Annotated in this window: 51 protein-coding genes and 1 pseudogene (1 of these 52 running past the window's edge); 32 read left to right on the top strand and 20 right to left on the bottom strand. The window is 64.4% G+C overall.

What is annotated here, in order from left to right:
* From dapE to dapC, 4 genes are all read right to left on the bottom strand, one after another.
* On the bottom strand, window positions 1-959 hold the 5' portion of the coding sequence (dapE, locus tag B1C78_RS04150; RefSeq protein WP_077277883.1) for a succinyl-diaminopimelate desuccinylase. Its footprint begins 172 nt before the window's first position; only the first 959 of its 1,131 coding nucleotides appear in the window; it begins with the start codon at window positions 957-959; its stop codon lies off the left edge, out of view.
* Window positions 960-1,194: 235 nt separating this feature from the next.
* Window positions 1,195-1,533 (bottom strand): ArsC family reductase, encoded by a 339-nt coding sequence (locus B1C78_RS04145; protein WP_077277882.1) that lies wholly within the window; start codon window positions 1,531-1,533, stop codon window positions 1,195-1,197.
* A 141-nt stretch (window positions 1,534-1,674) separates the two neighbouring features.
* The gene (gene dapD / locus B1C78_RS04140; protein ID WP_077277881.1) at window positions 1,675-2,496 is read right to left on the bottom strand and encodes a 2,3,4,5-tetrahydropyridine-2,6-dicarboxylate N-succinyltransferase; all 822 of its coding nucleotides are present in this window, start codon (window positions 2,494-2,496) and stop codon (window positions 1,675-1,677) included.
* Window positions 2,497-2,524: 28 nt separating this feature from the next.
* The gene (gene dapC, locus B1C78_RS04135) at window positions 2,525-3,721 is read right to left on the bottom strand and encodes a succinyldiaminopimelate transaminase (protein WP_077277880.1); all 1,197 of its coding nucleotides are present in this window, start codon (window positions 3,719-3,721) and stop codon (window positions 2,525-2,527) included.
* A gap of 140 nt (window positions 3,722-3,861) precedes the next feature.
* Here dapC and B1C78_RS04130 point away from each other — a divergent pair, with 140 nt between their 5' ends.
* Both B1C78_RS04130 and B1C78_RS04125 read left to right on the top strand, forming a co-directional pair.
* On the top strand, window positions 3,862-4,425 hold the full coding sequence (locus B1C78_RS04130; RefSeq protein WP_077277879.1) for a pyridoxamine 5'-phosphate oxidase family protein: 564 nt from the start codon (window positions 3,862-3,864) through the stop codon (window positions 4,423-4,425).
* A complete protein-coding gene (locus B1C78_RS04125; RefSeq protein WP_077277878.1) occupies window positions 4,422-4,796 on the top strand; it encodes a VOC family protein in 375 nt (124 codons plus the stop codon). The genes B1C78_RS04130 and B1C78_RS04125 overlap by 4 nt, the downstream gene beginning before the upstream one ends.
* A gap of 180 nt (window positions 4,797-4,976) precedes the next feature.
* On the opposite strand, the gene glnD is transcribed toward B1C78_RS04125, so the two are convergent.
* Together glnD and map are read right to left on the bottom strand one after the other, a co-directional pair.
* Window positions 4,977-7,670, bottom strand: a complete 2,694-nt coding sequence (gene glnD, locus B1C78_RS04120; protein WP_077277877.1) for a [protein-PII] uridylyltransferase — start codon at window positions 7,668-7,670, stop codon at window positions 4,977-4,979.
* A gap of 28 nt (window positions 7,671-7,698) precedes the next feature.
* The gene (map, locus tag B1C78_RS04115; protein ID WP_077277876.1) at window positions 7,699-8,478 is read right to left on the bottom strand and encodes a type I methionyl aminopeptidase; all 780 of its coding nucleotides are present in this window, start codon (window positions 8,476-8,478) and stop codon (window positions 7,699-7,701) included.
* Between the two features lie 267 nt (window positions 8,479-8,745).
* On the opposite strand from map, the pseudogene rpsB reads away from it, so the two are divergent.
* From rpsB to lpxA, 13 genes and pseudogenes are all read left to right on the top strand, one after another.
* Window positions 8,746-9,507 (top strand): annotated as a pseudogene (gene rpsB, locus B1C78_RS04110) (30S ribosomal protein S2); the annotation flags it as partial.
* A 236-nt stretch (window positions 9,508-9,743) separates the two neighbouring features.
* Window positions 9,744-10,625: a translation elongation factor Ts gene (tsf, locus tag B1C78_RS04105; RefSeq protein WP_077277874.1), complete on the top strand. Its 882-nt coding sequence runs from the start codon at window positions 9,744-9,746 to the stop codon at window positions 10,623-10,625.
* A 307-nt stretch (window positions 10,626-10,932) separates the two neighbouring features.
* On the top strand, window positions 10,933-11,661 hold the full coding sequence (gene pyrH, locus B1C78_RS04100; protein WP_077277873.1) for a UMP kinase: 729 nt from the start codon (window positions 10,933-10,935) through the stop codon (window positions 11,659-11,661).
* Window positions 11,662-11,667: 6 nt separating this feature from the next.
* Window positions 11,668-12,225, top strand: coding sequence for a ribosome recycling factor (gene frr / locus B1C78_RS04095; RefSeq protein ID WP_077277872.1), 558 nt, complete (start codon window positions 11,668-11,670; stop codon window positions 12,223-12,225).
* A gap of 30 nt (window positions 12,226-12,255) precedes the next feature.
* A complete protein-coding gene (gene uppS / locus B1C78_RS04090; RefSeq protein ID WP_077277871.1) occupies window positions 12,256-13,005 on the top strand; it encodes a polyprenyl diphosphate synthase in 750 nt (249 codons plus the stop codon).
* Complete coding sequence (locus tag B1C78_RS04085) at window positions 12,992-13,813, top strand: phosphatidate cytidylyltransferase (protein ID WP_077277870.1); 822 nt, start codon at window positions 12,992-12,994, stop codon at window positions 13,811-13,813. Before uppS ends, B1C78_RS04085 begins: the two co-directional genes overlap by 14 nt.
* A 60-nt stretch (window positions 13,814-13,873) precedes the next feature.
* Window positions 13,874-15,100 (top strand): 1-deoxy-D-xylulose-5-phosphate reductoisomerase, encoded by a 1,227-nt coding sequence (gene ispC, locus B1C78_RS04080; protein ID WP_077277869.1) that lies wholly within the window; start codon window positions 13,874-13,876, stop codon window positions 15,098-15,100.
* Window positions 15,097-16,461: an RIP metalloprotease RseP gene (gene rseP / locus B1C78_RS04075; protein ID WP_077277868.1), complete on the top strand. Its 1,365-nt coding sequence runs from the start codon at window positions 15,097-15,099 to the stop codon at window positions 16,459-16,461. Before ispC ends, rseP begins: the two co-directional genes overlap by 4 nt.
* Window positions 16,462-16,468: 7 nt before the next feature.
* A complete protein-coding gene (gene bamA, locus B1C78_RS04070; RefSeq protein WP_077277867.1) occupies window positions 16,469-18,748 on the top strand; it encodes an outer membrane protein assembly factor BamA in 2,280 nt (759 codons plus the stop codon).
* A 164-nt stretch (window positions 18,749-18,912) separates the two neighbouring features.
* Window positions 18,913-19,386: an OmpH/Skp family outer membrane protein gene (locus B1C78_RS04065; protein WP_245795304.1), complete on the top strand. Its 474-nt coding sequence runs from the start codon at window positions 18,913-18,915 to the stop codon at window positions 19,384-19,386.
* Window positions 19,387-19,479: 93 nt separating this feature from the next.
* A complete protein-coding gene (gene lpxD / locus B1C78_RS04060) occupies window positions 19,480-20,493 on the top strand; it encodes a UDP-3-O-(3-hydroxymyristoyl)glucosamine N-acyltransferase (protein WP_077277865.1) in 1,014 nt (337 codons plus the stop codon).
* Window positions 20,494-20,601: 108 nt separating this feature from the next.
* On the top strand, window positions 20,602-21,051 hold the full coding sequence (gene fabZ, locus B1C78_RS04055) for a 3-hydroxyacyl-ACP dehydratase FabZ (protein ID WP_425443952.1): 450 nt from the start codon (window positions 20,602-20,604) through the stop codon (window positions 21,049-21,051).
* Entirely contained in the window at window positions 21,048-21,842 is a 795-nt protein-coding gene (gene lpxA, locus B1C78_RS04050; protein WP_077277863.1) for an acyl-ACP--UDP-N-acetylglucosamine O-acyltransferase, read from the top strand. Before fabZ ends, lpxA begins: the two co-directional genes overlap by 4 nt.
* A 215-nt stretch (window positions 21,843-22,057) precedes the next feature.
* On the opposite strand, the gene lpxB is transcribed toward lpxA, so the two are convergent.
* The 3 genes from lpxB to B1C78_RS04035 form a co-directional block, all read right to left on the bottom strand.
* Window positions 22,058-23,230, bottom strand: a complete 1,173-nt coding sequence (lpxB, locus tag B1C78_RS04045; RefSeq protein WP_077277862.1) for a lipid-A-disaccharide synthase — start codon at window positions 23,228-23,230, stop codon at window positions 22,058-22,060.
* Window positions 23,217-24,311 (bottom strand): DegT/DnrJ/EryC1/StrS family aminotransferase, encoded by a 1,095-nt coding sequence (locus tag B1C78_RS04040; RefSeq protein WP_077277861.1) that lies wholly within the window; start codon window positions 24,309-24,311, stop codon window positions 23,217-23,219. The genes lpxB and B1C78_RS04040 overlap by 14 nt, the downstream gene beginning before the upstream one ends.
* A gap of 95 nt (window positions 24,312-24,406) precedes the next feature.
* Window positions 24,407-25,360 (bottom strand): Gfo/Idh/MocA family protein, encoded by a 954-nt coding sequence (locus B1C78_RS04035; RefSeq protein WP_077277860.1) that lies wholly within the window; start codon window positions 25,358-25,360, stop codon window positions 24,407-24,409.
* Window positions 25,361-25,552: 192 nt separating this feature from the next.
* Here B1C78_RS04035 and rnhB point away from each other — a divergent pair, with 192 nt between their 5' ends.
* The 4 genes from rnhB to tilS all read left to right on the top strand — a co-directional run bounded on the left by rnhB (window position 25,553) and on the right by tilS (window position 32,483).
* Window positions 25,553-26,173, top strand: a complete 621-nt coding sequence (gene rnhB / locus B1C78_RS04030; protein ID WP_077277859.1) for a ribonuclease HII — start codon at window positions 25,553-25,555, stop codon at window positions 26,171-26,173.
* A gap of 226 nt (window positions 26,174-26,399) precedes the next feature.
* Window positions 26,400-29,891, top strand: coding sequence for a DNA polymerase III subunit alpha (gene dnaE / locus B1C78_RS04025; RefSeq protein WP_077277858.1), 3,492 nt, complete (start codon window positions 26,400-26,402; stop codon window positions 29,889-29,891).
* A gap of 307 nt (window positions 29,892-30,198) precedes the next feature.
* Window positions 30,199-31,158, top strand: a complete 960-nt coding sequence (locus B1C78_RS04020; protein WP_077277857.1) for an acetyl-CoA carboxylase carboxyltransferase subunit alpha — start codon at window positions 30,199-30,201, stop codon at window positions 31,156-31,158.
* A 17-nt stretch (window positions 31,159-31,175) separates the two neighbouring features.
* Window positions 31,176-32,483 (top strand): tRNA lysidine(34) synthetase TilS, encoded by a 1,308-nt coding sequence (gene tilS, locus B1C78_RS04015; protein ID WP_077277856.1) that lies wholly within the window; start codon window positions 31,176-31,178, stop codon window positions 32,481-32,483.
* Window positions 32,484-32,667: 184 nt separating this feature from the next.
* Here tilS and metK read toward each other — a convergent pair whose 3' ends face one another.
* From metK to B1C78_RS04000, 3 genes are all read right to left on the bottom strand, one after another.
* Entirely contained in the window at window positions 32,668-33,837 is a 1,170-nt protein-coding gene (metK, locus tag B1C78_RS04010) for a methionine adenosyltransferase (RefSeq protein ID WP_077277855.1), read from the bottom strand.
* An 80-nt stretch (window positions 33,838-33,917) separates the two neighbouring features.
* Window positions 33,918-34,757 (bottom strand): class I SAM-dependent methyltransferase, encoded by an 840-nt coding sequence (locus B1C78_RS04005; protein WP_077277854.1) that lies wholly within the window; start codon window positions 34,755-34,757, stop codon window positions 33,918-33,920.
* A gap of 2 nt (window positions 34,758-34,759) precedes the next feature.
* Window positions 34,760-35,566, bottom strand: coding sequence for a glycine/sarcosine N-methyltransferase (locus B1C78_RS04000; RefSeq protein WP_077277853.1), 807 nt, complete (start codon window positions 35,564-35,566; stop codon window positions 34,760-34,762).
* A gap of 658 nt (window positions 35,567-36,224) precedes the next feature.
* On the opposite strand from B1C78_RS04000, the gene B1C78_RS03995 reads away from it, so the two are divergent.
* The 7 genes from B1C78_RS03995 to B1C78_RS03965 all read left to right on the top strand — a co-directional run bounded on the left by B1C78_RS03995 (window position 36,225) and on the right by B1C78_RS03965 (window position 44,454).
* Complete coding sequence (locus B1C78_RS03995; RefSeq protein ID WP_077277852.1) at window positions 36,225-37,868, top strand: CTP synthase; 1,644 nt, start codon at window positions 36,225-36,227, stop codon at window positions 37,866-37,868.
* A gap of 6 nt (window positions 37,869-37,874) precedes the next feature.
* Entirely contained in the window at window positions 37,875-38,717 is an 843-nt protein-coding gene (gene kdsA, locus B1C78_RS03990; RefSeq protein WP_077277851.1) for a 3-deoxy-8-phosphooctulonate synthase, read from the top strand.
* 237 nt (window positions 38,718-38,954) lie between these two features.
* Window positions 38,955-40,235, top strand: a complete 1,281-nt coding sequence (gene eno / locus B1C78_RS03985; protein WP_077277850.1) for a phosphopyruvate hydratase — start codon at window positions 38,955-38,957, stop codon at window positions 40,233-40,235.
* Between the two features lie 122 nt (window positions 40,236-40,357).
* On the top strand, window positions 40,358-40,645 hold the full coding sequence (ftsB, locus tag B1C78_RS03980) for a cell division protein FtsB (protein ID WP_077277849.1): 288 nt from the start codon (window positions 40,358-40,360) through the stop codon (window positions 40,643-40,645).
* Window positions 40,642-41,346: a 2-C-methyl-D-erythritol 4-phosphate cytidylyltransferase gene (gene ispD, locus B1C78_RS03975; protein WP_077277848.1), complete on the top strand. Its 705-nt coding sequence runs from the start codon at window positions 40,642-40,644 to the stop codon at window positions 41,344-41,346. Before ftsB ends, ispD begins: the two co-directional genes overlap by 4 nt.
* A 185-nt stretch (window positions 41,347-41,531) precedes the next feature.
* Window positions 41,532-42,026 (top strand): 2-C-methyl-D-erythritol 2,4-cyclodiphosphate synthase, encoded by a 495-nt coding sequence (ispF, locus tag B1C78_RS03970; RefSeq protein WP_217697996.1) that lies wholly within the window; start codon window positions 41,532-41,534, stop codon window positions 42,024-42,026.
* A 292-nt stretch (window positions 42,027-42,318) separates the two neighbouring features.
* Window positions 42,319-44,454 (top strand): YgiQ family radical SAM protein, encoded by a 2,136-nt coding sequence (locus B1C78_RS03965; protein WP_077277847.1) that lies wholly within the window; start codon window positions 42,319-42,321, stop codon window positions 44,452-44,454.
* A gap of 203 nt (window positions 44,455-44,657) precedes the next feature.
* Here the strand turns inward: B1C78_RS03965 and B1C78_RS03960 are convergent, their stop codons facing one another.
* Window positions 44,658-46,148: an FAD-linked oxidase C-terminal domain-containing protein gene (locus tag B1C78_RS03960; protein WP_077277846.1), complete on the bottom strand. Its 1,491-nt coding sequence runs from the start codon at window positions 46,146-46,148 to the stop codon at window positions 44,658-44,660.
* Between the two features lie 229 nt (window positions 46,149-46,377).
* On the opposite strand from B1C78_RS03960, the gene serS reads away from it, so the two are divergent.
* The 4 genes from serS (at window position 46,378) to B1C78_RS03940 (ending at window position 50,761) form a co-directional block, all read left to right on the top strand.
* Window positions 46,378-47,658 carry a serine--tRNA ligase gene (gene serS / locus B1C78_RS03955; protein ID WP_077277845.1) on the top strand — a complete coding sequence of 427 codons (1,281 nt, stop codon included), beginning with the start codon at window positions 46,378-46,380 and terminating at the stop codon, window positions 47,656-47,658.
* Between the two features lie 206 nt (window positions 47,659-47,864).
* Window positions 47,865-48,662, top strand: a complete 798-nt coding sequence (locus tag B1C78_RS03950; RefSeq protein WP_245795296.1) for an NYN domain-containing protein — start codon at window positions 47,865-47,867, stop codon at window positions 48,660-48,662.
* 166 nt (window positions 48,663-48,828) lie between these two features.
* The gene (locus B1C78_RS03945) at window positions 48,829-50,310 is read left to right on the top strand and encodes a protein adenylyltransferase SelO (RefSeq protein ID WP_077277843.1); all 1,482 of its coding nucleotides are present in this window, start codon (window positions 48,829-48,831) and stop codon (window positions 50,308-50,310) included.
* Between the two features lie 79 nt (window positions 50,311-50,389).
* Window positions 50,390-50,761 carry a hypothetical protein gene (locus B1C78_RS03940; RefSeq protein WP_245795295.1) on the top strand — a complete coding sequence of 124 codons (372 nt, stop codon included), beginning with the start codon at window positions 50,390-50,392 and terminating at the stop codon, window positions 50,759-50,761.
* 167 nt (window positions 50,762-50,928) lie between these two features.
* Here B1C78_RS03940 and cyaY read toward each other — a convergent pair whose 3' ends face one another.
* A complete protein-coding gene (cyaY, locus tag B1C78_RS03935; protein WP_077277841.1) occupies window positions 50,929-51,252 on the bottom strand; it encodes an iron donor protein CyaY in 324 nt (107 codons plus the stop codon).
* A 40-nt stretch (window positions 51,253-51,292) separates the two neighbouring features.
* Window positions 51,293-51,673 (bottom strand): DUF423 domain-containing protein, encoded by a 381-nt coding sequence (locus tag B1C78_RS03930; RefSeq protein ID WP_077277840.1) that lies wholly within the window; start codon window positions 51,671-51,673, stop codon window positions 51,293-51,295.
* A 69-nt stretch (window positions 51,674-51,742) separates the two neighbouring features.
* Between B1C78_RS03930 and B1C78_RS03925 the strand changes: the two genes are divergently transcribed.
* Window positions 51,743-52,225, top strand: a complete 483-nt coding sequence (locus B1C78_RS03925; protein ID WP_077277839.1) for a YajQ family cyclic di-GMP-binding protein — start codon at window positions 51,743-51,745, stop codon at window positions 52,223-52,225.
* Between the two features lie 85 nt (window positions 52,226-52,310).
* On the opposite strand, the gene B1C78_RS03920 is transcribed toward B1C78_RS03925, so the two are convergent.
* Entirely contained in the window at window positions 52,311-52,643 is a 333-nt protein-coding gene (locus tag B1C78_RS03920) for a hypothetical protein (RefSeq protein ID WP_077277838.1), read from the bottom strand.
* A 90-nt stretch (window positions 52,644-52,733) separates the two neighbouring features.
* On the opposite strand from B1C78_RS03920, the gene B1C78_RS03915 reads away from it, so the two are divergent.
* A complete protein-coding gene (locus B1C78_RS03915; RefSeq protein ID WP_077277837.1) occupies window positions 52,734-53,291 on the top strand; it encodes a Rieske (2Fe-2S) protein in 558 nt (185 codons plus the stop codon).
* Window positions 53,292-53,411: 120 nt separating this feature from the next.
* On the opposite strand, the gene B1C78_RS03910 is transcribed toward B1C78_RS03915, so the two are convergent.
* The 4 genes from B1C78_RS03910 to B1C78_RS03895 all read right to left on the bottom strand — a co-directional run bounded on the left by B1C78_RS03910 (window position 53,412) and on the right by B1C78_RS03895 (window position 56,293).
* Window positions 53,412-54,185, bottom strand: coding sequence for a class I SAM-dependent methyltransferase (locus tag B1C78_RS03910; protein WP_425443951.1), 774 nt, complete (start codon window positions 54,183-54,185; stop codon window positions 53,412-53,414).
* Window positions 54,186-54,360: 175 nt separating this feature from the next.
* The gene (locus B1C78_RS03905; RefSeq protein WP_077277835.1) at window positions 54,361-54,576 is read right to left on the bottom strand and encodes a SlyX family protein; all 216 of its coding nucleotides are present in this window, start codon (window positions 54,574-54,576) and stop codon (window positions 54,361-54,363) included.
* A 13-nt stretch (window positions 54,577-54,589) separates the two neighbouring features.
* Window positions 54,590-55,549 (bottom strand): 2-hydroxyacid dehydrogenase, encoded by a 960-nt coding sequence (locus B1C78_RS03900; RefSeq protein WP_077277834.1) that lies wholly within the window; start codon window positions 55,547-55,549, stop codon window positions 54,590-54,592.
* Window positions 55,550-55,624: 75 nt separating this feature from the next.
* On the bottom strand, window positions 55,625-56,293 hold the full coding sequence (locus B1C78_RS03895) for a Bax inhibitor-1/YccA family protein (RefSeq protein WP_077277833.1): 669 nt from the start codon (window positions 56,291-56,293) through the stop codon (window positions 55,625-55,627).
* Window positions 56,294-56,600 lie beyond the last annotated feature (307 nt).

The following is a 56,600-nucleotide window of genomic DNA, read 5'->3' as shown; positions in this document are numbered from 1 at the left end:
GTGGAGAGGGTGCTGTCGGTCTCGGTGATCTCGCGGATCGCCGCGCGCGAAGCCGCCACCAGTTCTCCCTCGGCCGTGAGGAAGGGGTGTCCGGAGAGGCGCCAGTCAAGCGTGTAGTCGAGGCCATGGTGATCGAGGATCCCGTGCACGCGCGCACGGATCCCTTCGTCGGTCTGCTCGGTGGAGAAGCGCAGGTTGAACATCACGTCCAGTTCGCCGGGGATGACGTTCTCCGCGCCGGTGCCCGCCTGGATATTGGCGATCTGGAAGGAGGTGGGCGGGAAGTGTTCGTTGCCCCGGTCCCACTCGACGGCCGCCAGTTCCGCCAGCGCCGGCAGGGCCCGGTGCACCGGATTGTCGGCCAGGTGCGGATAGGCCACATGGCCCTGGCGCCCGCGCACCCGCAGGCGGCCGGTGAGTGACCCCCGGCGGCCGTTCTTGATGACGTCACCGATCCGTTCCGTGCTGGAGGGCTCGCCGACCAGGCACCAGTCGATCCTTTCCCCGCGTTGCTCCAGCCACTCCACCACCTTCACGGTGCCGTCCACCGACGGGCCTTCCTCGTCGGAGGTGATCAGCAGGGCGATGGACCCGGCGTGATCCGGATGGTCACGGATGAAGGCTTCGCAGGCGGTAACAAACGCGGCGATGGAGCTCTTCATGTCGGCCGCGCCGCGACCATAGAGCATCCCGTCGCGCACTTCGGGTGTGAACGGATCCGAGGTCCATTGCGTCAGCGGCCCCGGCGGCACCACGTCCGTGTGTCCGGCGAAGGCCAGCACCGGCCCTGCGCTGCCCCGGCGCAGCCACAGGTTGTCCACCTCGCCAAAGCGCAGGCGATGCGCCTCGAACCCCAATGGCGCCAGCCGCTCCGCGATGAGCTTCTGGCAGCCGGCGTCCTCCGGCGTCACGGAGCGCCGGCGGATCAGTTCCATTGCGAGGTCGAGGGTTTCTGGCATCAGTGGTGTCGGCGTGATTGGAATGGACAGGATGAACAGGATTTTTCAGGATTGACAGGATTAATTCAAAAAAGGGAATAGACAGGATTAACATGATTAACAGGATTGGAGGCTTTTGAACTAATCATGTAAATCCTGTTAATCCTGTCTAAAATGCCTTTCGTCCTTATCCTGTCAATCCCGAAAAATCCTGTTCATCCTGTCCATTGATCTGCCGCCCTCCGGCACCGTGCCATCAGAGTTCCGCATAGGCCTTCGGATCGAACCCCACCAGCACCTGTTCTCCATGTTCGATGACCGGACGCTTGATCAGCGTCGGGTGTGCCAGCATCAGGGCGGCGGCGCGTCGGGCGTCGATGCCCTCGCGCTCGGCCTCGGGCAGCTTGCGCCACGTGGTGCCGCGGCGATTGAGCAGGGTCTCCCAACCCACGGCCTTGATCCAGGCGTTCAGGCGCTTCATATCCAGCCCGTCGGCGCGGATGTCGTGAAAGCGGTAGTCAACCCCGTGATCGTCCAGCCACTTGCGGGCCTTCTTGACGGTGTCGCAGTTCTTGATGCCGTAAAGAGTGATCATGTTCCTTTCTTATTTCATATCGCCGTCTGGAATGAACGCGGAGGTCGCAGAGACGCAGAGAACGCAAAGAAATTCAGATGAGAAAAACTTTAAAACTCTGCGTTCTCCGCGCCTTTGCGACCTCTGCGTCAGAGCCCGAAATCAGATATCCCGCAGCAGTTCGTTGATGCCCACCTTGGAACGGGTCTTCTCGTCCACTTTCTTGACGATCACGGCGCAGTAGAGGCTGTACTTGCCGTCCCTGGAGGGCAGGTTGCCGGAGACCACCACGGAGCCGGCGGGGACACGACCGTAGATGATTTCGTCCTTCTCGCGGTCGTAGATGCGCGTGCTCTGGCCGATGTAGACGCCCATGGAGATGACGGAGCCTTCCTCCACGATCACGCCTTCCACGATCTCGGAACGGGCGCCGATGAAACAGTTGTCCTCGATGATGGTGGGCGCGGCCTGCAGCGGCTCGAGCACGCCGCCGATGCCCACGCCGCCGGACAGGTGCACGTTTTTGCCGATCTGTGCGCAGGAGCCCACCGTGGCCCAGGTGTCCACCATGGTGCCGGTGTCCACGTAGGCGCCGATGTTCACGTAGGAGGGCATGAGCACGACCCCGGGGGCGACGAATGAACCCCGGCGTGCCGTGGCAGGTGGCACCACCCGGGCGCCGCCGTCACGGAAGTCGCGGGAGCTGGTGTCGGCCCACTTTGAGGGGACCTTGTCGTAGTAGTTGGTGAAGCCACCCTTGATGAACTGGTTGTCGTGGATGCGGAACGAGAGCAGCACGGCCTTCTTGAGCCAGTCGTTGACGATCCAGTCACCGTCCTTCTTTTCGGCCACCCGGGCGGTACCCCGGTCCAGCATGTCGATGGCTTCCAGCACCGCGTCCTTGACGTGGGTCTCCACGTTGCGGGGGGTGATCTGGGCCCGGCGTTCGAACGCCTCGTTGATGATGTCCTGAAGCTTGCTCATGGTCTGGCTCCGTGATGGTTCAGTCGGTTCAAAGTCGTTCGATAAAACGGCGGATCCGGTGCGCGGCCTCGATACACTCATCGAGCGGCGCCACCAGGGCCATGCGGACACGGCCGCTCCCCGGATTGCCCTGCGCGGTGTCCCGTGAGAGATAGCTGCCGGGCAGCACGGTGATGTTTTCGGCCGCGAACAGTTCGCGAGCGAAACGGGTGTCGTCGTCCGGCGTTTCCGGCCACAGGTAGAACCCGGCATCGGGTCGCGCCACCGCCATGACGCCGTCCAGGATCTCCAGCACAGCGTCGAATTTGCGTGCATACAGGCGCCGGTTCTCGGCCACATGGGCCTCGTCGGCCCAGGCGCTGCGGCTGGCCGCCTGGGTGGGGGGTGCCATGCTGCAGCCGTGGTAGGTGCGGTACAGGTGGAAGCGTTCCAGGATCGATGCATCGCCTGCCACGAAACCCGATCGCAATCCCGGCACATTGGAGCGCTTGGACAGGCTGTGGAACACCACGCATCGACGGTATTCGGTCAGGCTCATGCGCGCGGCGGCGCCCAGCAGCCCCGGCGGCGGCGTGCTGTCCGGGAAATAGATCTCCGAGTAGCACTCGTCGGCGGCGATGATGAAATCGTGGCGCTGTGCCAGTTCCAGGGCCAGGCGCAGCGCCGCCTCGTTCATCACCGCCCCGGCGGGATTGCCGGGATTGCACAGGTAAAGCAACTGGCAGCGATCCCAGTCGGACGACGGCACCGACTCCAGGTCCGGCAGGAAGCGGTTGCCGGCGTCCAGGTTCATAAACACAGGCTCGGCGCCCGCCAGCAGGGCCGCGCCCTCGTAGATCTGGTAGAAGGGGTTGGGCATGACCACCGCTGGCCGGTCCGAGCGGTCCACCACGCACTGGGCCAGGGCGAACAGGGCCTCGCGGGTGCCGTTGACCGGCAGCACGTGCCGTGCGGGGTCCAGCGATGCCGGCGGCAGGTCGAAGCGCTGCACAAGCCAGGTGACGAAGGTTTCGCGCAGCGTGTCTTCGCCCCGGGTCAGGGGATAGCGGGCCAGTCCGTGCAGGTGGCTGGAGAGCGCCTCCGCGATGAACGCCGGTGCCGGATGCTGGGGCTCCCCGATGGACAGGGCGATGTGCTCCCGGTCGGATGGCGGTTCGACCCCGGCCTTGAGTTCCGCGAGCTTCTGAAACGGATAGGGCTGGAGGCGGTCCAGGTCGGGATTCATGAGCGATCGGGGTCGGGACGAAGCGAAGGGGGCGATTATACGCCAAGGCCGCAGGCAGTGCAGACGGGCCGGGCATCGCCTCGACGGTGCCGGGGCGATATGCTGGGATCTCTTTCAGACATCGCGGGACAGTGATTCGAATGGGCCGGATTCTCGACACCATCACGGCGGCGCAATGCGACTTCATCCGGGCCCAGCCCGTGTTTTTCGTAGCCACGGCGCCGCGGGCCGACGACGGTCACATCAATGTGTCGCCCAAGGGGCTCGATACGCTGCGCATCATCGACGCCCACACGGCGGTCTACCTTGACCTGACCGGCAGCGGCAACGAGACGGCGGCGCACCTTGCCGAGAACGGGCGCATCACGCTCATGTTCTGTGCCTTCGCGGGCAAGCCCGGCATCGTGCGCCTGTACGGCATGGGTCGGGTGGTACGCCCCGGTGATGACGACTGGGGACGACTGACGGCCTTGTTCGATCCGTTACCCGGCGTGCGCCAGATCATCCGGGTGGATGTCCGCCACACCCAGACATCCTGCGGTTTCGGGGTGCCGGAAATGACCCTTGCCGGGCACCGCGGCGAACTGGAGGCCTGGGCCCGCAGAAAGGGCCCCCGCGGCGTGCTCGACTATCAGCGGCAGAGAAATGCCGTGAGCATCGATGGCCTGCCGGCACCCGGGTTCGATGGAGAAGCGGAAGCGTGAGTGGGCGCTTTCTGGGCATCCACCACGCGAGTCTGATCGTGGCCGACACGGCCCGGTCGCTGGCCTTCTACCGCGATGTGCTGGGTTTGCCGGTGCTGGAGCGGCCCGATCTTCCGTTTCCAGGGGCATGGCTGGGCGTGGGCGCCGGACAGATCCATCTGCTGGAGCTGCCCAACCCGGATCCGGTGGACGGGCGTCCCGAACACGGCGGCAGGGACCGCCACGTGGCACTCTCGGTGTCGGGCCTTGAGGAGATCAAGCTCCGACTGGAGCAGACGGGAGTGAGCTACACTCCGAGCCGCTCGGGCAGGCCGGCGATTTTCGTGAGGGATCCGGATGGAAATGCCTTGGAATTGATCGGAGCCACCTAACCGTAGGTCGGGGCGCATACCCTTTCGCGTCCCGACGAAACTGGATGCCATGTCTGAGCGGCAAGTGGCAAGTCTCAAGCGGCAAGGAAAACCACCCTCACCCCAACCCTCTCCCTGAGGGAGAGGGGGAAAGGCCCCTCCTCACTTCCCTCTTCGTACTTCCCAATTCCCACTTCCCACTTAATCAAGCGCTTCCCGCAACGCCCGCTCAATCTCTGCCTGCTGTGCCTTGTCCGTGATGGGCCGGTCCTGCAGGTCGGTGACGTAGAACACGTCGTCGGCCTGTTCCCCTGCCGTGGCGATCTTGGCGTTGTGTACCTTGATGCCGCAGCGGGTGAGCGTGGTGCCGATGCGCGACAGCAGGCCCGGGCGGTCGCCGGTGGTGATGGCCAGGACGGTGCGGTTGAAATAGAGCTTTTCGCCGAATTCGATGCGCGTGGGCACGTCGAAGTGCTTGAGCCGGCGGGGGGTGGTGCGCACCACGGCGGTAGGCGGCCGGTCGGGGTTGGCCAGGCGCTCGCTGAGCACGTTCGCGATCTCGTCGATGCGGGGCGCTCCCTCCACGGGCTGGCCTGCATCTTCCAGGACCAGGTAGGTATCCAGCGTCTTTCCGCTACGCGTGGTGATGATGCGTGCGTCCACGATGTCGAGGCCCATCTGGGTCAGTGCCGTGGTGGTGAGCGCGAACAGGTGGGGGTGGTCTTCGGTGAACACAAAAATCTCGGTGCTGCCCCGGGCAGTCTCCTGACGCACTTTCACCAGGGGCAGGGTGTCCGCTTCCATGACGGCGCGTGTATGCCAGGCCACCTCGTCGGCGGAATGGCGCAGGAAATATTCCGCCTCGAATTCCGCCCAGACCTTCTTGCAGGCCGTTGTGTCCATGCCCTCCGCGCGCAGCAGTTCGAGCGCCTGGATCTGTACCTCGCCCACCAACTCCTCCTGGTCCGGGGGGTTATCCAGGCCGCGCCGCAGCATGCGTTGTGTCGCGCCGTACAGGGTCGCCAGCAGAGAATCCTTCCAGGAGTTCCACAGGTCCGGATTGGTGCCGCGAATGTCCGCGACAGTGAGCAGATAGAGGTAGTCCAGGCGCATGCTGTTGCCCACCTGGGCGGCGAATTCGCGTACTACGCCAGGGTCGGAGATATCCCGCCGCTGGGCGGTGAGGGACATGAGCAGGTGTGCGCGCACCAGCCACGACACCAGGTTGGCGTCGTACTGGGGCAGTCCATGGTCCAGGCAGAACTGCCGGGCGTCCTCCGCGCCCAGTTCGGAATGATCCCCGCCGCGACCTTTGGCGATGTCGTGGAACAGGCCGGCCAGGTAAAGAAGCTCGGGCTTGGGGATGCTCTTGAACACGTGGCTGCAATGGGGCAGCTCATGTGCGAGTTCCGGGACGGCGAAGCGGCGCAGGTTGCGGATCACGAACAGCGTGTGCTCGTCCACCGTGAAGGCGTGGAAGAGGTCGTACTGCATGCGCCCGACAATCATTCCGAAGGCGGGCAGATAGGCGGCGAGGATTCCATAGCGGTTCATGCGCCTGAGCTGATGGGTGACCCCGCGAGGCTGCCGGAGGATATCCATGAACAGGCTGCGGCAGGCGGAGCTGGCGCGGAACTTCTCGTCGATCAGATAGCGGTGCGTGCGGATCTGGCGGATGGTGGACGCCCTGACGCCCTGCAGTTCCGGGTGCTGTTCGAGCAGCAGAAAGACCTCCAGCAACGCCGGCGGGTGGCGGGCAAAGACGCCCGGGTCCACCGTTTCCAGATAGCCGTGGCGTGCCTGAAAGCGTCGGTTGATGGGCGCCGGGCTGACGTCGCCGCCGCCCGACAGCATGGCCTCCTTGAAGTGCTGCAACAGGATCTCGTTCAGGCGCTGCAGTTCCATCACCGTGCGGAAATACTGTTGCATGAACTGCTCCACCGCCAGGTTGTGGCGCTGGTCGCTGAATCCGAGCAGGCCGGCCAGGGCGCGCTGGTGGTCGAACAGCAGCCGGTCCTCCTTGCGTCCCGTGAGGGTGTGCAGTGCAAAACGCACCCGCCAGAGGAAGGTCTGTCCGTCGATGAGATCCCGGTATTCCGTCTCGTTGAGGAATTCGTGTTCCACCAGTTCATGGAGGCTGCCGGCGCCGAAATGGCGGTGCGTGACCCAGCCGATCATCTGGATATCGCGCAGGCCCCCCGGGCTCTCCTTGAGGTTGGGTTCAAGGCGGTAGGCGGTGTCGCCGAAACGGTGATGTCGCGCATCCTGCTCCGCGAGTTTGGCGGTGAAGAACGCCTGGCTGCCCCAGACGTGCTCCGGGGACATGGCGCCGGCGAGGCGTCCCATGGGGTCGGCGTCGCCGGCGAGCAGACGCGCCTCCATGAGGTTCGTGGCCACGGTGATGTCGCGTTCGGCCTCGCGCATGCAGTCGTCCAGGCCGCGCACGCTGTGACCGACCTCCAGGCCGATGTCCCAGAGGAAGGTGAGGAACTGCCCGATGCGCTCGCCGGCCTCGTCGCTGAACCCGGCCCCGTGCAGCAGCATCAGGTCGACGTCAGAGCCGGGATGCAACTCGCCGCGCCCGTAGCCGCCCACCGCCACCAGCGCCAGTTCGGGCACGTCTTCCAGGCCGAACCCCTGCCAGGCGTGGGTGAGCAGGCGGTCAATGACGGCGGCGCGCCCGTGCACCAGTTCCACGACGCTGACACCGGAACGGAAACCCGCTTCCAGGGTGCGCCGGGTGGCCTCCAGACAATCGCTGTAGACGTCCACGTCCGTGGGATGCTGACGCAGGCGCTGGTCGTGATAGCCCCAGTCCAGGGGGTGGGCTACCGCATCAGGCAGGGCCACCCAGTCGTGGCGGGCGCGGTGCAGGAGGGGGGAGGCGATGGCCATGGTGTCGTGTCGCGAGGGGCGAGGGGTATCAGGCGGCGCTCTGTTCCCGTTCTTCCTGCCGCAGGGTGAGGACCTCGTGCCCGTCGGGGGTCACCAGGATGGTGTGTTCCCACTGGGCCGACAGACTGTGGTCCTTGGTCACAACGGTCCAGCCGTCGGCCAGCAGGCGCGTATGACGCTTCCCGGCGTTGACCATGGGCTCGATGGTGAAGGTCATGCCCGGCTCCAGTTCAAGGCCCGTGCCGGGTTCGCCGTAATGCAGGACCTGGGGATCCTCGTGAAACACCCGGCCGATGCCGTGCCCGCAATATTCGCGCACCACGCTGCAGTGGTTGGCCTCCACGTACTGCTGGATGGCGTGGCCGATGTCGCCCAGGTGTGCCCCGGGACGGACCTGTGCAATGCCCAGCCACAGGGCCTTGTGGGCGACGTCCACCACCCGGCGGGCGATCACCGACGGCTTGCCGATGCAGAACATCCGGCTGGTGTCCCCATGGTAGCCGTCCTTGATGACCGTGATGTCGATGTTGAGGATGTCGCCGTTCTTGAGGCGCTTGTCACCGGGAATCCCGTGGCAGACCTGGTGATTGACCGAGGTGCAGATGGAGCGGGGGAAGCCCTTGTAGTTCAGGGGGGCGGGGACGGCCTGCTGCTCGTTGACGATGAAGTCGTGGCAGATCCGGTCCAGTTCGTCGGTGGTGATGCCGGCCTGCACCCGGGGGATGATCATCTCGAGCACCTGCGCCGCGAGCCGTCCGGCCACGCGCATCTTCTCGATCTCTTCGGGGGTCTTTACGGTGACGGCCATGAGGGTCACGTTGTCCGGCTCGCAAAACGGCTAGAATGACAGGCCCGCTGAGGCCGGTCAAAAGCCCTGATTTCAGCGTGGAGTTTGTTGTGGCGGGCCGATTATGGTATAAAGCGCCCGCGCCGCACGGTAACCCGGCGGCAGGCAGTATAAACCATTGAATCCGCACATGCGCCGACACATCCAGTCGGGTGCCCTGACCCTTCGGGAACGGGTTTCTGGATGGGGTGCATGGAGGCCCAACCCAGACCAATTCGGAGAATCCCTATGTCTAGCGTGACCATGCGCCAGATGCTGGAGGCCGGTGTCCATTTCGGCCACCAGACCCGCTACTGGAACCCCAAGATGGCCCCCTACATCTTCGGGGACCGCAACAAGATCCACATCATCAACCTCGAGAAGACCCTGCCTCTTTTCAACGAGGCCATGAACTATCTGGGCAAGCTGGCCGGCAACGGCGGCAAGATCCTGTTCGTGGGCACCAAGCGCTCCGCGCGCGACACCATCGCCGAAGAGGCGATCCGCTGCAAGATGCCCTACGTGAATCAGCGCTGGCTCGGCGGCATGCTCACTAACTTCAAGACCGTGCGCGAATCCATCCGCCGGCTCAAGGAGCTGGAGATGATGCGTGACGACGGCACGCTCAACCGCCTGAGCAAGAAGGAAGCCCTCATGCGTACCCGCGAGCTGGAGAAGCTCGAGCGCAGCCTGGGCGGTATCAAGGACATGAACGGGCTGCCGGACGCCATGTTCGTGATTGACGTCGGCTACGAAAAGATTGCCGTGAGCGAGGCCAAGAAGCTCGGTATCCCGGTGGTGGCCGTCGTGGACACCAACAACTCGGTGGAGGGTGTGGACTACGTCATCCCCGGCAACGACGATGCCATGCGCGCCATCCAGCTCTACGTCTCGGCCGCCGCCGATGCCATCAGCAACGCGCAGATGGCCATGCGCGTGTCCGGCGGAAGTGGTGACGACGAGTTCGTGGAGGTCAAGGAGAGCGCCGAGGCCGCCCCGAAGAAGAAGGCGTCGGTGAAGAAGAAGGCCGCTCCGCGCGCCAAGGCCGCAGCCGAGGCGGACAAGCCGGCAGCGGCGGCGAAGCCCGAGGCGGACAAGCCGGCCGAGGCAGACGCGCCGGCAGCCGCGGACAAGTCCGCCGAGGCCTCCGCCGAGTAAACGCGCCGCCCCGCGGGGCGGCGCGGGCGGGTCCCGGCACGGCCGGGGCCCATGCCTGATCCACAGAATTCGATTTCAGGAGTATTCCCATGCAGATATCCGCATCCATGGTCAAGGAACTGCGCGAGCGCACCGGCGCCGGCATGATGGAGTGCAAGAAGGCACTCACCGAGACCGGTGGCGACATGGAGGCCGCCGTCGATCTGATGCGCAAGTCCGGGCAGGCCAAGGCCGACAAGAAGGCCGACCGCGTCGCCGCAGAAGGTCAGGTGATGGTGGCGCTGTCCGACGATGCCGCCCGCGCCGCCATTGTCGAGGTCAATTGCGAGACCGATTTCGTGGCGAAGGACGAGAACTTCGAGAAATTCGCCGACACGGTGGCCGCCCTGGTCCTGGACAAGGCTCCGGCCGATCTCGATGCCCTGATGGCCCAGGAGGCCGGTGACGGCAACCTGGAGCAGGCGCGTGCCGCCCTGGTGGCCAAGATCGGCGAGAACGTGCAGGTGCGCCGCTTTGAACGTCTGGAGGCCGGTGACGGCAGCCTGCTGGGCTTTTATCGTCATGGCAACCGCATCGGCGTGGTGGTGGAACTGTCCGGCGGCGACGCCGACCTGGCCAAGGACATCTGCATGCACATTGCGGCCAGCCGCCCGGTGTGTGTTGACGAGTCCCAGGTGCCCCAGAGCCTGCTGGACAAGGAGCGGGAGATCTTCTCCGCCCAGGCGGCCGAGAGCGGCAAACCGCCGGAGATCGTCGAGAAGATGGTGACCGGCCGGATCAAGAAGTACCTCTCGGAGATCACCCTCGTGGGTCAGCCCTTCGTCAAGGACCCGGACAAGACCGTCGGCAAGCTGCTCGAAGGGGCCGGCGCGACGGTACGCCGGTTCGTTCGGTACGAGGTGGGCGAGGGGATCGAGAAGAAATCGGAGAACTTCGCCGAAGAGGTCATGGCCCAGGCCAGGGGCGCCTGACACGAAGACCCACCGGGGGCGCCACAGGGGCCCCCGTTTTTTTGCGGCCGATGACAGGGGATTTTTTGCCGGTTCCCGATTCCGCCGCGAGCCGTAGCCGGTCGAACGCCGTACAATACAACCAAGGGACACTAGCCCGAATGTTTCATGAATTGCGCACGCCCTCGCTTGTCTCTTGTCCGCACAGGGGATTTTCCTCGGTCGGCCGTATAGCCCGATACGGCGCTCCCTCGGAAAATCCCCTGTGCGGCCAATATCCCGCGCGATCATCGCGCGAATTCATGAAACATTCGGGCTAGGATCAACCATGAGCGAACAACCCCGTCCGGCATACAAGCGCATCCTGCTCAAGCTGAGCGGCGAGGCACTCATGGGGGACCAGGAATACGGCATCGATCCCAAGGTCATCGGCCGCATGGCACGGGAAGTGACCGAACTGAGCCGGCTGGGGGTGGAGGTGGCCATCGTCATCGGCGGCGGCAATATCTTCCGGGGTGCCGGGCTTGCCGAGGCGGGAATGGACCGGGTGACGGCCGACCACATGGGCATGCTGGCCACGGTCATGAACGGTCTGGCCATCCAGGATGCGCTGGAGCGGCTGGGCAAGTTCTGCCGGGTGATGTCCGCCCTCAAGATCAACCAGGTCTGCGAGGATTACATCCGCCGCCGGGCCATTCGGCACCTGGAGAAGGGGCGCATCGTGGTGTTCGCTGCGGGCACCGGAAATCCCTTCTTCACCACCGATACCGCAGCCAGCCTGCGGGCCATCGAGATCAACGCCGATATCATGATCAAGGCCACCAAGGTGGACGGGGTCTATGATTCCGATCCGTTGAAGAATGCCGGGGCGGTGCGCTACGAGCGCCTGACCTACGAGGAGGCCCTCGCCCGTCATCTGGGTGTGATGGATGCCACGGCGCTGGTCATGTGCCGGGACAACAACATCCCGCTTCGGGTGATCAACATATTCAATGAGGGTGACCTGATGCGGCTCGTCCTGGGCGAGCCCATCGGTACCCTGGTCGAAAGAGGCTGATATCCCATGACTGATTCCATCAAGAAGGACGCCAAGAGCCGCATGGGCAAGAGTATCGAGGCCCTGCGCCACGAGATGGCCAAGATTCGCACGGGCCGCGCGCATACCAGCCTGCTGGATCATGTGACGGTCGAGTACTACGGTTCCGAGGTGCCCATCAGCCAGGTGGCCAACGTGAACGTGGAGGATGCGCGCACCCTTACGGTCACACCCTGGGAACAGGCGATGGTGGGCAAGGTGGAAAAGGCCATCATGACGTCTGATCTGGGCCTTAATCCCGCCACCGCGGGCACCGTGATACGCGTGCCCATGCCCGCCCTGACCGAGGAGCGGCGCAAGGATCTGGTCAAGGTGGTACGCAACGAGGCGGAAAACGCCCGCGTGGCCATCCGCAACATCCGGCGCGATGCCAACAATTCCCTCAAGGCCCTGCTCAAGGACAAGGAGATCTCCGAGGACGACGAGCACCGCGGGCAGGATGAGATCCAGAAGCTCACGGACACCCACATCGAGGAAGTGGACCGGATCCTGGCAGAGAAGGAAAAGGAACTGATGGAGGTCTGAGGCGCACGCCGGCTTCCCTGTTTCGACTCCGTGAGTCCGGATATCCCCCAGAATCCCGCCGTACCCCGCCACGTGGCCGTCATCATGGACGGCAACGGGCGCTGGGCACGCGCGCGTCATCTGCCCCGTACCGAGGGCCACCGTCAGGGCGTGCACGCCACGCGCGCCACGGTACGCTTCTGTGCCTCCCGGGGCGTGGAGGTGCTGACCCTGTTCGCCTTCAGCAGCGAAAACTGGCGGCGCCCAGTCTCCGAGGTCAGAACCCTGATGGGGCTGTTCGTGACCGCCCTGGAGCGGGAACTGCCGGAACTGGAGGCCAACAACATCCGTCTGCGCTTCATCGGCGAGCGGGAGAACTTCTCCGCCAAACTCCGGTCCCGGATCAATGAGGCTGAGAAACGCACGGCCGCCAACAGCGGCATGAACCTGGTGATCGCGGCGAGTTATGGCGGACGCTGGGACGTGCTGTGTGCCGTGCGGCGCCTGGCGGAGCAGGTGGCGGCCGGCACGCTGGCCCCGGAGGCCATCACTGAGGCAGGCCTCGCGGCCGAACTGTCGACGGGCGGGATGCCCGAGCCGGATCTCTTCATCCGCACCGGCGGGGAGCACAGGCTCAGCAACTTTCTGCTCTGGCAGCTGGCCTACACGGAGTTGTTCTTCACGGACGTGCTGTGGCCGGACTTCGATGCGCCCGTGCTGGAGGCGGCCTTCGAGTGTTTCGCCAGGCGCGAGCGCCGGTTCGGACGCACCGGAGACCAGGTGACGCGTGAGCGGGCTTAGGCAGCGCGTGGTCACGGGGGCGGCCCTGGCCGCCGGACTGCTGGCCGCGATCCTGCTGCTGCCCACGGCGCTGTTTCTGGTGCTGATCCTGCTGGTGCTGCTGCTGGCGGCCTGGGAATGGACCGGCCTCATGGGCGTGGACGAGAAGCCGGTACGCCTGCTTTACCTGGGGCTGTGCCTGGTGCTGGGCTTCGTGGCCCTGGACCATGCGCTGACCATGGGGCGGCTGTGGCCGGTGGTTGCGGGTGTGATATGGTGGGCGTTGGTACTGGTCCTGCTCGCGGTTTACCAGCCCGGTATCGTGGGCACCGGAAGGCACGCCCTCAAGGGCGTTGCGGGCGTGATGACCCTCGTGCCCGCCTGCGTGGCGCTGCTCATGCTGCACGCGATTCAGCCCGCCTGGCTGGTCTTCCTGTTCCTGCTGACCGCATGCGCCGACAGCGCCGCCTATTTCACCGGCAAGCGCTTCGGCCGCAGCAAGCTGGCACCGCACATCAGCCCCGGAAAGACCCGCGAGGGGCTGTTCGGTGCGCTCGGGGTGACGTTGCTGTTGGGCCTGGCGGGGGCATGGTACTTCGAGGTGCACCTGGGCCTGTGGTTTTATTTTGTCGCCCTTTGCCTGGTCACCGCGCTCCTGTCCGTGGCCGGAGATCTGTTCGAGAGCCTGATGAAGCGCGAGGCGGGGGTGAAGGACAGCGGAGAGATACTCCCCGGGCACGGTGGTGTAATGGACCGGATCGACAGCGTGACCGCCGCGGCGCCGGTATTCCTGTTCGGTCTGCTGTGGGCGGGGATCCTGGTGCGCTGATGCATACGGCAACGTTGATGGCATTGCTGGCAGATTCCACAGTCTCGGTGCGGCGCGGACATGGCTGAACGTACCGTAGACAACCGCGTCGGCGTGACGATTCTCGGGTCCACGGGGACCATCGGCGTCAACACGCTGGACGTGCTGGCGCGTCATCCGGAGCGTTTCCGTGTCGTGGCCCTGACGGCCCACGGCAACGTGGAACGCCTTGCCGAGCAGTGCCGTCACTTTCGGCCGGACTATGCCGTCATGGTGTCCGACGACGGGGCCGAGCGCCTGGAGCAACGCCTGTCCGGTTCCGGGCTGCCCACCCGTGTGCTCGGCGGGGCCGAGGCACTGGTGAACGTCGTGGAAATGGAGGCCACCCGCTACGTGATGGCGGGGATCGTGGGGGCCGCCGGGTTGCTGCCCACGCTGGCGGCGGCGCGTGCCGGCAAGCGGGTCATGCTGGCCAACAAGGAGGCCCTGGTCATGTCCGGGCCCCTGTTCATGGAAGCGGTCCGGGTCGGCGGGGCCGAGCTGTTGCCCATCGACAGCGAGCACAATGCGGTGTTTCAATGCATGCCGCCGGATTTTTCCCGCGGCCTCGGCAACGTGGGCGTCGAAAGAATTCTGCTGACGGCATCCGGCGGGCCGTTTCGCACCCTCAGCAGGGAAGAGATGGGCGCGGTGACCCCGGCCCAGGCCTGCGCGCATCCCAACTGGGTCATGGGACGCAAGATCTCGGTGGATTCGGCCACCATGATGAACAAGGGGCTTGAGGTGATCGAGGCCTGCTGGCTGTTCAACACAGATGCCGATCGCGTGGACGTGATACTGCATCCGCAAAGCGTGATTCATTCCATGGTTTCCTACAGTGACGGATCAGTGCTGGCGCAGCTGGGCAACCCGGACATGCGCACCCCCATTGCCCATGCCCTGGGGTGGCCTGAGCGCGTGACCTCGGGGGTCGATCCCCTGGACATCGTTGCCGTGGGTCAGCTGGATTTCGAGCGGCCCGACCCGGACCGTTTTCCCTGTCTCGGTCTGGCCTACGAGGCCCTGGCGACCGGGGGGACGGCGACCGCGGTACTCAATGCCGCCAACGAGGTGGCCGTGGAGGCGTTCCTGGACTCCCGGCTCGCCTTCACCGCGATTGCCGGCGTCATTGAGCACACCCTGGCGGAGCTGACGTCGGAACCGGTCACCGATCTGGACCAGGTCCTTGCCGCCGACGCGGCGGCACGCCGGTGTGCCCGGGAGCGGATCGACAGGCTGTCGGCCCAACGCATCGGGAGGGCGTCGTGACGATCCTGATCAGCATTGCCGCCTTTATCGTGGCCATCGGCGTGCTGGTGACCGTACACGAGTACGGTCACTATTGGGTGGCCCGGCGCATGGGTGTGAAGGTGCTGCGTTTCTCGGTGGGGTTCGGCCGTCCCCTGTGGAAGCGCGTGGCCGGCGAGGACCGGACCGAGTACGTTGTTGCGACCATCCCCCTGGGCGGCTACGTGAGAATGCTGGACGAGCGCGACGGGGACATCCCGCCGGGCGAGGACATGTCGCGGGCATTCAATCGTCAGCCCGTGGGCAAGCGCATCGCCATCGTGGCCGCGGGCCCCGCGTTCAACTTCCTGTTTGCCGCGCTGGCCTATTGGCTGATGTTCATGGTGGGCGTATCCGGCATGAAGCCCGTGGTGGGTGAGGTGGCCACCACGTCGCTTGCCGCGGAGGCGGGTTTTCAGGCAGGCGATCGACTGGTGCGCGTGGGAGACAGCGAGACGCCCACGTGGGAACTGGCCTCGCTGGCGCTGCTGGAGCGCGTGCTGGAGGGTGGCGAAGCGGCCGTGCACGTGGAGACACACGACGGGCGCAGCGCCGTGCGCTGGCTGGACCTGAGCGACACGCGCAGCCTGCTGGACGAAGGACAACTGCTGGACAAGCTGGGCATCCGCCCCTGGCGGCCACGGTTCGACCCGGTCCTGGGCGATCTGGTTTCCGGCGGACCTGCGGAACGTGCGGGCCTGCAGAAGGGCGACCGCATCCTGCGCTCCGATGGTCAGCCGGTGGAGACGTGGCAGGAGTGGGTTGCCATGGTGCAGGCAAGGCCCGGAGAGACGCTGCGCCTGGAGATCGAGCGCGACGGCCGGCGGCTCGAGGTGGACGTGCGCACCGACGTGAGGGAGGAGAACGGCCGTCGCATCGGCATGGTGGGGGCCCACGTGGACTTCGACCCGGCGCAGTTCGACGAGATGCGTGCCACCGTGCGCCACGGCCCGGTGGAATCCCTGGGTCGCGGCGTCGTCAGGACCTGGGACATGACGGCCATGACACTGCGCGTGTTGTGGCGGCTGGTGATGGGAGACGCGTCCGTGAAGAACATTGCCGGGCCCGTGACCATCGCGGAGTATGCGGGCGTCACCGCCGTCATCGGTCTCTCGGCGTTTCTCGGTTTTCTCGCCATCGTGAGCATCAGCCTGGGGATCATCAATCTGCTTCCCATCCCGATGCTCGACGGCGGCCATCTGATGTATTACCTGGTGGAGATCGTCAAGGGCAGCCCGGTGTCCGCCTATGTGGAGGCGGTGGGGCAGCGAGTGGGGATCGTCATGATCGCGCTGCTGATGACACTCGCCTTCTACAACGACATCATGAGACTACTGGGCTGACCCCCTTATGCTGACACGCTTCGCACGCGTCATTCTGCTGACGTTATGGCTTGCTGCATCCGCCCAGGCCGCCACGTTCACCATCGAGGACATCGAGGTGGAGGGTCTGGAGCGCATCGCGCCGGGTACCGTGTTCACGAATCTTCCCGTTCAGGTGGGCGACGTGTTTGACGACGCCCGCAGCGCGGAAGTCGTGCGTGCCCTGTTCCGCACGGGGTTCTTTTCGGATGTTTCCCTGCGTCGCCGCGACAACGTGCTGGTGGTGGTGGTGGAGGAGAGGCCTGCCATCAACGAGATCAACATCTCGGGCAACCGCGACATCAAGGACGATGAACTCATGGAGGCCCTGCGCCAGGTGGGCATGTCCCGCGGCCGGGTATTCAACCGCACGGTGCTGGAGCGCATGGAGAACGAGCTGCGCCAGCAGTACTTCGCCCGTGGCAAGTACAACGTACGCATCGACGTGGAGGTGGAGGAGCTGCCGCGCAACCGCGTGGACGTGAACATCGATATTGCGGAAGGACAGGTCGCCAAGATCCGCCGCATCAACCTGGTGGGCAACGAGGCCTTCGAGGACAAGGAGATCCTGCGCCGTTTCGACTCCGGCATTCCGCGCTGGTACGCCTTCTTCAGCCGCAGGGACCACTACTCCCGGCAGAAGCTCTCCGGGGACCTGGAGAAGCTTCGTTCCAAGTATCTGGACAGCGGCTACGTCAATTTCAGCATCGATTCCACCCAGGTCACGCTGACGCCCGATCGCAAGGACATCTACATCACGGTGAATGTCGACGAGGGTGAACAGTACACCCTGAGCGACGTGCGCCTTGGCGGCAGCCTCATCGTCGACGAAGAGGAGCTGATGGAGCTGGTGGACATTGCCCCGGGTGATGTCTTCTCCCGTGCGCGTATCACCGAGGCAGCGGAGCGCATCACGCAGCGCCTTGGCGAGGAAGGGTATGCGTTTGCAAACGTCAACCCGATCCCGGAGATGGACGACGACAATCGCGAGGTGTCACTGACGCTGTTCGTCGATCCGGGCCAGCGGGTCTACGTGCGGCGCATCAATTTCACCGGCAACGCCCGCACCAAGGATGAGGTGTTCCGGCGCGAGATGCGCCAGATGGAGGGCGGCTGGTACAACGCTTCCCATGTGGACCGGTCGAGGGTGCGCCTGCAGCGGCTCTCCTATGTGGAGTCGGTGAACATCGAGACCCGCCGCGTTCCCGGTCAGGAGGACCAGGTGGACCTGGACATCACCGTGAAGGAGCGGTTGTCGGGCAGCTTCACGGTGGGTGTCGGTTACGCGCAGACCGAGGGCGTGCTGTTCAACCTGGGCCTTTCGCAGGACAATTTCTTCGGTACCGGAAACCGCCTGTCGCTCAATTTCAGCAACAGCACGGTGCACACCATCTACAGCGTGTCGTACGTCAATCCGTACTACACCATGGACGGCATCAGCCGTGGCTTCAGCTTGTTCTACCGGGAGACCGATGCGTCCCGCGCGGACATCACCCGTTACGCCACCAACCGCTTTGGCGGCACCGTGAGCTACGGCATACCGCTGACTGAGTTCGACACGTTCCGCATCACGCCCGGCTATGAACACGTGGAGGTCCTGACCAGCGCTTCATCACCGGTGGAGGTCACGGATTACCTCGACCGCCAGGGGAACAACTTCGACCTTTACAGCATCGAGGCCTCGTTCACCCATGACACGCGTGATCGCACCGTGTTCGCGACGGAGGGCAACCTGCAGCGGGTCGGGCTCAAGGTGACCATTCCCGGAAGCGACCTGGAATTCTACAAGGCGGACTACCGCATGCAGTGGATCCGCAGGCTGAGCGAGTCGCTGAGTTTCGGGCTCTCCGGTGAAATCGGTTACGCCGAGACCTATGGAGACGACGAGGTACCGTTCTTCGAACACTACTTCGCCGGCGGTACGCGCTCCGTGCGCGGTTATCGTGATTTCAGTCTCGGTCCGAGAGACAGCACCAACAACGATCCCTTCGGCGGCACCTTCCGCACCGTGGGCAGTGCGGAGCTGTTGTTCCCGCCGCCCTTCCTGGACGACGCAGGCAACATGCGCATGAGCCTGTTCTTCGACGCCGGGCAGGTCTACAGAAGCTACGAAGACTTCGATGCCGGGGAAATTCGTACCTCTGTCGGGGTCGGGATGACGTGGCTCTCGCCCGTGGGCGCGTTGACATTCAGTCTGGCGCAAGCGTTAAATGAAGGCCCGGATGATGAAACGCAGGTCTTCCAATTCAGTATCGGGGCCGCATTCTAACGTCCGTTGACGCGCCTGTCCGGCGCGTACGGGTTGTCACGTTCCCCCTGACAAACTGAACACGGACCGCAATGCGGTGGTCCCGTGGACAATGGAGAGCAGTCTTGAACAGAAAGTCCGGTCTTCTCAGCGCACTGGCGCTTGTGGTGGCTTTGCTGGTGAGTATGCCGGCGGTCATGGCCAACGAAGCCAGAGTGGCCTTCGTGAACATCAATTTCATCATGGAACACTCGCCCCAGGCGGAAGCGGCGCTTGAGGCGCTGGAGCGCGAGTTTTCGCCGAGGGATGCAGAACTGGTCGCCGAGCGCGACGCGCTTCGGCAGATGCAGGAGCGTCTGGAACGCGATGCCGACGTCATGGGTTCCGAACAGCGGGCGGAACTCGAGCGCACCTTCCGCAACCGTTCCCGGGAGTTCAAACGTGCCCAGGACATGTTCAGTGAAGATCTCAATGTTCGCCGCAACGAGGAACTCGGCCGCCTGCAGCGGCTGGTGCAGAACGTGATACTGGAGCTGGCCCAGGAGGAGCGCTACGACGTGGTGGTCACCGAACGCAATGTGCTGTTTGCCAGCGAGCGTATCAACATTACGGAACGGGTGCTGGAGAAGCTCAGGGAGCAGCAGCGCAGCGCCCGTTGATGGATCCCGGGAAGCCGACGGACGGCAGGGTTCCCGCGTTTCCGGTTGCGGTCCGCGCCGCCAAGGCGCCGCTTCGTCATCGGGAGTCGTTCCATGGCCATCAGCCTTGGTGAACTCGCCGCCCGTCTGGGCGTGCACCTGAACGGTGATCCCGAGGCGGTCATCGATGGTGTGGCGCCTCTGGATCGCGCGGTTCCCGGACAACTCTCCTTTCTTTCCCAGGCGCGCTTTCGCCCGCACCTGCCGGCCACGCGCGCGACAGCAGTCATCCTGTCACCGGAGCACCTTGAGGCCTGCCCGACGGCGGCCCTGGTGACGGACAATCCCCAGCTGGCCTACGCACGCGCCTGCACGTTGCTTCATCCGCAGCCGCAGGCATCACCCGGCGTCCATCCCACGGCAGTCGTCGCCGACGATGCCGTGATTCATGAATCCGCCAGCATCGGGCCCCAATGTGTCATTGAACACGGCAGCACCATTGGCGCATCGGTGGTGCTGGGCCCCGGGTGCATGGTGGGCCCCGGATGCGAGGTCGGTCCGGCAAGCCGTCTGCATGCCCGGGTGACGCTGCTGCACGGCACCCGCATCGGGAAGCGGGTGGTGATCCATTCAGGCGCCGTGCTCGGGTCCGATGGTTTCGGCTTCGCCCGGGATGGAGAGCGGTGGGAGAAGATCCCGCAGCTCGGGGTGGTGGTGGTGGGGGACGACGTGGAGATCGGCGCGAATACCACCATTGATCGCGGTGCGCTGGGGGATACCGTCATCGAGGAAGGCGTGAAACTGGACAACCTGATCCAAGTGGCCCACAACGTGCGCATCGGGGCGCACACGGCCGTGGCAGGCTGCGTCGGCATTGCCGGCAGCACCCGCATCGGGCGGCGCTGCGCGATCGGTGGGGGAGCCGGTATAATCGGTCATCTGGAGATCGCCGACGGGGTCACCATCACGGCCATGACGCTGGTCACGCACTCCATCCCGGAGCCCGGCGTCTATGGGTCGGGAGTGCCCCATGCGCCTGCCCGAGAGTGGAATCGGACCGTTGCGCGGCTGCGTCAGCTCGATGATCTTGCGCGGCGCGTCAGGGCGTTGGAAGACGGCGATGAGTGACATCGGCTGGGCTGCCGGATGCACGAGACGAGGCCGGGAACTCACGCCGGCGGGGTCTTGCGACAGGGGCGTCATGACAACAACGAGGGATCAAAGACATTGGACTCCATGACCATTCATCAGATCATGCGCTACCTGCCCCACCGCTATCCCTTTCTGCTGGTGGACCGTGTCACCGACTTTCGCCCGGGTGAATACCTGGAGGCGATCAAGAACGTAAGTATCAACGAACCTTTCTTTCAGGGACATTTCCCGATCCGGCCGGTCATGCCGGGCGTGCTCATTCTGGAGGCGCTTGCGCAGGCCACGGGACTGCTCGCGTTCAAGACCCAGGAGGCCCGCAACGAGGATCAGGACAAGCAGCAGCTTTACCTGTTCGTGGGTATCGACGAGGCGCGCTTCCGTCGCCAGGTGGAACCCGGCGATCAGCTTCACCTGCGCGTGGATCTCATCCGCGTGATGCGTGGTATCTGGCGGTTCAAGGCCGAGGCTCGCGTGGGTGACGAGGTGGTGGCATCGGCGACGCTCATGTGTGCAGGGAAGGAAATCGAGGCATGATCGATCCCCGCGCGGTGATCGAGGCGGGGGCCCGGATCGCGGATGACGTCAGCGTCGGGCCCTTCTCCGTGATCGGGCCCGATGTGAGTATCGGTCCGGGTACGCGCATCGGATCACACGTGATGATCACCGGGCATACCACCATTGGCGCCCAGTGCCGCGTCTATCATTTCACGACCCTGGGCGAGTCGCCCCAGGATACCGGCTATCGTGATGAGCCGACCCGGTTGGTGATCGGTGACCGCAACGTAATCCGGGAATATGTCACCATCAGTCGCGGCACGCCCAAGGGCGGAGGCGTGACACGCATCGGCAATGAAAACCTGATCATGGCGTACGTGCATATCGCGCACGACTGCGAGGTCGGCGATCACACGGTGTTCGCGAACGCCGCCTCCCTTGCCGGGCATGTGTCCGTCGGGGATCACGCCATCCTCGGGGGGTTTACCCTCGTTCACCAGTTCTGCCGAATCGGTCCCCATGCATTTACCAGCATGGGTGCCGCACTGAACCGGGACCTTACGCCCTACACGCTGGCCTCCGGCAACTACGCCCGGGCCGTGGGCATCAACAAGCTGGGTCTCCAGCGCCGCGGTTTCCCGCCCGAAACGGTGCGCCTCCTGCACCAGGTCTTCAAGCTGCTGGTGCGCGGCCGTAACCGGCAGTCGGCCATGGCGGCGGCCGAGGAAATCGCCCGGGAGATCCCCGAGGTGGAGCGCTTCGTCCGCTTCGTCAAGGAAAGCAAGCGCGGCATCGTGCGCTCGGGGCGGAGGCACGGGGCGGATTCCTAGAAAGGCTAATGGACAGGATGAACAGGATTTCTCGGGATTTACAGGATGTAAAGAAAGCTGAAGAAAGACAAAAAAGACAGGATTAACACGATTAACAGGATTAAAGGCTCTTTGAAGTAATCATGTGAATCCTGTTAGTCCTGTCCAAGGCTTTTTTGTCCTTATCCTGTCAATCCGGAAAAATCCTGTTCATCCTGTCCATTAAGCGGTTCGTGCTACTCCTTTAGTTCACCGTAGCGCATGAGTTCCAACGCCATGCGGGCGACGTTTTCGGAGCCGCCGCCTTCGCCCAGTTTTTCCCGGATGATTCCCAGGCGTCTGCGCACTTCCCCGGCATAGTCCGGGTCGGTGAGCAGGTGTTCGATCTCGTCGACGATGGCTTCAGGGGTGGCGTCGTTCTGGATGAATTCCGGGACGACGCGCTCGCCGGCCACGATGTTGGCGAGGCCCACGTCACGGATGATGATCAGGCGCTTCAGGATGAAGTAGGTGAGCGGTGATACCCGGTAGAGGATCGCCATGGGGACGCGCAGCAGCCCCGCTTCCAGGGTGGCGGTGCCCGAGGCGATCATCAGCGCGTCGGCGCTGTGCATGACGTCATACGTGCGTCCCGTGATCCGGACGATGCCCAACTGCGGATCCAGGTGGGGTTCGATATCGCGCTCCACGTCCACCCCCGGCGCCAGCGGCATGATGAACTGCACGCCGGGGATGCGCTCTCGAAGCAGGCGCGCGGCCTGTATGACCAGCGGCATGTGCCTGCGCAATTCGCCGCGGCGGCTGCCGGGCAGGATGCCCACCACCGGCCGGGTCTCGTGCAGCCCGAATTCCCGGCGCAGGGCATAGCAGTCGGCCGACGCCCGGACCTCATCCACCAGCGGGTTGCCCACGTAGCGCACGGGAATGCCATGCGCCTCGTATACCCGGGTCTCGAAGGGAAACAGCACGGCCATGGCGTCGATGACGCGACCGATGCGCTTGATGCGCTGGGAGCGCCACGCCCAGACCTGAGGGCTGACATAGAACAGCACCCGGACGCCCAGCCGCTTCGCCGCGCGCGCCAGGCGCAGGTTGAATTCCACATAATCCACAAGGACCAGCAGCGCGGGGCGCTCCCGTTGCAACTGGTCGCGCAGGCGTTTCATGGCGCGCCGGATATCCGAGTAATGGACCAGCACCTCCACCAGCCCCACCACCGACAGCCGGGAACTGTCCACGAGTATCTCCACGCCGGCGGCCCGCAGGGCATCGCCGCCCATGCCGGAAAAACGCAGTGCTGGGTCCATGCGGCGCATGGCGCGCACCATGTTGGCGGCATGGAGGTCCCCGGAGGCCTCGCCGGCCACCACCATCACATGGGTCTTGTCGAAGGCCTCAGCCAATGGCATCCCGGATGGTGTCGGTGACGGTGACGATGTGTTCGTCAGGCATCTCCGGATAGATGGGCAGGGAGAAACAGCGGGCCGCCACGTCGTCGGTGATCGGCAGCGAGACGTGGCTCAGGGTGTCGCCGAAGGCCTTCTGTCTGTGCAACGGAATGGGGTAATAGACGGCGCAGGCAATCGCCCGGTCCTGCAGGGCCTTCATGATCCTGTCGCGGTGTTCGGAGAGCAGGGTGTACTGGTGGAACACGTGGCGGCCGTGGCTGTCCTCGCGGGGGGTCACGATGCCGGTGCCGGTCAGCAGTTCGTTGTAGCGGTGGGCCACCCGGCGCCGCTCCCGGTTGAACTCGTCGATGTGCTTCAGCTTGACGCGCAGGATCGCGGCCTGGATCTCGTCCAGTCGGCTGTTGTAGCCGATCATGTCGTGGTGGTAGCGCACCTCGCTGCCGTGGTTGCGCAGCGTCAGGATACGCCGGGCGAACTGCTCGGACGGCGTGGTGATGAGTCCGCCGTCGCCGTAGCAACCCAGGTTCTTGCTGGGGAAGAAACTGAAGCACCCAAGATCGCCGACGGCGCCTGTCTGCACCCCGTTGATGTCCGCACCGAAGGACTGTGCGCAGTCCTCGATGAGCAGCAGCCCGTGCTCCCTGCAAATCTCCGCCAGGCGGTCCATGCGCGCCGGCTGCCCGAACAGGTGCACCGGCAGCACAGCGCGCGTCTTGCCGGTGATGACTGCTTCCACGCGCTCCGGGTCGATGTTGTACGTTTCCGGATCGATGTCCACGAACACCGGGGTGGCCCCCACATAGGCGATGGCCTCGGCGGTGGCGATGAAGGTGAACGCGGTGGTGATCACCTCGTCGCCGGGTCCGATCCCGGCGGCAGCCAGGGCCAGATGCAGGGCATCGGTCCCGGACGCGCAGCCGATGGCGTGGGGCACGCCCAGGTAGTCGGCAGTCTCCTGCTCCAGGGCCTTCACGTTCGGGCCGAGGATGAACTGCGTGTTCTCCAGAACGTCCATCACGGCCGTGTCGATCTCGTGCTTCAGCCGGTGGTACTGGGTCTTCAGGTCGACCATGGGGATCATGGGGTGAATATGCTCCTGCCTTGCTGTGGCTTGTTGCTAGCAGCCTGTCGGACTTNNACGGGCACCTAAGTCCGACAGGCTGCCAGGGTATGTTGTCAGCGCAGCACCTGCTTGCTGCGCAACACCAGGTCGGTGATGCGTATGGCGGTTTCCAGCGCACGTTGCCCGTCCTCTCCGGAGACGATCACCGGTGCGCCGTTCTGGATGGCGTCGAGGAAGGCGACGATCTCCGATTTCAGAGCATCGCTCTCTTCGAAAAAGCTTTCCTCGCTGGTGATCTCGGGAATGCCCGGGAACATTTCGCGCTCGCCCACCCGGTGCACCGACAGCCCGCGGTTCTGGAAGTCCACGGAGATGTAGGCGTTCTGCTGGAAGATGCGCATCTTGCGCTCGGTCTTCATGCTCACACGGCTGGACGTGACATTGGCCACGCAGCCGTTCTCAAACTCGATGCGGGCATTGGCGATATCCACCGCCTGCGAAAGCACCTGGGCACCGCTGGCCGCCAGAGACCTGACCGGCGAGCGGACCATGTCAAGGATGATATCGATGTCGTGGATCATCAGGTCCAGCACCACGTTCACGTCCGTGGCCCTGGGCTTAAATGGCGCCAGCCGATGGGATTCGATGAACAGCGGCGCCATCTGCCGGTTGGCCAGATCCATGAGTGCCGCATTGAAGCGCTCCAGGTGCCCCACCTGCAGAATCACGCCCTTCTCCAGGGCAATGCGGTTGAGGTCGGCGGCCTCCTCCACGGTCGTGGTGATGGGCTTCTCCACCAGCACGTGGGTTCCGTGCTCCAGGAACTGCCGGGCAATCTCGTAGTGCAGGGTGGTGGGCACCGCGATGCTCACGGCCTCCACACGCCCCAGCAGCTCCCGGTAATCGGTCACGGCGCGGCAGTTGCAGTCCGCCGCCACGGCGGCCGCCTGCTGCGGGCTGGTGTCGACCACGGCGGTGAGTTCGGCATTGGGCAAGGCGGCGTATTTCTGGGCGTGAAACTTACCGAGGTAGCCCACACCGATCACCGCGCAACGCGTGCTGGCCATGTGGAATTCCGTTAATATTCAGTGGGTTGAGGTTGTTGTGTCACGCCTCGACCCGGGCCGTCGGGGCTGTGATAGCATCTTGGATGCGCAAGGGCGGGTCCGGTCACCGGGGCTCCCGGTTGCCGGGCGGTTCCTGTCCGGCGGGGCGATACTCGCGCGTGCCGTAGTTTACTTGAATTCCATGGGGGATGCGTGGACCTGGAGCGCTTGCTGGGAAGGCCGGGGCTTGCCGGCGTGGACGAGGTGGGACGGGGTCCGCTGGCGGGACCGGTGGTGGCAGCGGCGGTTATTCTGGATCCCCGGGCGCCCATCGACGGGCTCAGGGATTCCAAGAAGCTGAATGCCTCCCGGCGCGAATCCCTGGCCGACATGATCCGCGATCGCGCGGTGGCCTGGGCCATCGGCGTGTGCAGCCCCGGGGAGATCGATCGGATCAATATCCTGCAGGCCAGCCTGCTGGCCATGCGCCGGGCGGTCGAGGCGCTGGAGGTCTCTCCGGAGCTGGCCCTGGTGGACGGCAACCGCTGTCCGGAGCTTTCCGTTCCCTCCCGGCCGGTGGTGAGGGGCGACAGCCTCGTGCCGGCCATCAGCGCGGCCTCCATTATCGCCAAGGTCTATCGGGATGGGTTGATGCGGGACCTGGACTCGTGCCACCCGGGCTACGGTCTGGCCGACCACAAGGGTTATCCCACCCCCGTGCATCTGGACGCCCTGCAACGCTTGGGCCCCAGCGCCTGCCACCGCACCAGCTTCGCTCCCGTACGCCGGGCACTGGAGGCACGCCAGGGTTGCTTTGATTTGCTTGGGCTGTGAACGCGGAGGTCGCGGAGACGCAAAGGACGCGGAGAACTTCAATGGACAGGATTAACAGGATTTTTCAGGATCAACAGGGATTTAGACAAAAGGCGCAGAACCGCCAGTCGTATTCTCCAATCCTGTTAATCCTGAAAAATCCTGTTAATCCCGTCGAGGTCTTGCCTTTGCCCTGCGCCACCGTGACCTCTGCGTCAAATACATGAACCTCGATTGACTCCATACCATGACCGCAAGCTTCGTACATCTGCATCTGCATACCGAGTTCTCGCTGGTGGACGGGCTGGTGCGCGTGGGGCCGCTGGTGGAGGCGGTGCGCGCGGCGGGGATGCCGGCCGTGGCGGTCACCGACCAGTGCAACCTGTTTGCCATGGTCAAGTTCTACAAGGCGGCGCTGAAGGCGGGCATCAAGCCCATCGTCGGCGTGGACCTCTGGGTATCGGCACCCCAGCCCGGCGAGGCCCCGTCACGGCTGGTGCTGCTGGCCCAGGATGAGGACGGCTACCGCAACCTGACCAGGCTGGTATCGCAGGGCTACCAGGAAGGACAGCAGGGCACGGACGTGCCCGTGCTGGGCCGCGACTGGTTTGAGGGTGCCAGTCGGGGGCTGATCGCCCTCTCCGGTGGCCGCGAGGGTGAAGTGGGCCGCGCGTTGCTGGGCAGCCAGCCGGAGTCCGCGGAGGCCCTGTGCGAGTACTGGGAAGGCCTGTTCCCCGGGCGTTTCTACCTGGAGATCGGCCGCACCGGCCGTGAAGCGGAGGAGGCACACCTGCACGCGGCGGTGGATCTGGCCCAGGCGCGGGATCTGCCCGTGGTGGCCACCAATGACGTGCGCTTCCTGCATGCGTCGGATTTCGACGCCCACGAGGCGCGCGTCTGTATCCATGACGGACGCGTGCTGGACGATCCGCGCAGGCCCCGGGACTACACGGCGCAGCAATATCTTCGTTCGCCCGAGGAGATGGCGGAACTGTTCGCCGACATTCCGGAGGCCCTGGAGAATTCCGTCGAGATCGCTCGGCGCTGCAACCTCTCCCTGACGCTAGGGGCGCCGGTGCTGCCCGAGTACCCCATACCGCAGGGATTGACCACGGACGCGTATTTCCGGCAGGTGTCCCGCGAAGGCCTCGACGAGCGCCTGCCCGCGATCCTGGAAGGGGAGGTGGAGGAACGCCGGCAGGATCTCGAACGCCGTTACCGGGAGCGCCTCGAGACGGAACTGGACGTGATCTGCCAGATGGGCTTTCCCGGCTACTTCCTGATCGTGGCGGACTTCATACGCTGGGCCAAGGACAACGGCATCCCGGTGGGACCGGGGCGCGGATCAGGCGCCGGCTCACTGGTGGCCTACGCGCTCAAGATCACGGATCTGGATCCGCTGCGCTACGACCTCCTGTTCGAGCGCTTCCTCAACCCCGAGCGGGTGTCCATGCCGGACTTCGATATCGACTTCTGCATGGAGCAGCGGGACCGGGTGATCGACTACGTCGCCAGCCGCTATGGCCGCGAGAAGGTCTCCCAGATCATCACCCACGGCACCATGGCCGCCAAGGCGGTGGTGCGCGATGCCGGGCGCGTGCTCGGCCATCCCTACGGATTCGTGGATCGCATCGCCAAGCTGATCCCCTTCGAGATCGGCATGACGTTGAGCAAGGCGCTGGATCAGGAAGAGGAACTGCGCCGCCTCTACGAGGACGACGAGGAAGTCAGGGGCCTGATCGACCTGGCACGCAAGCTGGAGGGCATCGCGCGCAATGCGGGCAAGCATGCGGGCGGCGTGGTGATCGCGCCGTCGCGGCTCACGGACTTCTCGCCGCTCTACTGCGAGCCCGGCGGGCAAGGTGTGGTGACCCACTTCGACAAGGACGACGTGGAAGAGGTGGGCCTGGTGAAGTTCGACTTCCTGGGTCTGCGCACGCTGACCATCATCGACTGGGCGGTGCGCATCATCAACGAACGGCGCGCGTCCGAGGGCCAGTCACCCCTGGACATCAATGCCATCCCCCTGGACGATGCCGCCACCTTCGGCCTGCTCAAGCGCCAGGAGACCACTGCCGTCTTCCAGCTTGAATCCCGTGGCATGAAGGAACTGATCAAGCGCCTGCAGCCCGACAGCTTCGAGGACATCGTGGCGCTGGTGGCGCTGTATCGGCCAGGCCCATTGCAGTCGGGCATGGTGGACGACTTCATCAACCGCAAGCACGGCCGCGCGCGCGTCGAGTATCCGCATCCGGACCTGGAACCCATACTCAAGCCCACCTACGGCGTGATCCTGTACCAGGAACAGGTGATGCAGATCGCGCAGGTGCTGGCTGGCTACACCCTCGGCGGCGCCGACCTCCTGCGCCGTGCCATGGGCAAGAAAAAGCCCGAGGAGATGGCGAAACAGAGGGAGATCTTCCTCAAGGGCGCCACGTCGCGCGGTGTGGAGGAGGCTACGGCAAGCTACATCTTCGACCTGATGGAGAAGTTCGCCGGTTACGGATTCAACAAGTCGCATTCCGCCGCCTACGCGCTGCTGTCCTACCAGACCGCATGGCTCAAGCAGCACCATCCGGCCGCGTTCATGTCCGCCGTGCTGTCCGCGGACATGGACAACACCGACAAGGTGGTCAACCTCATCGAGGATTGTCGCGCCATGGAGTTGCACGTGGTGCCTCCGGATGTGAATCGATCCGAGCATCGTTTCGCGGTGGGCGATGAGCGCACGGTCATCTACGGCCTGGGCGCCATCAAGGGCGTGGGCGAGTCCGCGGTTCAGGCCCTGATCGGGGCTCGGGAGGCGGGCGGGCCGTTCCGCCATCTGGACGATCTGTGTCTGCGCGCCGACCTGCAGAAGATCAACCGGCGAACCCTGGAGGCCCTGATCCGGGCCGGGGCGCTGGACACCATCGGCCCGAATCGGGCCACTCTCATGGCCAACCTGCCCAAGGCACTGTCCCGGGCCGAGCAGCAATTGCGCAATGAGACCCTGGGACAGGATGACCTGTTCGGCGGGCCGGCCGTGCCCGACGCGCAGGACCTGCCGGACGAGGTTGTGCCCGAGTGGGATGAGGACCTGAGGCTGTCGGCGGAGAAGGAGACCCTCGGCCTGTATCTCACGGGGCACCCCATCGAGCGGTTCCGCACCGAACTGCAGGCCATCCGGAGCCGGCGGATCGCAGACCTGGTGGCGGAGGTGTCCGAGCAGAACCCGGGAGAGGGGCGCCGGCGCCGTGATCAGACAACGCTCGTGGCGGGTCTGGTGATCAGCATCCGTGCACGCAACACCCAGACCGGGCGCATAGGCTTCGTGACCCTGGACGATCGCAGCGGGCGCATCGAGGTGGGCCTGTTCGGCGAGGATTTCAACCGCTTCCAGCACCTGCTGGTGAAGGACCGGCTGCTGGTGGTGGAAGGGCAGGCGGGGGTGGACGAGTTCAACGGCGGTGTGCGCCTGCGGGCGAGGGAGGTCATGGATCTGGACGAGGCCCTGGCCAGGAGCGTGCAGGCCCTGGACCTGCGCCTGCCCGGACGAACGGTCAACGGACTCCTGGATGAGTTGCGGGAGGTGCTGGCGTCCGGCCGCGAGGGCCGGTGTCCGGTCTACATGCACGTGCGCGATGAGCGCTTCCAGGCCAGCTACGAACTGGGCGACGCCTGGCGCGTACGCCCAAGCGGCGAACTCCTGGGCCGCCTTCGGGGTGTACTGGGGGAGGATGCGGTGGCACTGCGCTGATGCGCAGGTCGGCCTTCAGGCCGACGAGCCCTAATACGGGGACGCGTCTTGGTTTCCGTGTGTAACGCGGAGGACGCAGAGGCGCAGAGAACGCGGGAGTCAGCTCATCCCGAAAACGAAATTTCTCTGCGCCCTCGGCGTCTCTGCGTCCTCTGCGTTTATGACAGGAGTTCCGTGGGGAGCAGGAACCCGGACTGCCGTGGGGCCGGGTCGTGGCGGAGCGCTTTACAGATTCGCACTCGGCAGATTTGCGGGTTAGAATCCCCGATTCTGCCGACCATAACGAACGCAAACCCGGCACCAGTCTATGAACCCCGACTTCCTGGATTTTGAACAGCCGATCGCCGAACTTGAGGCCAAGATCGAAGAACTTCGCTACGTGGGCGATGATGCCGAGGTCAACATCCACGACGAGATCTCGCGGCTGCAGGCCAAGTGCACCTCCCTCACGGAATCCATCTTCTCCCGGCTGACCGCCTGGCAGGTGGCGCAACTGGCGCGCCATCCGCGGCGCCCGTACACGCTGGACTACGTCAGGCGACTGTTCACGGACTTCGAGGAGTTGCACGGCGACCGCAATTTTGCCGATGACCCGGCCGTGGTGGGCGGGTTGGCCCGCCTGGACGGAGAGCCGGTGATGATCATCGGACACCAGAAGGGCCGTGACACCAAGGAGAAGATCCGCCGCAATTTCGGCATGCCGCGGCCCGAGGGTTACCGCAAGGCCCTGCGCCTCATGCGCCTGGCCGAGCGCTTTCGCATTCCCATACTCACCTTTATCGACACGCCCGGGGCCTACCCGGGGGTCGGCGCCGAGGAGCGCGGCCAGAGCGAGGCCATCGCCAAGAACCTGCAGATCATGTCCGGGCTGCGCACGCCCATCATCTGCACCGTGATCGGCGAGGGCGGCTCTGGCGGCGCGCTGGCCATCGGCGTGGGGGATCAGGTGATGATGCTCCAGTACAGCACCTACTCCGTGATCTCGCCGGAGGGCTGCGCGTCCATTCTGTGGAAGAGCTCCGAGCGGGCCGCCGACGCCGCCGAGGCGTTGGGCATTACCTCCGCGCGGCTCAAGGAACTGGAGCTTATCGATACCGTGATCCCCGAACCGCTGGGCGGCGCGCACCGCAATCCGGAGCAGATGGCCGGCCACCTCCACGACGCCCTGACCGAAGCCCTCCGAACCCTGCGCACCATGGACATGGAGCAGCTCCTCGACCGCCGGTACCGGCGATTGATGGGGTATGGGCGGTTTAAAGAAGGTTGAAGGCGGAAGGATGAAGGATGAAGACTTTGCCACCCGGACCGCGTGACGGGCAGAAGGCGGGTTTGATTCATCCTTCATCCTTCGACCTTCGTCCTTTCCTCAGGCTTCTGCCTTCCGCCTCCCGCTACCTCGTGGCCTATAGCGGCGGGCTCGATTCACACGTGCTGTTGCACATGCTGGCGGCGCTGCGAGGCAGCGGGTTCCCCGAGGTTCGTGCTGTGCATGTGCATCACGGGCTGAATGCCCGTGCCGATGCCTGGGTGGCGCACTGTGAGGCCGTGTGTGAGCGCCTGGGTGTGCCTTTGGACGTGCTGCGGGTGGATGCCCGCGCGGAAACGGGCGAGAGCCCGGAGGCGGCGGCACGCACGGCCCGTTACGGGGCGCTGGAGGGCCTTCTGCAATCGGGCGACGGACTGCTCACGGCTCACCACCAACGGGACCAGGCGGAAACGCTGTTGCTGCAGCTGATGCGCGGGGCGGGACCGGCGGGCCTGGCGGCGATGCCCGCGTGGCAGCCGCTGGGGGCGGGTTGGCATGGACGGCCGATGCTGCAGATGGGTCGGGCGGACCTGGAGGCCTATGCCCGGGCCGAGGCCCTGGACTGGATCGAGGACGACAGCAACCTCGATACACGCTTCGACCGCAATCTGCTGCGTACGCGGATCATGCCGGCGCTGCGTGAACGTTGGCCGGCGCTGGACGAGACCCTTTCGCGAGCGGCGGCACACCAGGCCGAGACACTGGGACTGCTGGGCGATCTGGCACGGGTCGATCTGGAGAATCTGCGCGGCGAGGTGCCCGGGACACTCTCGGTGATGGCGCTGTCCACCCTGCGCCCGGCGCGCATCCGCAATGCCCTGCGTTTCTGGCTCCTGGAAAAGGGCCTGCCGTCACCGCCCCGGACACGGCTCCAGAGCGTCCTGGACGACGTGCTCACCGCGGGCCCGGATGCGATGCCGTGCGTGGCGTGGGAGGGCGCACAGCTCCGCCGCTACCGTGACGCACTGCATGCCCTGGCACCCCGGCCACCCCATGATCCGAACCTGCGCCTGGCCTGGGACGGCCGAACGCCGCTGCACATCGACACGCTGGGACTGACACTCACCCCCGAATGGCTGGCGTCCCAGGGCGTCGACCCGGATAAAGAGGGTCCGTTTCAGGTGGCCTTTCGCCGGGGCGGCGAGACCCTCCGCGTCCGCGGCCAGACCCGTGAACTGAAGAAGCTGATGCAGGAGCGCGGCGTGCCGCCCTGGGAACGGGACCGGGCGCCCCTGGTGTATCGGGGGGAGGCGTTGGTGGCGGTTTTTTGGAAGGATGAAGGATGAAGGATGAAGGATGAAGGATGAAGGATGAAGGATGAAGGCAGAGTGTGACCTCCTGATTCCCCTCCCCTCAGGGGGAGGGCCAGGGAGGGGTGGTTTCATTCAACCTTCATCCTTCAACCTTCATCCTTCATCCTTCATCCTTCAAAAAAAGGCGGCCCATCGGCCGCCTTTTTTTGAGCCTCCGTCAGGAGGCCTTGAGCCCCTTCGCCGCTTCCGCCAGTTCCTTGGCGCGGTCGGTGCGCTCCCAGGTTACGTCCAGGTCCTCGCGGCCGAAGTGGCCGTAGGTGGCAGTGGGCCGGTAGATGGGACGTTCGAGGTCCAGCATGGTGAGGATGCCGTAGGGGCGCAGGTCGAAATGCTTGCGCACCAGCGCGGTCAGCGTGGCCTCGTCCACCTTGCCGGTGCCAAAGGTCTCCACGGCGATGGAGGTGGGTTCTGCCACGCCGATGGCGTAGGACACCTGCACCTCGCAGCGTGACGCCAGGCCGGCGGCGACGATGTTCTTGGCCACGTAGCGGCAGGCATAGGCGGCGGAGCGGTCCACCTTGGACGGGTCCTTGCCGGAGAAGGCGCCACCGCCGTGGCGGGCCATGCCGCCGTAGGTGTCAACGATGATCTTGCGACCCGTGAGACCGGCGTCACCGAGTGGGCCGCCCGTGACGAAACGCCCGGTGGGGTTGATGTGGTACTTGGTGTCCTTGTGCAGCTTGTCACCTAGCACCGGCTTGATGATCTCCTCCATGACGGCTTCATGCAGATCCTTCTGTTCGATCTCGGGCGCGTGCTGGGTGGAGAGCACCACGGCATCCACGGTGGTGGCCTTGCCGTTCTCGTAGCGGAAGCTCACCTGGCTCTTGGCGTCGGGACGCAGCCAGGGCAGGGTGCCGTTCCTGCGCGCCTCGGACTGGCGGCGCACGAGCCGGTGGGCGAAGTGAATGGGGGCGGGCATGAGCACGTCGGTTTCGTCACATGCGTAGCCGAACATCAGGCCCTGATCGCCGGCGCCCTGTTCTTCCGGACGGGATCGGTCCACGCCCTGGTTGATGTCTGCGGACTGCTCGCCCAAAAGGTTCATCACGGCGCAGGTGTCCGCGTCGAAGCCCATCTCTGAGCTGGTGTAGCCGATATCACGGACGACGTCGCGCACGATCCTTTCCAGGTCCACCGTCGCGCTGGATTTCACCTCGCCGCCCACGGCGACCACGCCGGTGGTGGTGAAGGTCTCGGCGGCGACGCGGGCCTTCGGGTCCTGTGCCAGGAAGGCATCGAGGATCGCGTCCGACACCTGGTCGCACAGCTTGTCCGGATGACCCTCGGATACGGATTCGGAAGTAAACAGATAGGATTTGTTCATGGTTTCTCCTCAGGTTTTCTGTTCCTGTGAACGGTGTGAGGCTGCGCGGGCGAAACACGGTCGCGCGGCACACGGAAAACTCAGTCGGGCTTGCGGAAGCGGAAGATGCCCCAGGTGAGGTAGCCTTTGCGGCCGCCTTCAATCCAGTGGCCCAGGCCCTTCTTCATGCGCTGGATGTACTCGTCCGAGATCTCGCCCTTGAGCGCATCCTCATGGGCTTCCGTTTCACGCAGGACCCGGGTGTAATGCCGGGGCAGTTGGTCCGCATGTTCCTCGAAACCGAGTTCCTTCAGCCCTTCGGAGGCGCAGGCCTCGCGGTAGAAGGCCGGCGAGCCCAGGGTCTCCAGGTGGATGCGGGCCAGGATCGGTTCCAGCACGCCTTCGGGGCAGTCGTCGGTCTGCATGGGATCAGTGAAGATGAATATGCCGCCCGGCTTGAGAAGGCGCGCGGCCTCCCTGATCACCTGCCGGCGGTTGCCGCTGTGCAGGATGGCGTCCTGGGACCAGACGACGTCGAAGCTCTCGTCCGGGTAGGGCACGGACTCGAAGCTGCCGTCCACCACCTCGATCAGCTTGTCCAGGTGATGGGCGCGGTTCTTCTCCCGGTTGCGCTCGTTCTCCACCTCGCTGAGGTTCAGCGCAACCACGCGGCATCCGAAGGTGCTGGCGAGGTAGCGCGCGGAGCCGCCGTAGCCGGCGCCCATATCCAGGATATGCGTGTCGGCGCTCGGTTCGCCGAGCAGGTCGCCCATGCGCGCCACCGTACGTCGGCTGGCGTCAAAAATGGGTTCATCGTCGGACTCATAGAGCCCCACGTGGATATCCTCGCCGCCCCATACGCGGTGATAGAACGTATCGGCGTCATCGCTGTTGTAGTAGTCGCGCGCGGTGGCGACCGCGCCACTGTAGTTCTGGGTCATGGTCAATCCTCCCGGTACTGTTTCTCGGCCACATGGATGAAGAAATCCGGTTCGGCCTCCCGGTAAGTCTCCTTGAAGTCTCCATAGGTCTCGATGTGCTGGAAGCCCACCTCGCGCATCAGTCGGCGCACGTAGGCCTTACGCAGCGGATACATGTTCAGGTGAAATACGGACTTGTCCGGGAAGCTGTACTGGAAACGGGCCAGACCCTCGTCCACATGCTCGGGTTTGACCTCCACGTTGTCCCCGCAGTAGTAATACGTGTGCGTGCTGGAATAGCCGTGGTCGAGGATGGCATCGTAGTTGCGCTGGTCAAGGATCAGCACGCCGTCATGGTTCAGGGCGGAGTAGAACTCGGCCAGGGTCTTGCGCCGGTCGTTCTCGTTGAATAGGTGGGTGAAGGAATTGCCCAGGCAGACGATGGCATCGAAACGGCCGTGCACGTCACGGTTCAACCAGCGCCAGTCGGACTGGATGGTGCGCAGGATATGGCCGCGTCGCCGGCCGTTCTCAAAGGCCTTGGCGAGCATCTCGGCGCTGCCGTCGGCGCTGACGACGTCGAAGCCGGCCTCAACCAGCTGGACGGAGTGAAAGCCGGTCCCCGTGGCGGCATCCAGGATTCGCTTTGCGCCGCGTTCCTTCAGGGTGCGGATGAAGAAGTCGCCTTCGCTGGCCTTGCGGCTGTCCCAGTCGATGAGTTCATCCCACTTGTCGACGAACGATTTGACGTACTCGTGCTGGTAATGCTCGGTATCGCGTACCTCGGTCGGGGCGTCACCGAACTCCTGGTGCTTGACTGTGGATGGCATGTCGTTCGTACCTCTCGGAGCGGGTGTCAGTTGCGTATCAGATTGCGTGGTGGTCACGCATGCGCCCCGCGGCGCCAATGGGGACCGCCACGGGTGTCGTGTTCCGTGGGCGGCCTCGCCGCCGTTGTCATCCTCGCGTTTGAGTGTCCGCAGTGAGGTTCGACGTGTCCGCTGCGCGGGCCAGTGACCTCATGGGACGCCGGGCTCTTGAGTCCCGTTGACCGGCGCCGGATACGTTGTCCGGTGCCGTACTTGTGACGAAGCGCTTGCGGGCGTCAACGCGGCGCTTCGATTCCCCTGCGGGTTGAATGCCGGACCGTGGGGCGAAATCCTGCCGGCCCCGGCCGGGCGTCTGGACCACCCCGGGCCGCTTCAGGCAACCGATCGGGCGGTGATCCCTATTTACCTTGTGGGAGTCCCGGCCAGATTGCAAGGCCGGTGGTCACTGTCCGGCCAGCCCGCCGTGTGCCCCGCGGCGAGCGTCCGCCGGGCCCTGCGGTGCCGTGAACGCAGCGGCCCTGCGGGCTGCAGCGAGCCTGCCAGCGCCCCGGCCCCGGTTCTTGTGCGCCGCAATAACAATTGAGGAAAACACCCGGATTTGTTAGGATTTCCGCCCGTCTCGTGCCGCCGGGCCGGTCCACTCGCCAAGAGTCAATTCATGACGCGATATGTGTTTATTACAGGGGGCGTCGTCTCCTCCCTGGGCAAGGGTATTGCTTCCGCATCCCTGGCGGCCATCCTCGAAGCGCGGGGCCTCAAGGTCACGCTGCTGAAGCTGGATCCCTACATCAACGTGGATCCGGGCACCATGAGCCCCTTTCAGCACGGCGAGGTGTTCGTGACCGAGGACGGCGCCGAAACCGACCTGGACCTGGGTCATTACGAGCGCTTCGTGCGCATCAAGACCGGCCGGCGCAACAACTTCACCACCGGCCAGATCTACGAGAACGTGATCCGCAAGGAGCGCCGCGGCGACTACCTGGGCGGCACGGTACAGGTGATTCCGCATATCACCGACGAGATCAAGCGCAGCATCCGGGAAGGTGCCGAGGGCGCGGACATCGCCCTGGTGGAGATCGGCGGTACGGTGGGCGATATCGAGTCCCTGCCGTTTCTGGAGGCCATCCGGCAGATGGGTGTGGAAATGGGGCACGAGAACGCGCTGTTCATCCACCTGACCCTGGTGCCCTATATCGCGGCGGCGGGCGAGATCAAGACCAAACCCACGCAGCACTCGGTCAAGGAGCTGCGCTCCATCGGTATTCAGCCGGACGTGCTGCTGTGCCGCGCCAACCAGCCCCTGCCGGAAGGTGAGCGTCGCAAGATCGCGCTGTTCACCAACGTGGAGGAAAAGGCCGTCATCTCCGCGGTGGACGTGGACAACATCTACAAGATTCCGCTTTGGCTGCACGCCCAGAAACTGGACGAGATCGTGCTGCGCAAGCTGCACGTGAATGCCCCGCCGGCGGATCTCTCCGACTGGAAGCACGTGGTCAATGCCATGGAGTTCCCCGAGGCGGAGGTTACCGTGGGCATGGTGGGCAAGTACGTGGATCTCACCGAGTCCTACAAGTCACTCAACGAGGCGCTCACTCACGCGGGCATCCACACGGCTACCAAGGTCAGCATCCGTTACCTGGATTCGGAAAAACTGGAGACCGAAGGCACCGATTCCCTGGCCGAGCTGGACGCCATCCTGGTGCCCGGCGGTTTCGGCGAGCGCGGGGTGGAGGGAAAAATCGCCGCGGTGCGCTATGCGCGCGAGCAGGGCATTCCCTACCTGGGCATCTGCCTGGGCATGCAGGTGGCGGTGATCGAGTTCGCCCGCCATGTTGCCAGACTCGAGGACGCACACAGCACCGAGTTCAGGCCCCATACCCCGCACCCCGTGATCGCACTCATCACCGAGTGGAAGGACCGCGAGGGTCGGATCGAGCAGCGCAGCATGGAGTCGGATCTGGGCGGCACCATGCGCTTGGGCGGGCAGGTGTGCCGCCTGGAGCCCGGGACGCTGGCGCACCGGTGCTACGAACGCGACGAGATCACCGAGCGCCACCGGCATCGATACGAATTCAACAACGGCTACCTGGACACACTGAGCAAGGCCGGCCTGGTGATTTCGGGGCGCTCGGAGGACGGCACCCTCGTGGAGGTGGTGGAACTCAAGGATCATCCCTGGTTCCTGGGCTGCCAGTTCCACCCGGAGTTCACCTCCACGCCCCGTGACGGGCACCCCCTGTTCTCCGGGTTTGTCCGGGCCGCGCGCGCGCGTCACGAGCAGACCCAGACCAAGAGCGACTGAAGGCCCATGAAACTGTGCAATTTCGAGGCGGGTCTCGAGCACCCGATCTTCCTCATTTCCGGCCCCTGCGTGATCGAGAGCGAGCAGCTGGCCGTGGACACGGCGGGGCAGCTCAAGGAGATCGCCGCGCGGGTGGGTGTGCCCTTCATCTACAAGTCATCCTTCGACAAGGCCAACCGGTCCTCGACGAAGAGTTTCCGCGGCCCTGGCCTGGAGGAAGGCCTGCGCATCCTCGAGACGGTGAAGCGGCAGGTGGGCGTCCCGGTGCTGACCGACGTGCACGAGGACACACCGCTGGAAGAGGTGGCCGCGGTGGTGGACGTGCTCCAGACCCCCGCATTCCTGTGCCGGCAGACCAATTTTATTCAGAACGTCGCCCGCCAGGGCCGCCCCGTGAACATCAAGAAGGGCCAGTTCCTGGCCCCCTGGGACATGGCCAACGTGGTGGACAAGGCCCGGGAGACGGGTAACGGGCAGATCATGGTCTGCGAGCGCGGCGTCTCCTTCGGCTACAACACACTGGTCTCCGACATGCGCGGGCTCGCGGTGATGCGCGAGACCGGTTGCCCGGTGGTGTTCGACGCCACCCATTCGGTGCAACAGCCGGGCGGGCGCGGCACCAGCTCGGGCGGCCAGCGTGAGTTCGCGCCCGTCCTGGCCCGTGCCGCCGTGGCCTCGGGCGTGGCGGGCCTGTTCATGGAGACCCACCCGGACCCGGACAAGGCCCTGTCCGACGGCCCCAACGCGTGGCCGCTGCTGCTGATGGAAGAACTGCTGGTGACGCTCAAGGCCCTCGACGAGACCGTCAAGCGCCAGGGCTTCATCGAGTCGCGTTTCTTGAATACTTGAATGGACAGGATGAACAGGATTTGTTTGGGATTCACAGGATGTTAAAAGCTAAGAAAATATTAGACAGGATTAACATGATTTACAGGATTTCAAAAAGCTGTCCTTTAATCATGTAAATCCTGTTAATCCTGTCCATTAAGTTTTTGTTCTTCATCCTGTGAATCCCAAAGAAATCCTGTTCATCCTGTCCATTCGCACTTGAATTCCAAACCGAAAGATCCAGAGGATTCACCCCACATGTCTGAGATAGTCGACGTACACGGCCGCGAGATCATCGATTCGCGCGGCAATCCCACCGTGGAGGCGGAGGTCACGCTGACGTCCGGCGCACGGGGCAGGGCGGCGGTGCCTTCGGGCGCCTCCACCGGCGCGCGCGAGGCCATCGAGCTGCGCGACGGGGGCGATCGCTACGGCGGCAAGGGTGTGCGCAAGGCCGTATCGCATGTCAACGGAGAGATCCGCGAGGCACTGCTGGGCATGAAAGCGAGCGACCTGGCGGCGGTGGACGCCCGCATGATCGAACTGGACGGCACACCCAACAAGAGCCGCCTGGGCGCCAACGCGCTGCTGGCCGTGTCCATGGCCACGGCCCATGCCAACGCCGCCGATGCCGGCCACTCCCTCTATCGCCATCTCGGGGGAGAGGAGGCGGTCACCCTGCCCGTGCCCATGATGAACATCATCAACGGCGGCGCCCACGCCGACAACAGCGTGGACATGCAGGAGTTCATGATCCTGCCCGTGGGCGCCGATTCCCTCTCCGAGGCGGTGCGTTACGGCGCCGAGGTCTTCCACGCCCTGAAGCAGGTCCTGCAGAAGCGGGGATCCTCCACCGGGGTGGGCGACGAGGGCGGCTTCGCCCCGGATCTCCCGTCCAACGAGGCGGCCATCGAGGTGATCCTGGAGGCCATCGGGATCGCCGGCTTCAAGGCGGGCGAGGACATCTGGCTGGGTCTCGACTGCGCCAGCTCCGAGTTCCACAAGGACGGCAGGTACGTGCTGACCTCCGAGGGCAGGAGCTTCGACGCCGCGGAGTTTTCCGACTATCTCGCCGGCTGGGTGCGCCAGTACCCCATCGTTACCATCGAGGACGGCATGGCCGAGGACGACTGGGACGGATGGAAGCTGCTCACCGAGCAGCTGGGCGGCAAGGTGCAGCTGGTGGGCGATGATCTCTTCGTCACCAACACGGAGATACTGCAGGAAGGTATCGACAAGGGTGTCGCCAACTCCATTCTGATCAAGCTCAACCAGATCGGCACCGTGTCCGAGACCCTGGCGGCCATCGACATGGCCCACAAGGCGGGCTACACGGCGGTGATCTCCCACCGCTCCGGCGAGACCGAAGACGTCACCATCGCCGACCTCTCCGTGGCCACGAAGGCCGGACAGATCAAGACCGGCTCCCTGTCCCGCTCCGACCGCGTCGCCAAGTACAACCAACTCATCCGCATCGAGGAAGCTCTGGGCAGCGCCGCGAAATACGCCGGGCGGGATGCTTTCAGGCAGCTTGCTTGAAGGCGGGTCCTGTTCTTCGGATATCGACGCAGAGGTCGCGGAGACGCNNGCGTCTCCGCGACCTCTGCGCTGACATGAAGGTCTGGAGAATCCCTGACCGGTCTGGGTTACACTAACCGCCCATGAAGTGGCTGACCGGATTGCTGGTGGTGCTGTTGCTGGGGCTGCAGTACAAGCTGTGGATCGGCGAGGGGAGCGTGGCCGAGGTCTGGCAGTTGCGCCAGGCGCTGGAGACGCAGCGGGCGGAGAACGAGGAACTGCGCAGCCGCAATGCGGCCCTGGACGCGGAAGTGACCGATCTCAAGACCGGTCTGGACGCCATCGAGGAACGTGCCCGCCGGGATCTCGGCATGATCCGTCGCGATGAGGTCTTCTTCCAGGTGGTCGAGCAATCCGGCGAAACGCCATGACCGCATCTCACGCCTTCTGGGCCGTCATCCCCGCTGCCGGGGTGGGCCGGCGCATGGGGGCGGACCGTCCCAAGCAGTATCTGGAACTGGCCGGGCGCACCGTGCTGGAATACACCCTGAACATCTTCATCCGCCACCCGCGTATCACGGGCCTGGCGGTGGCCATCGGTGCCGAGGATCCCTGGTTCCCCGAATTATCGATACGCACCGACAAGCCCATGCTGGTGGTGCACGGGGGTGAGGAGCGCTGCCACTCCGTGCTCAATGCCCTGCGCGCCCTGGAAGGGCAGGTCTCGGACGACGACTGGATGCTGGTGCACGATGCGGCGCGGCCCTGCCTCGGCCGCGAGGACCTGGACCGGCTGCTGGAGACGCTGGAGCACGATCCCGTCGGCGGCCTGCTGGCCGTTCCGGTCAGCGACACGCTCAAGCGTGGCGATGCAGACGGGCGTGTGGAGCAGACGGTGGACCGCAGCGGGCTGTGGCGGGCATTCACCCCGCAGATGTTCCGCTACCGGGCGCTGATGCGCGCGCTGCAGACGGCCCTCGCCGAGGGCGCCACCGTCACCGACGACGCCTCCGCCATGGAACGAGCCGGCCACGCCCCCCGCCTGGTGGAAGGCAGCCCGTCCAACATCAAGATCACCAGCCCGGCGGACCTCGCCTTGGCCGGGTTTCTGCTTGAGCGAGATCGTGCATGAGATGCGCCTCATGTCTGAAACGCAGAGCACGCAGAGATGAGTAACAGTGGGCGGGCGCGAGACCAGCTGCGTATTGAGAACCATGAAATGTCACATTGTCTCATTGCGCATAATGTACTTCTCCGCGCCCTCCGCGCCTCTGCGTCCTCTGCGTTTGCCTCACCCAAGCCGAGGAGCGAGGTGTCATGACAGATATCCGCATCGGACATGGTTACGACGTGCACGCCTTCAAGGACGGCGATCATGTGGTCCTGGGGGGCGTGCGCATTGCCCACTCGAAGGCCTTCGCCGCCCATTCGGACGGAGATGTGCTGATCCATGCCCTGTGCGATGCACTGCTGGGGGCGGCGGCGCTGGGAGACATCGGCCGGCACTTCCCGGATACGGATCCGGCCTGGAAGGGCGCCGACAGCCGTGTGCTCCTGCGCCACGTGGTGCAGTTGCTGAACGAGCAGGGCTACCGGGTGGGCAACGTGGATGCGACCCTCATTGCCCAGGCCCCGAAGATGGCCCCGCATATCGAGGCCATGCGCGCCAACCTGGCCGATGATCTGGGTGTCGCCATCGAGCGAATCAACGTCAAGGCCACCACCACCGAACGCCTTGGCTTCGCGGGCCGCGAGGAAGGCATCGCCGCCCACGCAGTGGCGTTGATTCTGGCGGCTAGGGAGGGCACTTGAGAGCTTTCAACGCAAAGACGCAGAGACGCAAAGGGCGCAAAAGGGCTGTTTGAAGAGAAAACCTTTGCGGCCTTCGCGTCTTTGCGTCTTTGCGTTGAATCTTTTGAATTCCCGCCACGAAAAGCGTCTAATATCCGACTGAATCTCTCGGAACTGAAACCGCCGAATTCAAGGTTCAATATTCAAGATTCACAGTGGGGTGCAATCCCGGTGGCACGCAGCCCTCTGACCCTTGTTTCTGACCTTGAATGTTGAATCTTGAATCTTGAATCTTGAATCTTGAATCGATCTTATGCCTCCCGCCAGGAATCTCTTTTCCTACCGCAAGTACTGGGCGCAACGCTTCGGCGTTGCGCCGTTTCTGCCCATGTCGCGGGCGGAGATGGAGGCGCTCGGCTGGGATTCCTGCGACATCATTCTGGTTACCGGCGACGCCTACGTGGATCATCCCAGCTTCGGCATGGCCATTATCGGTCGCGTGCTGGAGGCCCAGGGTTTTCGGGTGGGTATCATCGCCCAGCCGGACTGGACCTCGGCAGAGGACTTCCGTCGGCTGGGCAGACCCAACCTGTTCTTCGGCGTCACCGCGGGCAACATGGACTCCATGGTCAACCGCTACACGGCGGATCGCAGGATCCGCCGCAACGACGCGTACACGCCCAACGACGAGGGCGGCAGGCGCCCGGACCGGGCGGTGATCGTCTATACCCAGCGTTGCCGGGAAGCCTTCAAGGACACGCCGGTGATCATCGGCGGTATCGAGGCCTCCCTGCGACGCATCGCCCATTTCGACTACTGGTCCGAGAAGGTGCGCCGTTCCGTTCTGCTGGATTCAAAAGCGGACCTCCTGCTCTACGGCAACGCCGAACGGGCCCTGGTGGAGGTGGCCCACCGCATGGCTGGCGGCGAGCACCCGAGGGACATCCATGACGTGCGCGGCACCGCCTTCCTGCGCGACGCGGTGCCGGAGGGGTTCGTGGAGCTGGATTCCACGGAACTGGATACCCCCGGCAGGGTGGACCCGCATCCCGACCCGTATGCCATGGTCACGCCGTCAAATTGCGAGAAGGCGGAACAGGGCCCCGATGCGCCACCGCCGGTGAAGGTGGTGCGCCTGCACCGGGAGATCCCCCGGGATCATCCCCGAGACATGACCGTGGTGCGCCTGCCGTCCCATGAGCAGGTGAAGCGTGATCCCGTGCTCTACGCCCATGCCTCGCGGCTGCTGCACCTGGAGACCAACCCGGGTAACGCCCGTGCCCTGGTTCAGCGCCACGGTGACAAGGAGGTGTGGCTCAATCCGCCGCCCATCCCGCTGACCACCCCGGAGATGGACGCCCTGTTCGATCTGCCCTTCGCCCGGGCGCCGCACCCGGCCTACGGTGATGCGCGCATCCCTGCGTGGGAGATGATCCGCTTCTCCGTGAACATCATGCGCGGCTGCTTCGGCGGCTGCACCTTCTGCTCCATCACCGAGCACGAGGGGCGCATCATCCAGAACCGCTCCGAGGATTCCGTTATCCGCGAGATCGAGGAGATCCGTGACAAGGTGAAGGGCTTCACCGGCGTCATCTCTGACCTTGGGGGCCCCACCGCCAACATGTACCGCATCGCCTGCAGAGACCGTAACATCGAGGCGAGCTGCCGGCGGCTTTCGTGCGTCTACCCGGAGATCTGCAAGAATCTGAACACCGACCACAGCGCCCTGATCAGTCTGTATCGCCGTGCGCGGCAGGTGCCTGGGGTGAAGAAGGTGCTCATCGCCTCCGGCCTGCGCTACGACCTGGCGGTGGAGTCGCCGGAGTACGTGAAGGAACTGGTGACCCACCATGTGGGCGGGTACCTCAAGATCGCCCCGGAGCACACGGAGCAGGGACCCCTGACCCACATGATGAAGCCGGGCATGGGCAGCTATGACCGCTTCAAGGCCCTGTTCGACAGGTTCTCGAAGGAGGCGGGCAAGGAGCAGTACCTGATCCCGTACTTCATTGCCGCGCACCCGGGCACCACCGACGAGGACATGATGAACCTGGCCCTGTGGCTCAAGCGCAACGGCTTTCGCGCCGACCAGGTGCAGGCCTTCCTGCCCGGCCCCATGGCGCTCGCCACCGCCATGTACCACTCGGGCCGCAACCCGCTGAAGAACGTGCGCCGCAAGGGTGCGGAGATCGTTTACTCACCCAAGGGCCTGCGCCAGCGCCGCCTGCACAAGGCATTCCTGCGCTACCACGACCCCGAGAACTGGCCGCTGCTGCGGGAGGCCCTGGAGAGAATGGGCCGCGCCGACCTCATCGGCAACGGCAAGCGCCATCTCGTCCCCCGCTACCAGCCCGCCGGCACCGGCCGGACCGGCGGCGAAGGCAAGCGTGTGGCTCGCAAACACCGCCCCCAGAAATTCCGTACCCAGCACACCCGCCCGGCGCGGTAGACAGGCAAATGCCTTGCCGCCGAGACGCGGAGGCGCAGAGCAAAGAAAGAACCCTGACAGGATGAACAGGATTTCTCTGGATATACAGGATTGATAATATGACAGGACGTTGACCGTCGTTTTCACAAATCGTGTTAATCCTCAAACATCCTGTTCATCCTGTCCATTGAAGTTCTCCGTGTGCCCGCAGCAGAACGGACCCTTCAGAACCGCGGCAGATCCGGAAACGGCAACTGCCCGTTCTTGACATGCATGGCGCCGAATTCGGCGCAGCGGTGCAGGGTGGGGACGGCCTTGCCGGGGTTGAGGAGGCTCTCCGGGTCGAAGGCGGCCTTGATGGCGTGGAACTGGGTGAGTTCTTCGGCACTGAACTGCACGCACATCTGGTTGAGCTTCTCCACGCCCACGCCGTGTTCGCCCGTCACGGTGCCGCCCACCTCCACGCACAGCTCCAGGATCCTTCCGCCCAGTTCCTCGGCCTTTTCCAGCTCGCCGGCCACGTTGGCGTCGAACAGGATCAGGGGGTGCAGGTTGCCGTCGCCGGCGTGAAAGACGTTGGCCACGCGCAGGCCGTACTCCCGTCCCAGTTCATCGATGCGGTTCAGCACCATGGCCAGGTGCTTTCGGGGGATGGTGCCATCCATGCAGTAGTAATCGGGCGAGATGCGGCCCACGGCCGGGAAGGCCGCCTTGCGACCGGCCCAGAACCGGGCCCGCTGTTCCTCGGTTTCGGCGGTGCTGACGTCGGTGGCCTTGTGGGACAGCAGCAGGTCCCGCACCTTCATGATCTGTTCGGACACCTCCGCGTTGCTGCCGTCCAGTTCGCACAGCAGCATGGCCGCGGCGTCCACGGGATACCCTGCATGGACGAAGTCCTCGGCCGCGCGGATCGAGGGGTTGTCCATCATCTCCAGGCCCCCGGGGATGATGCCCGCGCCGATGATGGCGGTCACGGCGCGGCCCGCGTCTTCCACCAGATCGAACGATGCCATGAGCACCTGTGCCCGTTCCGGGCGAGGCAGGAGGCGCACCGTCACTTCCACGATGATGCCCAGCATCCCCTCGGAGCCGGTCATGAGCGCCAGCAGGTCATAGCCCGGGGCGTCCAGGGTCTTGCCCCCGAGGGTCACCAGTTCGCCGTCTATGGTGAGGATCTTCAGGCCGATGACGTTGTGCACCGTGAGGCCGTACTTGAGGCAGTGCACGCCGCCCGAGTTTTCCGCCACGTTGCCGCCGATGGTGCAGGCGATCTGGGAGGAGGGATCGGGCGCGTAATACAGCCCGTGGGGGGCCGCCGCCTCGGTGATGGCCAGGTTGCGCACTCCGGGCTCGACCACGGCGCAGCGGTTGTCCACGTCGATCTCGAGAATCCGGTTGAAGCGGGCCAGCGACAGGACCACGCCGTTCTCAAGGGGCAGGGCGCCGCCCGAAAGCCCTGTGCCCGCCCCCCGGGCCACCACCGGCACGCCCGCTGCCCGGCAGATGCGCAATACCGCCCGGGCCTGCTCCAGCGTCTCCGGCAGGGCCACCGCCATAGGCAGGCGCCGGTAGGCCGGCAGCGCGTCGCACTCGTAGGGCCGCAGTTCCTCGGTGGTATGCAAAAGGCCTTCCTGCGGCAACTCGGCCTGCAGTTCCCGGAACAGGCGTTGCCGTTGTTCTGTATCGAGGGTTGACGGAGTGACTTCTGCGTGCATGAGTTGAGTCCTGTACTGGATGATCTAACTGCGACGCAAAGGCGCAAAGACGCGAAGACCCGCAAAGGGTTTTGTCTCAAAAGGCCTTTTCTTTGTGTTCCTCTGCGTCTTTGCGCCTTTGCGTCGCGGTTAAAAGCTGATTCTAGCACCGCCCCATCCCGGCGGCCTCGACCCCTGTGGTAAGATTCCGGCCTGATTTTTCCGTGAATGCTGCCCAGGATCGCCGCTCATGCTGGACCCCAGACGCCTGCGTAACGAACTGGAAGAGACCGCCGCTCGCCTGGCGCGCCGGGGCTTTCAGCTGGACACCGGGACCTTCGCGCGCCTGGAGGCGGAACGCAAGCAGGTGCAGGTGCATACCCAGGAACTGCAGAGCGAGCGCAATGCCCGCTCCAAGGCCATCGGCCAAGCCAAGGCCCGGGGCGAGGACATCGAGCCTCTGAAGGCCGAGGTCTCGCGCATCGGCGAGGCGCTGACGGAAGCGGAAACCCGGCTCACCGCGATCCAGGGTGAACTGAACGAATTCCTCATGGGCATTCCCAACATACCCCACGCCTCGGTGCCGGACGGCGAGGACGAGCAGGCCAATGTGGAGGTACGCCGTTGGGGCGAGCCACGGCGTTTCGCTTTTCCAATCAGGGATCACGTGGCCCTTGGTGAACCCAGGGGGTGGCTGGATTTCGAGGCGGGAGCCAGGCTGGCCGGCGCCCGTTTCGCGGTCAAGCGGGGTTCCATGGCCCGCCTGCACCGTGCTCTGGTCCAGTTCATGCTGGATCTGCACACCCGGGAGCATGGCTACGAAGAGGTGTACGTGCCGTATCTGGCCAATGCCGATTCCCTGCGGGGCACGGGGCAGTTGCCCAAGTTCGAGGCGGACCTGTTCCATATTGCCGAGCACGGCTATTACCTGATTCCCACGGCCGAGGTGCCGGTCACCAACCTGGCCCGGGATCGCATCCTGGAGGCGGACGAGGTGCCGGCCCGTTTTGTCTGCCACACGCCCTGTTTTCGCTCCGAGGCCGGGTCCTACGGCAAGGACGTGCGCGGCCTGATCCGCCAGCACCAGTTCGAGAAGGTGGAACTGGTGCAGCTGGTGGCCCCGGAGCATTCCTGGGATGTCCTGGAAGAGCTGACCGGCCACGCGGAGAAGGTGCTGCAGAAGCTGGAACTGCCCTACCGGGTGGTGAGCCTGTGCGCAGGCGACCTCGGGTTTTCGGCGGCCAAGACCTACGACATCGAGGTCTGGCTGCCGGGCCAGGACACCTACCGGGAGATCTCGTCGTGTTCCAACTTCGAGGATTTCCAGGCCCGGCGCATGCTGGCGCGCTACCGCAATCCGGAGACCGGCAAGCCGGAGCTGCTGCACACCCTCAACGGTTCAGGCCTGGCCGTGGGCCGCACGCTCGTCGCGTTGCTGGAGAACCACCAGGACGCTGACGGCCGCATCCACATCCCCGAGGCCCTGCGCCCCTACATCGGCGGGCTGGATGTCCTGGATCCGGATGCCTGACCGGGGTGGGTGATTTAACGCAGAGGCCGCAGAGGCGCGGAGGACGCAGAGCTTTGAGAACGAAAACCCTCTGCGCTCTCTGCGCCTCTGCGGCCTCTGCGTTTCAACACGGAATTCAGCTACGTCCCCAGCCGCAGTGATGTACGCTGAGGGGCTGATACTGCCCAGGGAGTAACCTTATGCCGAGTCCAGGTGAAATACGCAACATGGCGCTTTTCTGCGACTTCGAGAACATCGCGCTTGGCGTGCGCGAGGCCAAGTATCCGAAGTTCGATATCGGCAAGGTCCTGGAGCGGTTGCTCCTCAAGGGCAATATCGTGGTGCGCAAGGCCTACTGCGACTGGGACCGCTACAAGGAGTTCAAGGGACCCATGCACGAGGCGGCCTTCGAACTGATCGAGATTCCGCATGTGCGCCAGTCGGGCAAGAACTCGGCCGACATCCGCATGGTGGTGGACGCGCTGGACCTCTGCTACACCAAGGGGCACGTGGACGCCTTTGTGGTGATCAGCGGTGATTCCGACTTCTCACCCCTGGTGGCCAAACTGCGGGAGAACAACAAGCTGGTGATCGGGGTGGGTGTGAAGAAGTCCACTTCCGACCTGCTCACCACGGCCTGCGATGAGTTCATCTATTACGATGATCTGGTGCGCGAGGCGGCGCACAAGAAGCGCAAGCCGCGCAAAGCGCCGGCCAAGGGTGCAAAGGACACCGGCCAGGACAAGAAGCAGGAAGGATCGGAGGCGGACGACGGCAAGAAGCAGGAGGCCATGGACCTGATCGTCGAGACCGCGGAGGCCTTGCAGGCCGAGCGGGGCGAGGACGAGCCCGTCTGGGGCTCCATGGTCAAGCAGGCCATCAAGCGCCGCAAGCCCGGCTTCAATGAGAGCTATTACGGGTTCCGTTCCTTCAGCGCGCTGCTGGAGGCGGCGGAGAAGGAAGGGCTGATCGGATTGACCCGGGACGAACGCTCCGGAGGACATATCATTCAACTGGTCGAGTGACTCGACCAGTTGAATGAAGGTTGAAGGTTGAAGGTTGAAGGTTGAAGGTTGAAGGTTGAAGGATGAAGGGCAGGGAGGACTGGTTCGTACTTCCGGATTCTCAGTGCCAGCTTTGCCCTGCAATCCCTGTGTTGATGTCGGGTAGGCCAGGTTGCACCATCACGCTATGCAGAAACTGGAATCGCTGAAGTTCGTCAACTCCTACGCCCGCCTGCCGGAGGCCTTCTACGATCGGCCGGGTCCGGCACCATTTCCCGAGCCTTACCGGGTGGCGTTCAACGAGAGCGCGGCGGCGTTGATCGGGCTGGATCCGGAAGAGGCGAACCGGGCGGAGTTCGTCAATGCCTTCACGGGGCAGGTTCCCCTGGCGGGGATGGAGCCCGTCTCCATGGTCTACGCGGGTCACCAGTTCGGGGTCTACGTGCCGCGGCTGGGGGACGGTCGTGCCGTGGTGCTGGGCGAAGTGGAAGCGCCTGACGGCGGTCGTTGGGAGTTGCAGCTCAAGGGCAGCGGCCCGACGGAGTACTCCCGGGGTGCGGACGGGAGGGCTGTGCTGCGTTCAACCATCCGGGAATACCTGGCCAGCGAGGCCATGCACGGTCTGGGGATACCGACAACGCGGGCGTTGACCATCTTTGGCAGCAACCTGCCGGTCTATCGGGAACAGGCGGAGACGGCGGCGATCCTGGTGCGCATGGCGCCCAGTCACGTACGCATCGGCACGTTCGAGTACTTTGCCCACTCCGGCCATGGAGATCACCTCAGGGCGCTGGCCGACTATGTCATCGCGAACCATTACCCGGAACTCTGTGATCGGGACAACCCGTACCTCGCCCTGCTTGAAGCCGTGGTGGAGCGTACCGCGCGGTTGATCGCGCAATGGCAGGCGGTGGGTTTCGCCCATGGCGTCATGAACACCGACAACATGTCCATCCTGGGGTTGACCATCGACTACGGGCCGTACGGGTTCATGGATGGCTACGAACCGGGCTTCATCTGTAATCACTCCGACCACGGCGGACGCTACGCCTTCGACCAGCAGCCACGGGTCGCCTGGTGGAACATGGCCTGCCTCGCCCAGGCACTGCTGCCGCTGCTGGAGAAAGACGAGAATGCCGCCCTGGAGAAGGCCCGGGATGCGCTGGAACCCTTCGACGCGTTATTCGGCGACACCTTCCTCGGGCTCATGCGCACCAAGCTGGGGTTGCTTGAGGCGCGCGCGGGTGATCAGGAACTGATCGCGAGGCTTCTTGATCTCATGGCGGAGAGCCGGGTGGATTACACGCGTTTCTTCCGGGCCGTGGGCCGCTTTCACGAGCCGGGGTGGTTTGCGGGAATTCGATGGGGATTCAAGGAGCCCGAGGCGTTCGACGCATGGATGGGCGATTATTGCGATCGCCTGGACCTGGAGGATCGCCCGGACGATGAACGCCTCGCCCACATGCTGTCCGTGAATCCCAAGTACATCCTGCGCAACTACCTGGCCCAGGTCGCCATCGACCAGGCCGAGAAGCTGCGCGATTTCAGCGAGGTGGACCGCCTGCGCCGCCTGCTGGAGCGGCCATTCGAAGAGCAGCCCGATATGGACGCCTACGCGGATCTGCCGCCGGAATGGGCGAAGGAAATCAGCGTCAGTTGCTCATCGTGAAGGCGGCTCAATATTCAATATTCAATATTCAAGATTCAAGATTCAATGGGATTACCGAACCCCCCTTGAATTTTGAATCTTGAATCTTAAATTTTTCATTCCCATGTTCACCCAGGGACAGATCGACGAGCATCGCGAGCGCCTGCAACAGGTGGTGGCCACGGTGCATCACTTCTCAGCGCTGATCTTCATCCTCACCTTCGTGGGGTATGGGGTGGCCGTCTATCTCTGGTTTCAGGATCAGCCCTGGGCAGGCCTCATCGTGGCCACCTTCAGCTACCTCTTCTTCCGTCAGTTCAGGAGCCTCTCGGTGGGCCTTGCGCGCATGAAGCTGCGCGGCCGTCCCGGGTTTGCCGAGACCTGGAACATGCTGGACGAGGCTATGAAGTCCGAACGGCCCCAGGCGGTCATACTGGCCCTGGAAACGCGGCTTCGTGCGCCACGTGAATGAGCCCTGCCTTTCCGTGGGCTGCTTTAGCGTCGGTGGTTATGGTCGGGCGTTGTTGTGTAACGCGGAGGACGCAGAGACGCAGAGGTCACAAAGGTTTTAAATCAAAGAACTCTGCGGCCTCTGCGTCTCTGCGCCCTCTGCGTCAATTCGCCGTGCCATCGAGAAGACTATAATCCTATCGGCTCTCCGCAGCCGGCGCTCAGGACGCGGTTGAGGGTGTCGGTGAGGGTTTCGCCGGTGCGGTCGTTGAGCCATTCGTCCTGGTCGGCGTCGTAGCCGAAGTGGGCCGGGCCTTCCGGGGAGGCAAGCCAGATCTGGCTCGCGGCTTCCTGGCGGTTGAGAATCACTGTGCCGCCGTTGTCGAACTCCAGTGTCAGTACCCCGTCGATGATGTCCATGTCCAGGTCTGCCAGGGCGTCGATCTCGCTCATGCGCTCCAGCAGGCCCTCAAGGGTCTGTTCGGCGTGCAGGGAAAAGGAGGTTTCGGACATGGGATGAATGCCTCTCTGGTGTGAACCGGATGGAAACGTGTCAGTGTGTCTGCGGGCCCTTCAGCGCGGCCCAGGCGAAGACGAGCCACGCGAGGATGAAGCCGAGACCGCCGAACGGGGTGATCGCCCCGAGTCCGCGCATGCCGCTCAGGACCATCAAGTAAAGACTCCCCGAGAACAGCACGATACCGGCGAGCATGAGCAGGCCGGCGGCCCGGGCGCTGCCCGCGGCGAGTCGCGCGTAGACGGCGCCCAGTGCCAGCAGACCCAGGGCATGCCAGGCGTGGTACTGGACCGCCGTGTTCCAGGCGGCGAGCAGGGGCGGATCCAGCGTGTCGCCGAGCCCATGGGCGCCGAATGCGCCCAGAGCGACCGCCAGGGCCATCAGCGCCGCCCCGGAGGTGATGAACATTCGCTGCATGCGGGGTCCCGTGTGCGGTGAGGTCCCGATTATAATGATCGCCGGAAGATAAATCAGTGGAGGCCTTCCATGCCGTCATTTGACGTGGTGTCCGAGGTGGACATGCAGGAACTGCGCAACGCGGTGGACCAGACGCGGCGGGAGATCGATACCCGCTACGATTTCAAGGGCACCGCGGCCGCCATCGAACTCAATGAGATGGAGCTGACCCTGTTCGGTGATGCCGAGTTCCAGGTGGAGCAGGTGATGGACATCCTCACCCAGAAAGTGGCGAAGCGCGGCATCGACGTGGGTTGTCTGGAACCGGGCAAGCTCGAGGAGGGGGGCGGCAAGGCAAGGCGTGCGGTCAAGGTGCTGGCGGGTATCGATACCGACACCGCCCGCAAGATCGTCAAGCTGATCAAGGACACCAAGCTCAAGGTCCAGGCCGCCATCCAGGGCGACAAGGTGCGCGTGACCGGGAAGAAGCGCGACGACCTCCAGGACGTCATTGCATTGTTGCGTCAGGCGGAGGTCGGGATTCCCCTGCAGTACAACAATTTCAGAGACTAGGAAGGATCAGAGACAAGATTTAAGATTCAAGACGGGGCCGTTCTTTAACTTGCCTCTTGTCACTTGTCTCTTGCCTCTTGTGCTTTCATTCGAAGCTGCCGTCCATTTCGCTGTCGACGTCGAGGCCCGGCACCCAGCCCGCCTCTTTGGCGCGCTTGATGGCGGCTTCATGGATGCGCGTGTGTTTTTCGCGCAGTTCCGGCGGGAGCCGGCTGACCAGGTGTCCGTAGGGTTCCCAGGCGGCACTGACCTTGTCATAGAGGGTCTGGATGTCGGGGAGTTTCCAGCCCTCACAGGTTTCCGTCTCGGGGATCAGGCCGAATACCCAGGCGTCCTTGATGATCATGCCGATGGGGGTCATGCCGCCATGCATGTCGTTGTAGATGCCGACGTAGGTTTGACTGCTGCGATCTCTCATGACCTTGCCGTGATTCGTGTGAGCCGTTGATGGTTGATATTCTACGTGTCGAATCGGACGACGAACATCACCCGGTGAAATTTGCGGACTATGGCTCCCACTGAGACGAGGCGCCTGTATTACCGTGCGGCCCTCAAACTGCTGGCCCTCGGGCTGGTCCTGTTCGTGCTCCAGGCCATGGTGTCCGGCTTCTTCAGCCACCCGGAAACGGACACCGCACTGCCGTTGGCCATTTCCCTGGACGGATTCGAGCCGGGCGAGATGCGCCTTGTGCAATGGGCCGGGCAGGAACTGGTGGTGCTGCGCCGAAGCCCCGTCATGGATGCCGCCGACGCCGCCCACGAAGAGCGCCTCTACGACCCCTCGTCCCGCCTGAGCGTGCAGCCCAGGGAAGCACGCAACCCGGGCCGCACCCTGGCGCCGGGCTACTTCATCGCCTATGCGCGCGGCACGGACCTCTCCTGCCCCCTGGACCTCGTGACGCCGGAGTCGGCCGCGGCAGCCGGCTGGGGCGGAGGCTTCACGGACCGCTGCCGAGGCTCGCGCTACGACTTCGCCGGCCGCGTCTACGAGGGTCAGCCCGCCCGCCGCAACCTGGAGGTGCCTGCCTACCGGGCGGACGGAGCGCGCATCGTGCTGGGCGAGTGACTTCGAGATTCAATATTCAAGATTCAATATTCAAGGGTCAAAAGCGGGATTGGGGCGATGCGGAACCACCCACACCCCCTTTGAACGTTGAATATTGAATATTGAATATTGAATATCGAATCATCCCTTCACGTAGACATCGAAGCGGGTGGTTTTGCCGGGGATGCGGTGGTTGGGCTCGCGGCCGCCCAGAGGTGCAGCGCGTGCAGGGCGCTTGACCACCACGCGGCGTTTGGCGACCTCCAGGGCGGCGGTCAGGATTTCGGGGGCATCCTCATCATCGCCCACCAGGGCGCGGAATACGCGCATCTCCTTTTTCACCAGGGCCGACTTGTCCCGGTGTGGATACATGGGGTCCAGGTAGACCACGTCGGGGCGCTGCGCGTGCCCGAGACCGCGCAGGATATCGGGGGCATGTCCCTGCACGCAGCGCATGCGCGCCATGGTGCCGGCGAGATCGGGCTCCGCGGCGGCACGCTCCATACCGTCGCGGAGCAGGGCGGCGATGACGGGCTCCCGCTCGACGAGCACCACATCGCAGCCGAGCGTTGCCAGTACGAAGGCATCCCGCCCCAGCCCCGCGGTGGCATCAAGCACGCTGGGCCGGTCATGACCCCTGATGCCCACGGCTCGGGCCAGGGGCTCGCTGCGCAGACTGATGCGAGACTGGCGGTAACCGAACTGTCCGGCAACGAAATCCACCCGGATGGGGCCGGGTGCATCCGGTCCCGTGAGTGACAGGGTGAGCCCCTCGGTGGTCACATTCAGTTGAAGCGGCGCATCGTCGGACCCCGTGGCCAGCTTCAATCCGAGCAGCTCCGCCATCGCTATCGCCTGCGCCCGCAAGCCTTCCCCTTCGTAGCTGACACTGACGCGTGTGGGGGGGTGGGCCAAGGGGTGACTCCGTAGTCGCTAAAGGCAAGAAATGGACAGGATGAACAGGATTTTTCAGGATTCACAGGATGAGAAGAGCAACGAAATATCAGACAGGATTAACAGGATTTACATGATTAAAGGACAGCTTTTTGAAATCCTGTTAATCCTGTCCATTCCTTCCACGGACCAACCTTCAGTAATGCGGCGGTGGTGGTTCCGGGCCGGGGTCTCCGCCCTGTGTTGCGAGTAACTCGGAAACGTACAGCCGCAGGTTCGCCATGTCCGCCTGCAGGCGCTCGATGGTGATCTGCTGTTCGGTGATCAGTCGGTTCAGGGTCTGGAGCATGTCGTCCTGGTGCGAGAGGCGGATTTCCAACTCGACGATGCGTTCTTCAAGCGCGTTGCTCATGGCGTGCTGCCGCTCAGACCACGTTCCGGGGATCGCCGGCGATGAAGGCGCGGATGTTGGCTGCCACCTGGTCGATGACCCTTTGGCGGGCCTCGCGGGCCGCCCAGGCGATGTGGGGTGTGAGGATCAGATTGGGAATGTCGCGGGCGAGCAGCGGGTGATCCGGCGGTGGCGGCTCCTGTTCCAGCACATCGATGCCGGCCCCGCCGATGATGCCTTGCCGAAGGGCCGTGGCCAGCGCGGCGTTGTCGACGATGGCGCCCCGCGCGGTGTTGATCAGCAGGGCATCGGATTTCATGGCCTCCAGGGCATCGGCGTCGATCAGGTGGTGCGTCTGCTCGGTGAGCGGGCAGTGCAGGCTGATGATGTCGCTCTCGGCCAGCAGTCGTTCCAGTGGCCAGCGCGCCTTGTCCCGGCCCGGAGAGACCAGGCTCTCGGCCACCGCCACGTTGAGCCCGAAGGCCTTGGCCGCACGGGCAACGCCCTGGCCCAGTGCGCCGTAACCGATGATGCCGAGAGTCAGTCCTTCCAGTTCCCGGATGGGATGATCCAGCAGGCAGAACTGGCGGCTCTCCTGCCAGCGTCCCTCGGCCACATCACGCTGGTACGCGTTCAGGCGCGTGGTCAGGGCGAGGATCATGGCGAACACGTGCTGGGATACTGCGGCTGTGGCGTAGTCGCGCACGTTGCACACGGTGACGCCGCGCTTTCGGGCGGTCTCCAGGTCCACGTTGTTGGTTCCGGTCGCCGCCACGCAAATGAGCCGCAGATCCGGAGCGGACTCGATGGCTGCGGCATCCAGCACCACCTTGTTGCTCACCACCACCTGCGCGCCGGCGATGCGCGCCCCGACCTCTTCGGAACCGGTGTAGGGATGCATCTCCCAGTGGGACAGGGTGCTGCGCAGAGCGTTGAGGTCCAGGTCGTCACGGTCCACGGTTTCCAGGTCCAGGAACACACCTCGCTCGGTCATGGTCGCGGTCTCCGGTTGGCGGAAAAGAAAAGGGCCCCGTGCGGGGCCCTCTCATCTTACCATCGTGCGGGCGGCTCAGCCGTCGCCGGTGAAGGCGTGGAACAGGTTGAGCAGGTGCAGGAACAGCACATAGATGTTGGCGTACAGGGACACCGTCATCATCACGTAGTTGGTTTCACCGTCGTGGACCATGCGGCTGGTGTCGAACAGGATGGCCGCCGAGACCACCAGCACCGCAGCCGCCGAGATGGTCAGCGACAGGGCGGGCAGGCCCAGGAACAGGTTGGCCACGATGGCCGCCAGTACCACCAGAAAGCCCACGAACACGAAGCCGCCCAGGAAGCTGAAGTCCTTGCGGGTCGTCAGTGCATAGGCCGACAGGCCCACGAACATGATGGCCGTGGTGCCCAGCGCCCCCATGACGATCTCCGAGCCGTTTGGCTGGGCCAGGTAGAAGGTGACGATGGGGCCCAGCACATAGCCCATGAAGCCCGTGAAAACGAAGGTCAGGGGCAGGCTCCAGATGCTGTTGCGCAGCGCATAGATCACGAAGGGTCCGCCGATGAACACGCCGATCATCACGATCCAGCTGATGGGCTGCGCCCCGGTGACCATGGCCACGAACGCCATGACGGCGCTGAATGCCAGCGTCATCGACAACAGCATGTAGGTATTGCGGATGACCCTGTTGGTGGCCAGGGTCACGCTTTGGGGACGGGCCGAGGATACTCGCTCAGTCTGCATGGATGGCTCTCCAGGTTCCGGTCGTTTCCATGGTGTGCCAGTAAGGTACCTGAAAGCCCCGTGGGGTTCAAAAGTTTTGCGACAACCACCTGATTGTGTTGTGGGTTTTCCTTGGAGACGGGTAAGATGGCGACCGTCGCGTCGGCGACGGAAGGCTGAAACGGGACTGTAGGTTGGGGTGAGGAACGAACCCCAACGAGCATGGTTCCGGTCCGGCCCGGAATCCGGAGAGGTGGCAGAGCGGTTGAATGCACCGGTCTTGAAAACCGGCAAGGGTGCAAGCCCTTCGTGGGTTCGAATCCCACCC

The organism is Thioalkalivibrio denitrificans (assembly GCF_002000365.1).
Lineage (GTDB): Bacteria > Pseudomonadota > Gammaproteobacteria > Ectothiorhodospirales > Ectothiorhodospiraceae > Thioalkalivibrio_A > Thioalkalivibrio_A denitrificans.
This window is presented reverse-complemented; position numbering and strand designations above follow the sequence as displayed.

Coding starts and splice junctions, on each gene's coding strand:
- tsf (WP_077277874.1), top strand. CDS start 9,744: ATGCAGATATCCGCATCCATGGTCAAGGAACTGCGCGAGCGCACCGGC.
- B1C78_RS04035 (WP_077277860.1), bottom strand. CDS start 25,360: ATGGCCAGCACGCGTTGCGCGGTGATCGGTGTGGGCTACCTCGGTAAG.
- dapD (WP_077277881.1), bottom strand. CDS start 2,496: ATGAGCAAGCTTCAGGACATCATCAACGAGGCGTTCGAACGCCGGGCC.
- ispC (WP_077277869.1), top strand. CDS start 13,874: ATGGCTGAACGTACCGTAGACAACCGCGTCGGCGTGACGATTCTCGGG.
- dapC (WP_077277880.1), bottom strand. CDS start 3,721: ATGAATCCCGACCTGGACCGCCTCCAGCCCTATCCGTTTCAGAAGCTC.
- B1C78_RS04130 (WP_077277879.1), top strand. CDS start 3,862: ATGGGCCGGATTCTCGACACCATCACGGCGGCGCAATGCGACTTCATC.
- B1C78_RS03920 (WP_077277838.1), bottom strand. CDS start 52,643: ATGAGAGATCGCAGCAGTCAAACCTACGTCGGCATCTACAACGACATG.
- B1C78_RS03995 (WP_077277852.1), top strand. CDS start 36,225: ATGACGCGATATGTGTTTATTACAGGGGGCGTCGTCTCCTCCCTGGGC.
- tilS (WP_077277856.1), top strand. CDS start 31,176: ATGAAGACTTTGCCACCCGGACCGCGTGACGGGCAGAAGGCGGGTTTG.
- kdsA (WP_077277851.1), top strand. CDS start 37,875: ATGAAACTGTGCAATTTCGAGGCGGGTCTCGAGCACCCGATCTTCCTC.
- B1C78_RS03950 (WP_245795296.1), top strand. CDS start 47,865: ATGGCGCTTTTCTGCGACTTCGAGAACATCGCGCTTGGCGTGCGCGAG.
- serS (WP_077277845.1), top strand. CDS start 46,378: ATGCTGGACCCCAGACGCCTGCGTAACGAACTGGAAGAGACCGCCGCT.
- B1C78_RS04065 (WP_245795304.1), top strand. CDS start 18,913: ATGCCGGCGGTCATGGCCAACGAAGCCAGAGTGGCCTTCGTGAACATC.
- lpxD (WP_077277865.1), top strand. CDS start 19,480: ATGGCCATCAGCCTTGGTGAACTCGCCGCCCGTCTGGGCGTGCACCTG.
- ispF (WP_217697996.1), top strand. CDS start 41,532: ATGACAGATATCCGCATCGGACATGGTTACGACGTGCACGCCTTCAAG.
- B1C78_RS03930 (WP_077277840.1), bottom strand. CDS start 51,673: ATGCAGCGAATGTTCATCACCTCCGGGGCGGCGCTGATGGCCCTGGCG.
- cyaY (WP_077277841.1), bottom strand. CDS start 51,252: ATGTCCGAAACCTCCTTTTCCCTGCACGCCGAACAGACCCTTGAGGGC.
- B1C78_RS03960 (WP_077277846.1), bottom strand. CDS start 46,148: ATGCACGCAGAAGTCACTCCGTCAACCCTCGATACAGAACAACGGCAA.
- B1C78_RS03945 (WP_077277843.1), top strand. CDS start 48,829: ATGCAGAAACTGGAATCGCTGAAGTTCGTCAACTCCTACGCCCGCCTG.
- fabZ (WP_425443952.1), top strand. CDS start 20,602: ATGACCATTCATCAGATCATGCGCTACCTGCCCCACCGCTATCCCTTT.
- B1C78_RS04005 (WP_077277854.1), bottom strand. CDS start 34,757: ATGACCCAGAACTACAGTGGCGCGGTCGCCACCGCGCGCGACTACTAC.
- map (WP_077277876.1), bottom strand. CDS start 8,478: ATGGCCGTCACCGTAAAGACCCCCGAAGAGATCGAGAAGATGCGCGTG.
- B1C78_RS04000 (WP_077277853.1), bottom strand. CDS start 35,566: ATGCCATCCACAGTCAAGCACCAGGAGTTCGGTGACGCCCCGACCGAG.
- B1C78_RS03965 (WP_077277847.1), top strand. CDS start 42,319: ATGCCTCCCGCCAGGAATCTCTTTTCCTACCGCAAGTACTGGGCGCAA.
- B1C78_RS03905 (WP_077277835.1), bottom strand. CDS start 54,576: ATGAGCAACGCGCTTGAAGAACGCATCGTCGAGTTGGAAATCCGCCTC.
- dnaE (WP_077277858.1), top strand. CDS start 26,400: ATGACCGCAAGCTTCGTACATCTGCATCTGCATACCGAGTTCTCGCTG.
- B1C78_RS03925 (WP_077277839.1), top strand. CDS start 51,743: ATGCCGTCATTTGACGTGGTGTCCGAGGTGGACATGCAGGAACTGCGC.
- B1C78_RS03895 (WP_077277833.1), bottom strand. CDS start 56,293: ATGCAGACTGAGCGAGTATCCTCGGCCCGTCCCCAAAGCGTGACCCTG.
- ispD (WP_077277848.1), top strand. CDS start 40,642: ATGACCGCATCTCACGCCTTCTGGGCCGTCATCCCCGCTGCCGGGGTG.
- B1C78_RS03915 (WP_077277837.1), top strand. CDS start 52,734: ATGGCTCCCACTGAGACGAGGCGCCTGTATTACCGTGCGGCCCTCAAA.
- B1C78_RS03900 (WP_077277834.1), bottom strand. CDS start 55,549: ATGACCGAGCGAGGTGTGTTCCTGGACCTGGAAACCGTGGACCGTGAC.
- lpxB (WP_077277862.1), bottom strand. CDS start 23,230: ATGCCATTGGCTGAGGCCTTCGACAAGACCCATGTGATGGTGGTGGCC.
- B1C78_RS04020 (WP_077277857.1), top strand. CDS start 30,199: ATGAACCCCGACTTCCTGGATTTTGAACAGCCGATCGCCGAACTTGAG.
- B1C78_RS04145 (WP_077277882.1), bottom strand. CDS start 1,533: ATGATCACTCTTTACGGCATCAAGAACTGCGACACCGTCAAGAAGGCC.
- B1C78_RS04040 (WP_077277861.1), bottom strand. CDS start 24,311: ATGATCCCCATGGTCGACCTGAAGACCCAGTACCACCGGCTGAAGCAC.
- metK (WP_077277855.1), bottom strand. CDS start 33,837: ATGAACAAATCCTATCTGTTTACTTCCGAATCCGTATCCGAGGGTCAT.
- bamA (WP_077277867.1), top strand. CDS start 16,469: ATGCTGACACGCTTCGCACGCGTCATTCTGCTGACGTTATGGCTTGCT.
- glnD (WP_077277877.1), bottom strand. CDS start 7,670: ATGGCCATCGCCTCCCCCCTCCTGCACCGCGCCCGCCACGACTGGGTG.
- frr (WP_077277872.1), top strand. CDS start 11,668: ATGACTGATTCCATCAAGAAGGACGCCAAGAGCCGCATGGGCAAGAGT.
- eno (WP_077277850.1), top strand. CDS start 38,955: ATGTCTGAGATAGTCGACGTACACGGCCGCGAGATCATCGATTCGCGC.
- ftsB (WP_077277849.1), top strand. CDS start 40,358: ATGAAGTGGCTGACCGGATTGCTGGTGGTGCTGTTGCTGGGGCTGCAG.
- lpxA (WP_077277863.1), top strand. CDS start 21,048: ATGATCGATCCCCGCGCGGTGATCGAGGCGGGGGCCCGGATCGCGGAT.
- pyrH (WP_077277873.1), top strand. CDS start 10,933: ATGAGCGAACAACCCCGTCCGGCATACAAGCGCATCCTGCTCAAGCTG.